General features: G+C 45.0%; 52 protein-coding genes, 4 pseudogenes and 1 riboswitch (2 of these 57 only partly in view). Of the genes and pseudogenes, 14 read left to right on the forward strand and 42 right to left on the reverse strand.

The features are described from left to right. The 3 genes from D3H55_RS01410 to D3H55_RS25140 all read right to left on the reverse strand — a co-directional run. Positions 1 to 420 carry the 5' portion of a BMQ_0737 family morphogenetic spore coat protein gene (locus D3H55_RS01410; protein WP_119545107.1) on the reverse strand. It extends 759 nt beyond the left edge of the window, so 420 of the gene's 1179 nt are visible here — the first part of the coding sequence; it begins with the start codon at positions 418 to 420; its stop codon lies beyond the left edge, outside the window. A 620-nt stretch (positions 421 to 1040) separates the two neighbouring features. After that, positions 1041 to 1175: a hypothetical protein gene (locus D3H55_RS25135; RefSeq protein ID WP_276310192.1), complete on the reverse strand. Its 135-nt coding sequence runs from the start codon at positions 1173 to 1175 to the stop codon at positions 1041 to 1043. Between the two features lie 384 nt (positions 1176 to 1559). Continuing rightward, positions 1560 to 1694 carry a hypothetical protein gene (locus tag D3H55_RS25140; RefSeq protein ID WP_276310193.1) on the reverse strand — a complete coding sequence of 45 codons (135 nt, stop codon included), beginning with the start codon at positions 1692 to 1694 and terminating at the stop codon, positions 1560 to 1562. Positions 1695 to 2918: 1224 nt separating this feature from the next. Between D3H55_RS25140 and D3H55_RS01420 the strand changes: the two genes are divergently transcribed. Beyond that, complete coding sequence (locus D3H55_RS01420) at positions 2919 to 4124, forward strand: coiled-coil domain-containing protein (protein WP_168412922.1); 1206 nt, start codon at positions 2919 to 2921, stop codon at positions 4122 to 4124. Positions 4125 to 4252: 128 nt separating this feature from the next. On the opposite strand, the gene D3H55_RS01425 is transcribed toward D3H55_RS01420, so the two are convergent. After that, positions 4253 to 5440, reverse strand: coding sequence for a hypothetical protein (locus D3H55_RS01425; RefSeq protein WP_119545110.1), 1188 nt, complete (start codon positions 5438 to 5440; stop codon positions 4253 to 4255). A gap of 1722 nt (positions 5441 to 7162) precedes the next feature. On the opposite strand from D3H55_RS01425, the gene D3H55_RS01430 reads away from it, so the two are divergent. Then, positions 7163 to 8044 carry a glycosyltransferase family 2 protein gene (locus tag D3H55_RS01430; RefSeq protein WP_119545111.1) on the forward strand — a complete coding sequence of 294 codons (882 nt, stop codon included), beginning with the start codon at positions 7163 to 7165 and terminating at the stop codon, positions 8042 to 8044. A gap of 143 nt (positions 8045 to 8187) precedes the next feature. Here D3H55_RS01430 and D3H55_RS01435 read toward each other — a convergent pair whose 3' ends face one another. From D3H55_RS01435 to wecB, 4 genes are read right to left on the reverse strand one after another with little or no spacing between them, the layout of a single operon-like run. Continuing rightward, positions 8188 to 9078 (reverse strand): NAD-dependent epimerase/dehydratase family protein, encoded by an 891-nt coding sequence (locus D3H55_RS01435; protein WP_168412923.1) that lies wholly within the window; start codon positions 9076 to 9078, stop codon positions 8188 to 8190. Next, the gene (locus D3H55_RS01440) at positions 9075 to 9905 is read right to left on the reverse strand and encodes a dTDP-4-dehydrorhamnose reductase family protein (RefSeq protein WP_119545113.1); all 831 of its coding nucleotides are present in this window, start codon (positions 9903 to 9905) and stop codon (positions 9075 to 9077) included. Before D3H55_RS01440 ends, D3H55_RS01435 begins: the two co-directional genes overlap by 4 nt. Beyond that, complete coding sequence (locus D3H55_RS01445) at positions 9905 to 10891, reverse strand: polysaccharide biosynthesis protein (protein ID WP_119545114.1); 987 nt, start codon at positions 10889 to 10891, stop codon at positions 9905 to 9907. The genes D3H55_RS01440 and D3H55_RS01445 overlap by 1 nt, the downstream gene beginning before the upstream one ends. After that, the gene (gene wecB, locus D3H55_RS01450; protein ID WP_119545115.1) at positions 10881 to 11975 is read right to left on the reverse strand and encodes a non-hydrolyzing UDP-N-acetylglucosamine 2-epimerase; all 1095 of its coding nucleotides are present in this window, start codon (positions 11973 to 11975) and stop codon (positions 10881 to 10883) included. The genes D3H55_RS01445 and wecB overlap by 11 nt, the downstream gene beginning before the upstream one ends. 384 nt (positions 11976 to 12359) lie before the next feature. Here wecB and D3H55_RS01455 point away from each other — a divergent pair, with 384 nt between their 5' ends. Continuing rightward, on the forward strand, positions 12360 to 13436 hold the full coding sequence (locus D3H55_RS01455; protein WP_119545178.1) for a glycosyltransferase family 4 protein: 1077 nt from the start codon (positions 12360 to 12362) through the stop codon (positions 13434 to 13436). Between the two features lie 152 nt (positions 13437 to 13588). On the opposite strand, the gene D3H55_RS01460 is transcribed toward D3H55_RS01455, so the two are convergent. After that, positions 13589 to 14422 carry a DUF1028 domain-containing protein gene (locus tag D3H55_RS01460; RefSeq protein ID WP_119545116.1) on the reverse strand — a complete coding sequence of 278 codons (834 nt, stop codon included), beginning with the start codon at positions 14420 to 14422 and terminating at the stop codon, positions 13589 to 13591. A gap of 299 nt (positions 14423 to 14721) precedes the next feature. Further along, a complete protein-coding gene (gene hpf / locus D3H55_RS01465; RefSeq protein ID WP_119545117.1) occupies positions 14722 to 15297 on the reverse strand; it encodes a ribosome hibernation-promoting factor, HPF/YfiA family in 576 nt (191 codons plus the stop codon). A gap of 386 nt (positions 15298 to 15683) precedes the next feature. On the opposite strand from hpf, the gene D3H55_RS01470 reads away from it, so the two are divergent. Both D3H55_RS01470 and D3H55_RS01475 read left to right on the forward strand, forming a co-directional pair. Next, entirely contained in the window at positions 15684 to 18239 is a 2556-nt protein-coding gene (locus D3H55_RS01470; protein ID WP_119545118.1) for an EAL domain-containing protein, read from the forward strand. Positions 18240 to 18688: 449 nt separating this feature from the next. Beyond that, positions 18689 to 18773: riboswitch (cyclic di-GMP riboswitch) on the forward strand. Between the two features lie 113 nt (positions 18774 to 18886). Beyond that, positions 18887 to 19120, forward strand: coding sequence for a hypothetical protein (locus D3H55_RS01475; protein ID WP_168412924.1), 234 nt, complete (start codon positions 18887 to 18889; stop codon positions 19118 to 19120). Positions 19121 to 19232: 112 nt separating this feature from the next. On the opposite strand, the gene fliT is transcribed toward D3H55_RS01475, so the two are convergent. From fliT to gnd, 28 genes and pseudogenes are all read right to left on the reverse strand, one after another. Next, complete coding sequence (fliT, locus tag D3H55_RS01480; protein ID WP_119545120.1) at positions 19233 to 19580, reverse strand: flagellar protein FliT; 348 nt, start codon at positions 19578 to 19580, stop codon at positions 19233 to 19235. Next, positions 19580 to 19981 (reverse strand): flagellar export chaperone FliS, encoded by a 402-nt coding sequence (gene fliS / locus D3H55_RS01485; protein ID WP_119545121.1) that lies wholly within the window; start codon positions 19979 to 19981, stop codon positions 19580 to 19582. The genes fliT and fliS overlap by 1 nt, the downstream gene beginning before the upstream one ends. Before the next feature lie 21 nt (positions 19982 to 20002). After that, a complete protein-coding gene (locus tag D3H55_RS01490) occupies positions 20003 to 21529 on the reverse strand; it encodes a flagellar hook-associated protein 2 (protein WP_119545122.1) in 1527 nt (508 codons plus the stop codon). 15 nt (positions 21530 to 21544) lie between these two features. Then, entirely contained in the window at positions 21545 to 21901 is a 357-nt protein-coding gene (gene flaG, locus D3H55_RS01495; RefSeq protein WP_119545123.1) for a flagellar protein FlaG, read from the reverse strand. A 523-nt stretch (positions 21902 to 22424) separates the two neighbouring features. Next, on the reverse strand, positions 22425 to 23078 hold the full coding sequence (locus D3H55_RS01500; protein ID WP_119545124.1) for a hypothetical protein: 654 nt from the start codon (positions 23076 to 23078) through the stop codon (positions 22425 to 22427). Positions 23079 to 23168: 90 nt separating this feature from the next. Next, positions 23169 to 23420 (reverse strand): annotated as a pseudogene (locus D3H55_RS25430) (flagellin); the annotation flags it as partial. A 1209-nt stretch (positions 23421 to 24629) separates the two neighbouring features. After that, positions 24630 to 25031, reverse strand: a pseudogene (locus D3H55_RS25435) (flagellin N-terminal helical domain-containing protein); the annotation flags it as partial. Between the two features lie 210 nt (positions 25032 to 25241). Further along, the gene (locus D3H55_RS01510) at positions 25242 to 25409 is read right to left on the reverse strand and encodes a carbon storage regulator (protein ID WP_119545126.1); all 168 of its coding nucleotides are present in this window, start codon (positions 25407 to 25409) and stop codon (positions 25242 to 25244) included. A 202-nt stretch (positions 25410 to 25611) separates the two neighbouring features. Then, positions 25612 to 25764 (reverse strand): carbon storage regulator, encoded by a 153-nt coding sequence (locus D3H55_RS01515; RefSeq protein WP_119545127.1) that lies wholly within the window; start codon positions 25762 to 25764, stop codon positions 25612 to 25614. Positions 25765 to 25957: 193 nt separating this feature from the next. Continuing rightward, a complete protein-coding gene (locus D3H55_RS25440; RefSeq protein ID WP_276310194.1) occupies positions 25958 to 26194 on the reverse strand; it encodes a flagellin in 237 nt (78 codons plus the stop codon). A 222-nt stretch (positions 26195 to 26416) separates the two neighbouring features. Beyond that, entirely contained in the window at positions 26417 to 27571 is a 1155-nt protein-coding gene (locus D3H55_RS01525) for a flagellin N-terminal helical domain-containing protein (RefSeq protein ID WP_119545128.1), read from the reverse strand. A 147-nt stretch (positions 27572 to 27718) separates the two neighbouring features. Then, on the reverse strand, positions 27719 to 27946 hold the full coding sequence (csrA, locus tag D3H55_RS01530; protein ID WP_119545129.1) for a carbon storage regulator CsrA: 228 nt from the start codon (positions 27944 to 27946) through the stop codon (positions 27719 to 27721). A gap of 4 nt (positions 27947 to 27950) precedes the next feature. Continuing rightward, complete coding sequence (gene fliW, locus D3H55_RS01535) at positions 27951 to 28397, reverse strand: flagellar assembly protein FliW (RefSeq protein WP_119545130.1); 447 nt, start codon at positions 28395 to 28397, stop codon at positions 27951 to 27953. A gap of 17 nt (positions 28398 to 28414) precedes the next feature. Then, positions 28415 to 29005, reverse strand: a complete 591-nt coding sequence (locus D3H55_RS01540) for a DUF6470 family protein (protein ID WP_119545131.1) — start codon at positions 29003 to 29005, stop codon at positions 28415 to 28417. Positions 29006 to 29080: 75 nt separating this feature from the next. After that, positions 29081 to 29983: a flagellar hook-associated protein FlgL gene (gene flgL, locus D3H55_RS01545; RefSeq protein WP_119545132.1), complete on the reverse strand. Its 903-nt coding sequence runs from the start codon at positions 29981 to 29983 to the stop codon at positions 29081 to 29083. Positions 29984 to 29998: 15 nt separating this feature from the next. Further along, complete coding sequence (flgK, locus tag D3H55_RS01550) at positions 29999 to 31603, reverse strand: flagellar hook-associated protein FlgK (RefSeq protein ID WP_119545133.1); 1605 nt, start codon at positions 31601 to 31603, stop codon at positions 29999 to 30001. A 25-nt stretch (positions 31604 to 31628) separates the two neighbouring features. Next, positions 31629 to 32120 (reverse strand): flagellar protein FlgN, encoded by a 492-nt coding sequence (locus tag D3H55_RS01555; RefSeq protein ID WP_119545134.1) that lies wholly within the window; start codon positions 32118 to 32120, stop codon positions 31629 to 31631. Between the two features lie 14 nt (positions 32121 to 32134). Continuing rightward, positions 32135 to 32398 (reverse strand): flagellar biosynthesis anti-sigma factor FlgM, encoded by a 264-nt coding sequence (gene flgM / locus D3H55_RS01560; RefSeq protein ID WP_119545135.1) that lies wholly within the window; start codon positions 32396 to 32398, stop codon positions 32135 to 32137. Positions 32399 to 32495: 97 nt separating this feature from the next. Continuing rightward, the gene (locus D3H55_RS01565; RefSeq protein ID WP_119545136.1) at positions 32496 to 32900 is read right to left on the reverse strand and encodes a TIGR03826 family flagellar region protein; all 405 of its coding nucleotides are present in this window, start codon (positions 32898 to 32900) and stop codon (positions 32496 to 32498) included. Positions 32901 to 32966: 66 nt separating this feature from the next. Further along, entirely contained in the window at positions 32967 to 33680 is a 714-nt protein-coding gene (locus D3H55_RS01570) for a ComF family protein (protein ID WP_119545137.1), read from the reverse strand. Beyond that, on the reverse strand, positions 33677 to 35173 hold the full coding sequence (locus D3H55_RS01575) for an ATP-dependent helicase ComFA (RefSeq protein ID WP_420808722.1): 1497 nt from the start codon (positions 35171 to 35173) through the stop codon (positions 33677 to 33679). The genes D3H55_RS01570 and D3H55_RS01575 overlap by 4 nt, the downstream gene beginning before the upstream one ends. Before the next feature lie 96 nt (positions 35174 to 35269). After that, positions 35270 to 36115: a DegV family protein gene (locus D3H55_RS01580; protein WP_119545138.1), complete on the reverse strand. Its 846-nt coding sequence runs from the start codon at positions 36113 to 36115 to the stop codon at positions 35270 to 35272. Positions 36116 to 36366: 251 nt separating this feature from the next. Continuing rightward, positions 36367 to 37266 carry a DMT family transporter gene (locus D3H55_RS01585; RefSeq protein ID WP_119545139.1) on the reverse strand — a complete coding sequence of 300 codons (900 nt, stop codon included), beginning with the start codon at positions 37264 to 37266 and terminating at the stop codon, positions 36367 to 36369. A 204-nt stretch (positions 37267 to 37470) separates the two neighbouring features. Beyond that, positions 37471 to 38418 carry a methyl-accepting chemotaxis protein gene (locus D3H55_RS25445; RefSeq protein ID WP_420808725.1) on the reverse strand — a complete coding sequence of 316 codons (948 nt, stop codon included), beginning with the start codon at positions 38416 to 38418 and terminating at the stop codon, positions 37471 to 37473. Next, positions 38413 to 39258: pseudogene (locus tag D3H55_RS25450) on the reverse strand (HAMP domain-containing protein); the annotation flags it as partial. The pseudogene D3H55_RS25450 and the gene D3H55_RS25445, both read right to left, overlap by 6 nt. 249 nt (positions 39259 to 39507) lie before the next feature. Then, the gene (gntK, locus tag D3H55_RS01595) at positions 39508 to 41043 is read right to left on the reverse strand and encodes a gluconokinase (protein WP_119545141.1); all 1536 of its coding nucleotides are present in this window, start codon (positions 41041 to 41043) and stop codon (positions 39508 to 39510) included. 72 nt (positions 41044 to 41115) lie between these two features. Next, entirely contained in the window at positions 41116 to 42459 is a 1344-nt protein-coding gene (locus D3H55_RS01600; RefSeq protein WP_119545142.1) for a GntP family permease, read from the reverse strand. A gap of 125 nt (positions 42460 to 42584) precedes the next feature. Further along, positions 42585 to 43487, reverse strand: a complete 903-nt coding sequence (gene gnd, locus D3H55_RS01605) for a phosphogluconate dehydrogenase (NAD(+)-dependent, decarboxylating) (protein ID WP_119545143.1) — start codon at positions 43485 to 43487, stop codon at positions 42585 to 42587. A gap of 152 nt (positions 43488 to 43639) precedes the next feature. Between gnd and D3H55_RS01610 the strand changes: the two genes are divergently transcribed. From D3H55_RS01610 to treC, 4 genes are all read left to right on the forward strand, one after another. Continuing rightward, the gene (locus D3H55_RS01610) at positions 43640 to 44494 is read left to right on the forward strand and encodes a MurR/RpiR family transcriptional regulator (protein WP_119545144.1); all 855 of its coding nucleotides are present in this window, start codon (positions 43640 to 43642) and stop codon (positions 44492 to 44494) included. A 425-nt stretch (positions 44495 to 44919) separates the two neighbouring features. Next, the gene (gene treP / locus D3H55_RS01615) at positions 44920 to 46323 is read left to right on the forward strand and encodes a PTS system trehalose-specific EIIBC component (protein WP_119545145.1); all 1404 of its coding nucleotides are present in this window, start codon (positions 44920 to 44922) and stop codon (positions 46321 to 46323) included. A gap of 128 nt (positions 46324 to 46451) precedes the next feature. Continuing rightward, the gene (locus D3H55_RS01620) at positions 46452 to 48125 is read left to right on the forward strand and encodes a glycoside hydrolase family 13 protein (RefSeq protein WP_119545146.1); all 1674 of its coding nucleotides are present in this window, start codon (positions 46452 to 46454) and stop codon (positions 48123 to 48125) included. A 162-nt stretch (positions 48126 to 48287) separates the two neighbouring features. Next, on the forward strand, positions 48288 to 49982 hold the full coding sequence (gene treC, locus D3H55_RS01625; protein ID WP_119545147.1) for an alpha,alpha-phosphotrehalase: 1695 nt from the start codon (positions 48288 to 48290) through the stop codon (positions 49980 to 49982). Between the two features lie 308 nt (positions 49983 to 50290). Here the strand turns inward: treC and D3H55_RS25150 are convergent, their stop codons facing one another. Continuing rightward, complete coding sequence (locus D3H55_RS25150; RefSeq protein ID WP_276310195.1) at positions 50291 to 50419, reverse strand: hypothetical protein; 129 nt, start codon at positions 50417 to 50419, stop codon at positions 50291 to 50293. Positions 50420 to 50561: 142 nt separating this feature from the next. Continuing rightward, positions 50562 to 51179: a Cif family virulence factor gene (locus D3H55_RS01630; RefSeq protein ID WP_119545148.1), complete on the reverse strand. Its 618-nt coding sequence runs from the start codon at positions 51177 to 51179 to the stop codon at positions 50562 to 50564. A gap of 114 nt (positions 51180 to 51293) precedes the next feature. Here D3H55_RS01630 and treR point away from each other — a divergent pair, with 114 nt between their 5' ends. The 3 genes and pseudogenes from treR to D3H55_RS01645 all read left to right on the forward strand — a co-directional run. Beyond that, positions 51294 to 52013, forward strand: a complete 720-nt coding sequence (gene treR, locus D3H55_RS01635; RefSeq protein WP_119545149.1) for a trehalose operon repressor — start codon at positions 51294 to 51296, stop codon at positions 52011 to 52013. 126 nt (positions 52014 to 52139) lie between these two features. Then, positions 52140 to 53831: a methyl-accepting chemotaxis protein gene (locus D3H55_RS01640; protein WP_119545150.1), complete on the forward strand. Its 1692-nt coding sequence runs from the start codon at positions 52140 to 52142 to the stop codon at positions 53829 to 53831. Between the two features lie 113 nt (positions 53832 to 53944). Then, positions 53945 to 54085: pseudogene (locus D3H55_RS01645) on the forward strand (UTRA domain-containing protein); the annotation flags it as partial. Positions 54086 to 54172: 87 nt separating this feature from the next. Here the strand turns inward: D3H55_RS01645 and D3H55_RS01650 are convergent. Then, on the reverse strand, positions 54173 to 54853 hold the full coding sequence (locus D3H55_RS01650; RefSeq protein ID WP_205685290.1) for a response regulator: 681 nt from the start codon (positions 54851 to 54853) through the stop codon (positions 54173 to 54175). Between the two features lie 29 nt (positions 54854 to 54882). After that, complete coding sequence (locus tag D3H55_RS01655; protein ID WP_168412925.1) at positions 54883 to 56025, reverse strand: sensor histidine kinase; 1143 nt, start codon at positions 56023 to 56025, stop codon at positions 54883 to 54885. Between the two features lie 493 nt (positions 56026 to 56518). Between D3H55_RS01655 and D3H55_RS01660 the strand changes: the two genes are divergently transcribed. After that, on the forward strand, positions 56519 to 57154 hold the full coding sequence (locus D3H55_RS01660) for a YigZ family protein (protein WP_119545152.1): 636 nt from the start codon (positions 56519 to 56521) through the stop codon (positions 57152 to 57154). Positions 57155 to 57187: 33 nt separating this feature from the next. Then, a protein-coding gene (locus tag D3H55_RS01665) for an LCP family protein (RefSeq protein ID WP_240628448.1) crosses the window boundary here: on the forward strand, positions 57188 to 57671 show its start. Its footprint extends 488 nt past the window's final position; 484 of the gene's 972 nt are visible here — the first part of the coding sequence; the start codon lies at positions 57188 to 57190; its stop codon lies off the right edge, out of view.

Genomic DNA, 57671 nt, shown 5'->3' on the forward strand with positions numbered 1-57671 from the left:
CGTGATACCAACCGGTACACAAAGCATGATTTCATCAGTGAACTGTGTTCTGACCGTGAACGTTCCAACTGGCTCTCCATCAATTAGGATGGTTACATTCACCGGTACTGTCCAAACAATCAAGACACGGCCAGGGTTTCCATTTTCCTGGATCGTTGCTGTACATGCGACATCATCCGGGCTGCCGGCATCACAGCGCACTTCAACTCGAAGACCCGCAGCCAAAGCTGCACTTACCGCCTCACGCACTTCTTCATCAGGAATAAAGTTCTTATTAGTATATCTGCTGGCAAAGAATACCCAATCGTATACTTTATCCACCCTGATACATTCTGGAGCCAAATCATTCGGATCCAAAGGAATTGGTGAAGGCGAAGGTGTAGGAGTCTGGGAACCCCTGATAGGTTGACGTTTCTTCATGAAATCCTTCCTTTCTTTCAAATGAATATTTTCGGTACACTTTATCCTATTTAGAAAGACGGAAATAGTATAGATAATTTACCTATATTCTGTAAAAAAATAAATAAATGGACATTCATCCAACTAGAACTTCTATATATAGGTAGATTTACCGACTTGCATTTCCAGGCTCCCGGAATTGGATGCAGGCGGGTTTAACGGAGCCCGCCCTGAAATAGGAATTCACTTATTCTCTATATAAAAGGCTGTTTAACCAGGTTGAACATAAGAGGAAAACTTCGAGATTCGAAACTTTCCGTGAGTACCAGATGCCCGCTGTCCGGTCAGGCAGAGAACCTCTTTTTACTTAAGAAGATTCATATAGATATTTTGTAGAATTCAAAAGAAAAGGCGATTGTGGAAGAATCTAATTCTATTGTCTTGGCCGTATAAATCCGATTGCGGCTGCTAAGGAACAGGCAGTGCCAAATCTCGAAGGGGGCAGGAATAGTGATTTGATCTATTAGTCTAGGAATTTGATATGAACGTTGACCTTGTCAGTCATGTTGATGTAGTAGTAATGCCGGGATTGAACCAAACTTTAGCATCTGCCGTTAATATTTGGTCTATTCTCTCTAGGATTAGACCATAAAAACGGAAACCGGCAGTCTTTTTGGTGCATTGATCCCCGGATTGAACCATTTTCCAGCGCCTGCCGTTGATTCTTGGTCTATTCTTCCTTGGAATAGACCATTAAAACGGACCTTGGCAAACATTTTGGTCCATTAATCCCGGAATTGACCCAAATTTTAGCGCCTGCCGTTGATATTTGGTCCATTCTTTCTTGGAATAGACCATTAAAACGGATCATGGCAAAAATTTGGTCCATTAATAAGGGAATTGCACCAATTTCCAGCGCATGCCGTTGATTCTTGGACTATTCTTTCGTGGAATAGACCTTTAAAACAGATCTTGGCAAACATTTTGGTCCATTAATCCCAGAATTGAACCAAATTTTAGCGCCTGCCGTTGATATTTGGTCCATTCTTTCTTGGAATAGACCATCAAAACGGACCTTGGCAAACATTTTGGTCCATTAATAAGGGGATTGAACCAATTTCCAGCGCCTGCCGTTGATATTTGGCCCATTCTCTCTAGGATTAGACCATAAAAACGGAAACCGGCAGTCTTTTTGGTGCATTGATCCCCGGATTGCACCAATTTACAGCGTCTGCCGTTGATTCTTGGTCTATTCTTTCTTGAAATAGACCATTAAAACGGACCTTGGCAGACATGTTGGTGCATTGATCACCGGATTAAACCAATTTCCAGCGCCTGCAGCTGAATTTTGGTTTATTTTTCTTGGAATAGACCATTAAAACGGACCTTGGCAAACATTTTGGTCTATTAATCCCGGAATTGAACCAAATTTTAGCGCCTGCCGTTAATATTTGGCTTATTTTCTTTGGGATTAGACCATATAAACGGAAACCGGGAGTCTTTTTGGTGCATTGATGCCCGGATTAAACCAATTTCCAGCGCCTGCCGTTGATTCTTGGTCTATTCTTTCTTGGAATAGACCATTAAAAAGGACCTTGGCAGTCTTTTTGGTCGATTAATAAGGGAAATGAACCAAATTTTAGCGTCTGCCGTTGAATCTCGGACTATTCTTTCGTGGATTAGACCATAAAAACGGAAACCGGCAGTCTTTTTGGTGCATTGATCCCCGGATTGCACCAATTTCCAGCGCCTGCCGTTGATATTTGGCCCATTCTCTCTAGGATGAGGCCATAAATGCTGACCCCCGAAAGAAATTTTGGTGCACTTATTCCCGGATTATCTGGTATGAGCTAATCAAATTTGGTCTGTTCCCTCTCCATTAAGAACAAAAATTGAATTATAGCTTACATTATGAAGAAAAGACCCTTTTAAGGTTTGCTGCTTGTGGAAAGAACCCCAAAGCCGGAATTCCCTCTGCATACAAGAAAATCAAACTATTCTTATTTACATATGAAACTGTGATAGATTTTTAGAATGCCGCGCTAGTTTCCGTAAACAATTTTAAAAAAAGGGCGCTGGAATAGACTAGTGCCGGTTAACTTCTTTCACTACCGGCATATACTAGTATCGAAAGGCCGGGAAGCCTTTCTCAAAAAAAGTCATTATTAATTGATCATAAAATTGAAAAGTGAAAACAAAAATATACGAATACCTTTTTTCAAATGAATATAAGAACGGATGTTTACCATTCTCTAAAGCGCTGACTAGTTAAAGAATCGATGGGAATACTGGGAGTTCTTATCGATTGAAGGAACCACACTCCTATAGGATGAAAATTAGCCAAGGCTAGCCCCTAACTCGAGAGGGGCTAGCTTTTTTACATATTCCGAATTGGGCGTAGGCATGTGTAACGGAGGGGAAAACCGGAACATAATTTATCTTAAGGATACGACCAGAAAGTGAGTTGACAAGTTGTGGAAAGTTCAGGAAAACCCCTATATCACCTTTCGAATCAGGACATGATTTTTTATAAATCCAAGCTTCAGGAGTACGAAAACAAGATCAAGAAGATGTCCCGCTCATACCTTTTCATTGAAAACAAACGATTTCAGGAGAACGTTCTCACTCTGCAGGAGAAATTGAGGGAAACGGAAGAACTGGTTAACACCCTGAAAAAGAAAGAATCGGAGCTGACTCAAGAAAAAAAGCAGGCGGAACACTCGATCAAGACCTTGCAGCAAACCCTCTCCGCTTCCAATAAAACAACTGAAAAACTCCAGGCAAGAGAACGGAAGCTGGTGGAGGATTTAAAAAAACTGGAGGCACGTTTCACTTCAGCCAAGGAAGAAATTGAAACGTATCAAAAAAGGCATAATCAGCTTGAGGAAGAGAAAATAGAGCTCCAGCATCTGAATAATCAGCTAGAGGAACAGCTTCAAGGCAAAAGCGGGGAGCTTACCGAAAAAGCAGCACTCCTGGATACTGCTCAGGAAATCATAGAACAGACAGAACAGGACCTGATTCAGACACAAACGGAAATGAGAGCAGTTTTGGAGGAAAACGAACATCTGCGGAGCGAATTGCAAAACCTGAAATCCACCAACAGTACATTGGCCAATGAGAATGGACAGCTCGAACTTCAAACCAAAGAAGCCATGTACTTGATTGAAAAATTAAAAGCAGATGTCAAAAACAGCAAGGATCATATTCAAGATTTGGCGGAAGCCCTTCAATCCTCTGAATCAACCAAGAAAGAACTGTTCGATAAGGTTCTCGCAGAAACCAGCGCCAATGAAGGTTTGATCACGGAACGCGACCAGCTTCATAAGCAGCTACAGGAAACCAAACAGCAGCTGATCGAAGCGGAGAAAATGAAAATCCAGGCTCTCAAGGAAACGTTTGAAGCATACAAAGAGGAGTATAAAGAAAAAGAAGGCTGGATCGAAAACCAGCTGGAGGATATTGAGCAGATCATGACCGGTTACAGCCAGCGGCTTCAGGAAATCGAGGAAAAGAATACTGCACTTCAGGAAAAAGTAAAAGACAATAAGCGCTTTTTCCTGTCAGGGTTTGAGAATCATGAAAACAGACTTGATCATTTTGACGAAGGAATGAATGAGCTGAGAAAACAAAACGACCTCCTCCACTCCAACCTTAACATGATTAAAGAGTGGATCAGGAAACAAAAAGAGTTTTCTCATTCGATCATCAAGAAGATCATATAAAAAACTTCAGCCTGCACATCACTCACCTGCCGAATATACGGAGGAGAGAGATCTGCAGGCTATTACCGTTCCATTCCCTCAGGCGGAAGCGGCTAACCGAGGTTTATGCTGTAATTCTGAACCTTCTCTCAAAATGAAAATTCAATGGTATTCAATGCCTTAAACCGGTATTCCTGATTATTAAAGAATACGAATCCGGCAATGGTGATATTCTGCGAATCTTCCGGTGACTCAAAGGAAAATTGGACCCCTTCCAGCAGAACATCCTCTGAGGGCTGCAGGGTCAGATCCTGAATCGGCTGGATCCAATACTCTCCTGTTGAATAAGCCGTTTGCAGCCATTCTTCACCGACATACTCCCACCCCTGCGCTCCCTGCTCACCCTGGACTGCAAACAACTGGCTCATTCCCGGAGGCAGTATCTGCCCGCCAAGATCCACACTGTCGACCGGGTTCACCTTGATACAGAGCATCGGATTCTTCAAGGCTTTCCCGCCGGAATTCCGTAAATAGATCGAGGAAAGAACCGTATATTTCCCCGTTTTCCGGCCAACTGAAACAGAGTAATCAAAGATCAAGTCGCAGTCAGCCGGTTTTGTATAATCCACTCTCGCTTCTTGTTCCACGGGATGGATGGTTTTTAAAGGAGCTTCTTCCTCACGCGGCTTATTATCTCGGCTGCGGGAAGGCTTTTTCGGTGCCTGGTTTTGCAGGTCCCAAAACAAATCTAAGAAATGAAGCGACTTTTCTTTTCTCAGCAAATGATAGACTGCCTTTGTGAGGGAGGTAGATAGAAAGTCTTCCTGCTCCTTACTATCGTGATTTGTCCATATTCCAAAGCGGATACAGGGTACCGGAATCTTTTCATGATCATGAAGATGCTGGCATGAATAGTCGGCTTGCTGAAACAACGGCAGGATTTTTTCTTTTACGACTCTCCTGTCGACCCCTGATGTTGTGGAAATGGATACCTTATTTTCGTCGCCGTTTTCAGTATCCAATTCGAGCCTGATCATCAGATCTCCCTTAACATCTTCAATTGCCGATTCCTCTTGTACCATTTCCACCCTGATTCCCAATTGCTTCAGAAACATCTTCAACTGTTTCCCGACCTGCCCGGCAAGTCCATCGCCTGACTGTTTCATATGCAAGAGAACCTTTTTATCATAAAGAAAGTGTTCAATATCCAGCGTGCGGCTGTCACTCTTCCATCTTGACTTGTAGCCCTGCTCTTCCAGGAAAATCATGAATGCCGGAAGCGACGCGAATGAAATGGCCCCTGCCGGCAATCCGTTATATTGAAGATTTGCTTTCATCATCTCACCCCTTGGATGTGTTCATAGTATCCATTATATGGAGGGGGCTATCCCAATATGCTGGCATTCTGATGTCTGCGGGCTGACTCAATCACTCTCCCGTTGATCGGCTAAAACTTCTTGCCTGATTCAATCCATTATTCAATAGGGGCAGTCATTGATGGAGCTCCCCTTGAGACGCTTGTTTGGTATAACTCCGGCGGATACCAGTTTCATTTAGGCCCGCATTGATTTTCATGTGCCACACACCGCTAATCGGACCAGTAACTTACCCGGTCTTAAAATTCGCTGGGCCGTTTAAACGCTTATTGGCCCGGTTACTCTCTTCAGCCCTTTTTTCATTGGCCCATTTAATCTCTAATTGGGCCGGTTACTCTCTCCATCCCTTTCCTCAATGGCCCATTTAATCCCTAATTGGGCCGGTATCTCTCTTCTCTCCCTGTCCCCTTGGCCCATTTAACCCCTAATTGGGCCAGCCTCTCTCTTCTCTCCCTGTCCCCTTGGACCATTTAACCCCTAATTGGGCCACTGACTCTCTCCAACTCCTTTCTCCTTGGTCCATTTAATCTCTATTTGGACCAGCATCTCTCTTCAGACCATCCTCCCTGACCCATTTAATCTCTAATTGGGCCGGTTACTCTCTCCAGACCCTTCCCCCTTGGCCAATTTAATCTCTAATTGGACCAGCATCTCTCTTCTCTCCCTTTCTCCTTGGCCCATTTAATCTCTAATTGGGCCGGTTACTCTCTCCATCCCTTTCCTCAATGGCCCATTTAATCCCTAATTGGGCCGGTATCTCTCTTCTCTCCCTGTCCCCTTGGCCCATTTAACCCCTAATTGGGCCGCTGACTCTCTCCAACTCCTTTCTCCTTGGTCCATTTAATCTCTATTTGGGCCAGCATCTCTCTTCAGACCATCCTCCCTGACCCATTTAATCTCTAATTGGGCCGGTTACTCTCTCCAGACCCTTCCCCCTTGGCCCATTTAACCCCTAATTGGGCCAGCCTCTCTCTTCTCTCCCTTTCTCCTTGGCCCATTTAATCCCTAATTGGGCCGGTATCTCTCTTCTCTCCCTGTCCCCTTGGCCCATTTAACCCCTAATTGGGCCAGCCTCTCTCTTCTCTCCCTGTCCCCTTGGACCATTTAACCCCTAATTGGGCCACTGACTCTCTCCAACTCCTTTCTCCTTGGCCCATTTAACTCTTAATTGGACCAGTACCTCTCTCCTCACCTTTCCTCCTTGGCCCATTTAATCCCTAATTAGGCCAGCCTCTCTCTTTTCTCCCTGTCCCCTTGGTCCATTTAATCCCTAATTGGGCCAGCCTCTCTCTTCTCTCCCTGTCCCCTTGGCCCATTTAACCCCTAATTGGGCCAGCCTCTCTCTTCTCTCCCTGTCCCCTTGGACCATTTAACCCCTAATTGGGCCGCTGACTCTCTCCAACTCCTTTCTCCCTGCCCCATTTAACTCTTAATTGGACCAGTACCTCTCTCCTCACCCTTCCTCCCTGGACCATTTAACCCCTAAGCGGGCCGCCACCTCGCTCCAGACGCTTCCTCATTAACCAATCAAACAATCCCTCCCCCAGCACTACCGTCTCCCGGCCCAATATATAACCACTCCCACCCATCCAGACTTCCTTTTTTTGACACCTCCTGCCGTCACAAACCCCCGGAGCCTACATAAGATAGCAAAGAGAATGGTTTTGAAAGGAAGGATCTGCCATGTCGAAAGCACCTCCTAAGGTGTCCATTATCATACCCGTGAAAAATGAAGGCATAAATGTTAAGAATACATGTGATTCCCTGTTCAGTGTGAAAACCAATATTGAATTTGAGACGATCATCATTGATGATGCGTCGGATGATAAGTGCTGTGATTTTCTTCATACTTATCCGCATAAAGGAAGGGTCAGGAGGATCAACACGCAGGGAATCGGGCCGGCTAATGCCCGGAATCTCGGTGCCCAGGAAGCCTCACATGACTATCTGATTTTCTGTGATGCCCACCTGACATTCGAAAATTTCTGGATTGACCGCCTGCTGTTCTATCTTCTGGCGGGACATTCCGATGTGGTCCGCCCTGCGATCGCTTCCATGACAGATCCGCATATTGTCGGATATGGACAATCTCTTACCGAAAATCTGAAGGTGAAGTGGAATATGAGGAGGAAGGGACTGTTCGAGACGGCGATCATCCCTGGAGGCTGCTTTATGATACCGAAAAGGGTATTCCAGGATGTCGGCGGTTTTGAAACAGGTTTTTCAAGCTGGGGACATGAAGATGTGGAGATATCGATCAAACTCTGGCTGTTCGGCTACCGCTGTCACTGTGATCCGAATGTGAAGATCCTGCATCTGTTCAGGACTTCCCATCCGTATAAAGTGAATTTCGATGATATCAATTATAATCAGCTGCGGATGGCATATCTTCATTTCAGTGAGGGACGGATCAAGAAGGTGAAAGAAATGATGAGGCACAGTTCAGTGAGGAATATTGATGTCAAAGTCCTTGGAGATGGGGCGAGGACAAAACGGAACGAATATTTTCTAAAGCGGAAAATCGAAGATGATGCATTCTTCAGGAAGTTCAAAATCAATTTCTGAACACCTTTTCTATGTATGCTTATGACTTGCGGTCTTCATAAGCTTTTTTCCTGGCTCTTTCGTAAAATTTGCCGCTCGTTGATACTTTGAGTACCTTCAAGTATCAATGGGAAAAGTCCGACATTTAGAATGTTGAAATCCTTTTAACAACATGTCCGGTGATAGTTCAGGATGTCTGCCATTGATTGCTCAAAAGGAATCTCCGGCTGCCATCCAAGAGCGCGGATCTCAGAAGTATCTACAGCAAAAGGTTCTTCCTCTTCGTCAAGCTCATATGTGATTTCCACCTCGGCACTTGTCAGTCTCACCAAGACTTGAGCCACTTCCCCTAGTGTCCTGCTGATTCCTGTTGCCAGAGCGTATTCCTGTAAACGCCCGCCTTCCCGGAAAATCAGTTCATACGCTTTCACCGCGTCCCGGACATCGAGAAAATCCCTCTGCGATTGAAAATTATGAAGGGGGAGGTTCCCTTTTCCTTCCCCTTGTTCAATACCGGCAAGCTTTGCAGCCAGCAGGGCACAGATTCCCGTCGATTCACCCGGTCCAATCAAATTGGCCGGCCGCGCGAACGTGACATCCAAACTGTACATTTGCGCCCAGCATTTAGAGAGAAAGACCTGAAGATATTTTGTCACTCCATAAGGATGATTCGGTGCCTGTGTCCCGCAAGGATTGAAGTCAATCAGCGAACCAGCGACAAGGATCTTGGAGGAAGGAGCATGCAGCCTGACAGACTCCAGAAGATTCAGCGTTCCGTTGACATTGGCATCAAACGTTGCGGAAGGCCTGCTCCATGAACGGCCGGCATGGTTATCACCCGCCAGGTGCAATACGAAATCGGGCTTCTGTTCTGCCATGATTTCCTGTATCTCATCTGACCGCAGCAGATCCGCTTTTACATAGTTGCCCCCGTCAATGCTTCCACTTTTCCCCCGGATGATCCCGGTGACTGCATACCCCTTTGAACTAAAAAAACGGCATGCCTCAGTACCTGTAAACCCTGAGGCTCCAGTGATCAAAACCGTCTTCTTCATTTGCCTTCCATCCAGTCCCTCAGTTCCTGGAGCATGCATGGATACCCCTGGACTCTGTATTGGATGTCTCCCCTGGTGTTCACCAGGCTCTTGTCACTGAAATGAAGGGTATCACGGCGCACCGCGACATCCTCTTTATCAAAAACAACCTTGATCATCGTCAAAAGCTGAAACTTGGACACTTTCTCGTCATGGCAAAGATGATACAGTCCGCTGACATCATGGGCGATGCAGTACTTGATTGCCTTCGCCAGCTCCAGCGTCGTGACTCCGTTCCAATAAACGCGGTCGTATCCATCGATATCCCCGGACTGCTTCATGAACCACAGAAACAAGCCGCATCCGTCCTCTTTCAATTCCGGTCCTATAATCGATGTCCTGATGGTTAGATGCGGTTCCTTTGTCACTTCACCGAGCGACTTTGTCTGCGCATAGACACTCAGTCCATCTTTTACAGACTGTTCACGATACTGCCCATCACTGCCGGAAAAAACACAGTCGGTACTGATATGAACCAGCCTGGCACCGTTCCCCAGATCATCAAGCACACTTTGGATATGATGAGGCAGGAGACTGTTGATCACAAGCGCATCCTTGATGTGCTTCTCCGCATTCTCGTTCAGCAGTCCGACCGCATTGATGACCACATCAGGGTGAACATCGCAAATCACCCTGGTTACTTCATCCAGGTTCCTGGCATCAAGACGCAGGGTGCCGCCTTCACCTGTCCTGGTTGTACAATGGACTTCGATCCCCTGCTGCTGCTTCAGGTAGTCCACGATCATATGGCCGGCCATTCCCCGCCCGCCAATAACGAGGATTTTCATTACAGGAAGCCTCCATCTTTTAGCATTGCCTTGATTTCTTCCCTGTTGATCGTATTGTCGCTGGAACAATAGGTATCCAGGTTCACCTTCGGATACTCTTTGTAATAGTCACTCAACCCTTCAATCTCGATGGTCGGCAGAATGACATAGTACTCGTTATCATAGATGATCGTGTTATTGCTTTCGAAATCGGTCAAAAGAATTTCATGCAGCTTTTCTCCCGGGCGGATGCCCAGTTCCTCTATTTCTATTTCTTTGCCTTCATACTCTTCTATCAATACATGAGCCAAATCAAGAATCTTGCAGGTAGGCATCTTCATGACGAAGATTTCTCCGCCATAGCTTTCATAGGTCGCTTTAAAAAGAAGCTTGATTGCATCCTTGATCGTCAGGAAGAAGCGGGTCATTTCCTTATCCGTGATGCCGATTTTTGAATGTTTTTCAATTCCATGCCTGAACACATGGATCACACTTCCGTTCGTCCCAAGCACATTTCCACCACGTACGCAGACAAACGTGGTGTCATCGGTTTCAGCATTGGCATTGATGATCAGCTTCTCTCCCATCGCTTTGGTGAATCCATAAAAATTGGATGGATTGGCCGCTTTGTCAGTGGAGATGTAGACCACTTTTTCCACCTTATTTATCATGCTCGCTTCAATGACATTCTGCGTACCGGTCACATTGGTCTTCAGGGCTTCAAGCGGCTGATATTCACAAACAGGAACATGCTTGAGGGCTGCCAGATGAAACACGTAATCCACCCGCCGGCAGGCTTCCACCACCGCTTCCTTGTCACGGATATCCCCTATGATGAACTTCAGCTTGGGATCATGATCGAATTTCTGCTTCATGCTTACCTGGCTTGATTCATTTCTTGAAAACACCCTGATTTCCCGGGGGTTCTTCTCCAGCAATTGGCGCACCAGCTCATACCCCCATGAACCGGTCCCTCCTGTTACAAGAATGATTTTATCAGTAAACAATTTCTGTCCCTCCCAGTATGATTTTCAAAACAGTTGCCGAAACATCCGGCTTGAGGTATTCCGGCGGACAATCCCATGTCCTTGGCTGGTGCAGCATCGTTTTTACACCAGTAAGAATCCGCGCTTCATCCAGCCCGGAAATCAAGTTGCTTCCGCAATCAACGGTTTCCGGCCTTTCCGTCGTCTTCCTGACTGTCACGGCCGGTACATGGAACAAACAGCATTCCTCTTGGACGGTGCCGCTGTCTGTCAACACGCAAAAGGCTTTCTGTTCAAGCTTTACAAAGTCAAAGAAACCAAACGGCTCCCGTGTTTCCACCAGTGGATGCATCTTGATGGCGGAATCTCCCTCAAGCTTTGATCTTGTCCGTGGATGGGTACTGAAGATGATCCGTTTTTGATACTGTTCCGCAATTTTATTCAATGCCCCGGTAATATTTTTCAAATGGACCGGATTGTCGACATTTTCGGCCCGGTGGATGGTGACCAGGAAGTAGTCCTGTTCTTTCAGCCCCAAAGACTCCAGTATTTTACTGTCATCTATGTTTTCTTTGTAATGCATCAGCACTTCATAGATGGGATTTCCGGAAACCATGATTCTCCCAGGAGAAACGCCCTCCCTGAGCAGGTTCTGTTTACTATAGTAGGTGTATGGAAGATTGAATGATGAAACGGCGTCTATTATTTTCCTGTTTTTCTCTTCCGGAACTGCGAGGTCGAAGCAGCGGTTGCCGGCTTCCATATGGATGACGGGGATCATCAGCCGCTCCGCCAATATTGCACTCAGCCCGCTGTTCGTGTCGCCAAGGACCAGGACTTTATCAGGCTGCTCTTTCAACAGGATCTTTTCCAGCTCACGGAATAAAATCGACATTTGCTCACCGAGTGACTGCCGGGAAGAAGATAGAAGATAATCGGGGGCCCTAAGTCCAAGTTCCTCAAAGAATATATCATTCAATGAGCGGGTGAAATTCTGGCCGGTATGCACGATGATATGGCGGTCCGCCAATTCATCCAGCTTCTTCATGATGAGGCTCAACCTGATGATTTCAGGCCTGGTGCCCAGTATTGTCAGTACTTTCATGTTGTCCCTCCTTTACTCCTATAAATAACCTATTCTTTTCCACAGAAAGTGTACTAGTTATTATTCCTAATTTTTCCCTGAGACTCTATTTGCCTATGAAGCCCTTATAGCCCTTGGATATCCACCGGGAGGCCACTTTATCCAGGGACTATCACATGCCTATACCAATCTTCATTCCGTACATACTATATTGATAGGTTTGCATATTGATCTTTCAGCAAAAGAGAAACATTAGAGAAACACGGGAAATTCCGATGGAAAAAACGAGGAATTCATATGCAGGTCCTTGTCTTGACCGAATATCCATTTGAAGAAATGGCCTGCAGCTATGAATGGCCGAACAGGATAAACGAAAAGAGAATCTTTAAAAGGAGTTCTGTATCTATGAAAATTCTATTTGTCTATTACGTCCCGAGCGGGGGTGTCGAAACACTAGCAAGACAAAGGACAGCTGCATTGGCAAACAGCGGCATCCAATTTCAATTCCTGTTCTTTTCACAAGGAGCCGGGATGCAGAATATCAAGGAAAAAACATGGATCACCAACGACGACACACAAATAAGCAGCATCCTTCACTCTGAAAGATTCGATGCGATCATCGTGGGATCAGACTATCCTTTTCTTGAAAGAGTCCGGAAACTGGGATACACAGGCAAACTGATCTATGAGGTCCAGGGGATGGGAATCCTTTCAACGGCAGACAGCATCCTTAAGTATGCCCAGCCCTATGTCAATCAATATGCAGATGCGATATTGCTGCCCAAAACCCCCCACCTCGTATCATTGATTGATAAATATTATCCATTGAAAAAGAAATACTCTTTCCATAACTGCATCGATACCACGAACTTTACGTATGTCACAGAAGGAGTTTCCGCAGAGCCATACATGCTGCTCGGCTGGGTTGGAAGATTGGAGGAAAACAAAAACTGGAAGGAATTCCTGAAGATATCGAAGAGGCTGGTGACCAGCCACCCTAACTTGCGGATTTGGATATTCACCGATTCCAACCTTAATCCCCCATCTGAAGTAAGGGCGTTTCAAAAAATGGCAAGAACCCTGAAGCTGCAAAGACATATCACCATGCTCTCCAACATTCCCTATAATCAAATGCCCACCTACTACACCCGGATCGGGAACTCCGGCGGCATGCTTTGCTCCACCTCAAAATACGAAGGGTTCGGTTATGCGATGGTCGAAGCGATGTGCTGCCTCTGCCCTGTGCTGACCACCGACTCGGACGGCATCAAAAGCTTCATCTTCCATAACTCGACAGGAAAAATTTATCGACAGGGCGACATCAACCATGCCGTAAGAGAAGCCACCGATTTCATCCACAACGCTCCTCTAAAAGCTCAAATCAGGCAAAATGCCCAGCAGTACATCAAGCAGCACTTTACCCCGGAAATCTATGCCGCTAATTTCCTCCAGATGCTGCGAGAACTGCAGCTTAATATATAAAAAGAAGGTGTCCTTTTGGCAGGACACCTTCTTAGATTTACAGGTATGTAAGTTGGGAGAGAGTGTTTCACAAGATGAGGACCTCATTTGTACTCGGTCTGGCAATCATAAGACACCTTCTCTTCAAATCTACTCTCCAGTTGGTTCAATTATTATTTCCCCTGTTTCTTCATAAACTCCAGCACATCCAGATCAATGCTTCCTTCGTGCTCCCGCATTTCGAAATTCTCTGTATGCAGGTAATCCCGCAGCCCCTGGTGCACGGTCTTGTCCTCTTTCATATAGCCATGTCGCTCCAGCTCTGCCTCCAGTTCCTCCTTGACAGATCCATCCACCGGTACAATCCTGTCCGGATTCGATGCCGCGAAATACAGCTGATGAAGATTGAAAATCCGGATTAACTCTTTAATGGGGTCAGGATGATCATCCACCCTCAGGTCGATCAAGCGGTCATTGAAGCCGCCGTAACCGCCCTTTTCTTTCACCACATAGATGGCTGCGGACTGTTTTCCCCTTGAATCGCCTCCCGCTTCCTGTCCGGCATCCAGTGCTTTTAGGAGCCTTTCTGCCAGGGTTCCTTCCGTTGAAGTAAACGTTCCGGCCATGGCTTCCACCGTCCGCTGGTCGACAAGGATATTCCCCTGCGCGGCGAAATGCTCGCCGATCATGCCGCCGGCCCAATCATAGCAGCCTTCTCCTGTAAAGGTGGCTGCATTGCCCTGCGCATCAATCAGGCCGACCTGGCGGAGGTGCCGGTCAGGGTCATCCTGCATGATGATTTCCAATGCTTCTTCTGCTGTTTTTCCTTCTTCCATCAATTGAAGAGCATGCGGTCCATAGGCTGTGTTGGCATAAGACTGTGTCGCCACTGCCCCCGCACCTGCCCGGGCAAACGGAACGACGGCACCGACCCCGATGAATTTGGACTGCACCGCAATCCCCCACTCTTTTTCTTTTGGATCAAATCCGACAATACTGAATGTCATATTGGCTTTCCTCCCGGTAAAATTTATCCTTTATTGAGTTTATTCGACACACGAAAAAAATTTCCTTTTTATTAGGCTGATTAATATATATCTCAAATAATATCCTGGTAATTCACCGAAAAAACCCCGGTAAGCAAGAAAGATGAGAGCTACTCTCCCTTTTTCGAATAAGAAGCCTTGGAATACAGGGGGAAAATACGCTCTTGGGATTTTTCCGAAAGAACCAATTTATGCGAAAACAACTTTCTATAAATGTAAAAGCACCCTGCAGAAACTGCAGGATGCTGATTTTTGTCATGTTAGGTTGTTTCAATCAAGCCGTATTTTCCGTCCCTGCGCTTATACACGATATTCGTTGCATTCGTTTCAGCGTCAGTGAAGATGAAGAAACTGTGGCCGAGAAGATCCATCTGCAGGATCGCTTCCTCGCTGTCCATCGGCTTCAGGTTGAATTGCTTTGTTCTTACCACTTCATTCGGGACATCCGTTTCATCTTCCTGCGCCTTTTCATTCAGCTGGGCTGTAGTCAACCCTTCCTGAGCGGCGAAGAATTCTTTCGGGCTGCCTTTTTCACGCATTTTGCGGTTCACTTTTGTTTTGTGCTTTCGGATTTGTCTCTCCAGTTTATCTACGATCAGGTCGATTGCTGCGTACATATCTTCGTGGCGTTCCTCTGCGCGCAGTACCAGATGCGGCATCGGGATTGTCACTTCGACCTTTGTTTTCTTATCAGGATATACCTTCAAGTTAACATTTACGTCAGCATCAGGAGTTTCATTGAAGTAACGATTCAACTTTCCAATCTTATTCTCCAAGTGTTCTCGAATCGCTGGAGTTACCTCAATGTTCTCGCCTCGAATGTTGTAGTTCAACATGTAAACTCCTCCTTTTAGATAAAGCTATGTTTATATATTTCTCTATTCCCTTCTTTATTCCTGCTTAATCTTTCGAAATATTTTGACGAATTTTAAAATAATTTGTAGAAAGCTGTTACGACAGGGTTTTGAGAAATATATCTTATTAATATTTTCTCATGTTTATGCCGGCGTAAACTATTTATTCTTGAATTGTTTGTGAATGTTTGCACATTTAATGATCAAGAGAATCCGGGCAGTGCCAGACACCCGGGCGGCTACCTCCGTTCAGACATGAAACATTTTCCATCTATTTTTGTAATTTTTTGACGAATTAGTTGTTGCCGCTTTCAATTGGTACTTTTATACTATATTTACAACCAGTTTTTTCAAAAGGAGTGAAACCATTGCCGATTTTATTTCCTTCGATTCGAAAGAAACGGAGAACTGAGATGAAAGATGATTTTACAGAACAGGAATACTTCAAGTTTCTTTTTGAACATTCACCTGACATTATTGTTCATTACGATAGCAATGGAAAACTCCTTCATATTAATAAAGCTACCACGTGTATTACGGGCCATCAGCTAAGCGGCTCTGAACTCCGCATCGCAGATTTCACTCCTGATGCCTATAAAAGCGTGGTACGGAACCATTTTAAGGCGGCCGTCAAAGGCACTGTCCAAAAATTCAAATCCCAGGCCTACCATAAGGATGGAAGCCTTCTCGACCTGGAAATCACCTACATCCCCATCCATGAAACGAAGAAAACAATCGGAGTGTACGCCATTATTCATGAGGTAACAGAAAAGGTCGCCCTTCAATTAGAGCTGAAGGCAAAGAACCGGGAGCTGGAAGACGTCTCAGACACCCTCGAAGCTGCAATCTGGTCCTACGATAATCTCGAAAAGTCCATTACATTCTGCACCACTGGAATCAAACATATCTCCGAAATGGAAGCGGAGGAATTCTTGAATGGCCATCTTAAATGGAGAGACCTGGTCTGCAGGGATGACCTAAATAAATATGATGAAGATATGAAAGTCCTCCACCAGGGGCATACCATCTCCCACCGGTACCGGATCACCACCCCTTCAGGGAAACAGAAGTGGCTGAATGAAAAAATCATTCCGATCAAGGACTCCCAGGACCAGATCATCCGATTTCACGGAATCGTCACCGATACCACAAAGGATAAAGAATTGGGAGAACGCGTGGAGCACCTTCTTCACCATGACTCCCTGACAGCCCTGCCCAACCGGAAAATGCTTGAAAACGAGATGAGGCATTGTATTGAACAGAAACAGAATTTCGCCTTTATCTATGTGCATCTGAACAGATTTAAATATATCAACGAAACACTTGGACCTGTCATTGGTGATGAGCTTCTTGAAGAAGCAGCTTCCCGCCTGAAAGAATATCAGGAAAACGGCGTCTTTGTTTCAAGATTCAGTAATGATGATTTCGTGCTTTTACTGAAAAACATGAACGGATTGCAGAAGGTGACGGATTTGTGCAGGGAGATCATCGGGAAGCTGAAAGAGCCTTATGCAGCAGGGGAATTTGAACTGCTGCTGACGACCTCGATCGGTGCCAGTCTATATCCTTCCGATTCAAAGTCTATCACAGAACTTTTTCAGAACGCCTCGGCTGCCATGAACAGGGCAAAGGAACTCGGCAAGAATACATATCAGATCTATTCTCCTGAAAACAGCATCGATGCCTACAAACGTTTTGTCTTAGAAAAAGACTTCAGGAACGCCTTAAAGAACGATGAACTACAGCTCTATTTTCAACCGAAAGTCGATTCCCGGCTCAATCAAATCATAGGTGCAGAAGCACTTCTGCGCTGGGATCACCCTGAATGGGGGCTCGTTTCCCCCAATGAGTTCATCCCATACGCTGAGGAAAACGGCTTTATCATCGAGGTAGGGGAATGGGTGCTGGAGAGAGCCTGTGTGATACTGCAGGACTGGAGAAAGCAGGGACTTTCCCTGGTGCCGGTTTCCATCAACCTGTCTCCTCAGCACTTCCTGGTAAAAAATCTAAAGGCCAACCTCCTTTCAGTGTTGGAGAAATACGATATATCTCCTGAATTGATTGAATTGGAGATAACAGAGGCAGTCTTCCTTCAACACGAAGAGACAGTTAAACAAACGATTGATGAACTCCGTGAAATGGGCATACGCATCTTGATAGACGATTTCGGAACCGGTTATACGTCATTTGCCTACCTAAAGGACCTGACAGTGGACGGAATCAAAATTGACCGCTCCTATACTAAAGAACTGGGTGACAACACGAAAAACGGCGCCATCATCAAAAACCTGGCGAGCCTGTCAGCGGATTTAAACATGTCCGCCACTATAGAAGGGATTGAAACAGAGGAGCAGCTGAAATTCCTGAAGAAAATCAAGTGCCACCTGATACAGGGGTACCTATACAGCAAGCCCGTCCCTGCTGAAAAATTTCAAGAACTGCTAAAAGGGAAAACCATCAAGCCTGATAAGTCGAGGACCAGTGCCGTCAAACACGAACAGCGCCGTTACTTCAGGATTCTTCCCCCTGTGCCTTTGGAAGGGTCAGCCACCATCATCAGCATTAACAAAAAGAAAGTCACCACCGGAAAAACAGGTGTGGCGGTAACAGATATAGGTCCAGGGGGCCTGGGCTTCATATCTCATATCCAATTCCCGCCTGACAGAGAGATCCTGCTGAATTTCTCCTTGAAGATTTCAGGAAAAGAGATTGTCCATAATGGAAAAATTGCCTGGAGAGAGGAAATCGACGAAAACTTCTTCCGTTACGGGGTAGATTTTCAGCTCCACCCGGGTGAAAGAGAGTCGCTGACAAAGACGTTAAATCAATTCACGCTGGCGTTGAAAAGAAATACTATGCCAGGTGGTACGGATATGATTGAAGGCGATCCTTTTGAATATTTGGGGGAGGTTAAGAAGAGGTAGGAGCATAGATTTTCTGGTAGCCGGGTAACGGCTTCTTAACACTATGTTATTCCTTCAAAATATACAAAAACCCCAGGAAACCTTATTTCCTGGGGGTCTTTAATTCTAGGAGTACTGACTAAACCTAAATAAGGATTACAAGTAAAGCATTTTTAACATAATGGATGTTTTTCTGATTTTGAGTACCCAGCTAGAATTAATTTTGAACCTTATTATTTATTCTGTCATCATTACCAATTCCTTTTTGTAAAACTGCCGTATTTCTCGTCCCTATCATATGGTCTTTGCCAAGCCGGGACTTCATTCTTTCATTCCCAGACACCTCGTAGAACTTAACTCTCATTTATATTGTCGAAAAATAAGGAAATATGTAATTGTTTTCCTCAGAAATATTGAAAATTAGGTTCTTTTGATTTATTATTAAAATAGTTTGAAAAGTCTATTGACAAAATTGAAAAAGGCAAACTTATCGAAAGGTAAGGACGCAAAGCTGCGGGTCTAAGGTAACTAAACTATGACAGCCGGGCTGCCAAAAAGTTTTGTAGATAAATATATGTAATGGATCTTAACCATTCCACTTCATTTATCCACCTTCTTTTTGGTGGACTTTTTTTATACAATTTAAAAAGAGAGGGAAGGAAAGAATGATGACGGTTTTGTTTGGATCTGTTGAATATTTTGAAAATGAATTAACTGCTTACTTAGCCAATGAAGAAGTAAATCATGTGACGACGAATCAAAAATTAGAGTTTATCTTTTCCACCATAAAAGAAGAGATTGCTTATAGTTTCATTTGCAGCGAGACCTTTCGTAAGGAATGCTTGGAAAACCTTAGAAAAGCTTATAGTAGGGTTAGTGATTCTAAATATGTGGTTCGATAAAATGACAGAAACATATAAAAAAAGGAAAGCCCTTGTTTGCTTTCCTTTTTTCACAGAATGAAATAAGCAGCGCAATCAAAAACTGATTTGGCTGCTTATTCTTATTTTTTATTCATTTCTTTTTATCATAAAACATCCCGTCATGCTGAAGAGAAGCATAGGGGTTGCTATATTTCCTTGCCGTGGTCTTCTTTTTGGAGACGCTGTTGATCGTCCTTTTGATGTCATTCCGAAGATTGGTCATCCCTTTTTCAATTTCAGTATTCCAAACGACGATCTGACGGCCAAGCTCTTTTTCTTCCTCAGAATATGGAGCTTTCATTTGTTTCATGGTTTCCTGCCGTTCCTCAAGCAATCCTTCAATTTCGGCTATGACCTCATCCCTTGATTTTTCATAGGGATTTTTAAGCATTGTAACAAGCTTTTCAGTAAGATCATAGCACTCCTGCACCCTGCTCATCAGGCTTGGCGCTGGCCGCCGTGCTGCTGCTGGCGGTTGATCTGGATGGCCTGCTTCCATGTATCACGGAATTCAGTCAGCATGCCTTCCGCTTCCTCCAGGATAGTGACATCATTTTTGATATTCGCTTCCATCAGGCGGCGATTGATATAGTCGTAAAGCGGAAGAAGTTCGTTAGACATCGGTATATCCATGTTCAAGGTGACCATCATTTCCTGCACGATGGCCTGCGCCTTCTGGATGTTTGTATTCTTCACTTCCACATTCTTTTCTTCAATAGCTTTTTTCGCGATATTGATGAACTTTAAGCTCCCGGTATAAAGCATCAACGTCAATTCACCTGGTGATGCAGTTGTAACTGAGTTATTTTGATAGGCTTTATAAGGATTATTGATTGCCATAATGACACTCCTTTAGTTGGTTTACATACTGAATTGCTGCATTAAGTACATCGACTGCGAGTTCGCCTTCTGGATCGCTTTCTCCATCGCAGTGAACTGGCGCCAGTAGCGGTCTTCAATCTGGACGAGCCGGTCTTCGAAGCGGTCCATTTGGTCTTGGATGCTGTCCAGGTTCCTGCCAAGCGTAAACGTTGTATTGGTGCTTGTTGATTTACCGGCTTTTTTCTCGATACTGTCAATGGTCGTGCTGATCGTTTCCCTCAGACGGCGGGCGAGCCCTTTTTCGGATGTGGTTCCTCCATCTTTGGCAAACAACTCATATATCGCATTCGGATCTTTGCTGATTGCTTCCTTCAGCTTGTTTTCATCGATGATAAGCTTGCCTCGCTCAAGGTAGTTGCTCGACGTCTTAATCCCGATTTGTGCAAGCTGATTGGTTTCCGAAGTGCCCCCAGATATCGGTGAATACAAATCTGTTCTCATTTTATTCAGGGCAGACGAAAGCACCGAGTCATTCCGGAGTGTCCCGCTTTTCGCTTTTTCTTCCCAAAGCTCGATCTCCTTCTCTTCCATCGCTTCTTTTTGAGATGCCGTCAATGGCTGGAAGTCACGGTACTTCTTCTCACCAAGTTCCCCGTTTACTTTTTCTATGAGCTTATTGTAGTCGTCGACGAACTTGACGATCTTCTCTAAGATTTTTTCCGTATCCGGAGAAGAACTGAAGGTTACAGGAGATGTTGTTTGGTTTTTCAATGTGAGCTCAAAACCATTAATGGAAAAAGTATTGGATGTTCTTTTGGTACGCAGTCCATTGTAGGTGATATCCGCATTCAAGCCATAAGAGCCATGTCCGTTCGTAACCGCCATGTTATTGTTGTCATCAAGCTTTAAATGACTAACCAGATCTCCTGAAAACTCGATTTCCGGTCCATTCTCATTGTTGCCCGTATTTTTAGCTGTTACCGCCATTTTTTTCTCATGGGGATCATAAAACATCGAAACGCCTGTCTCAGAATTGATCTTGTTTATCATGCCCTGGAAAGTCGTATCCATAGAGAAGGTTAATGTCTTTTCCTCAAGGATACCATCCTTGTTGACAGCCTTTACGGTAATGGACTTTTCCTCATCCAGACCAATTCCAAATAGATCGCCTAACTTTGTGGACATACCGGCCGCTTTCTGCGGATCATCTGGATCTGTGATTTGACCAGAACCAAACATAGTGGCGGCTGTTGCCATCCGATGGACTTCAATACTACCGGAAAAATCAGAGGTAGAATTAATATTTTTGACGGAAATTGCATTCGGATCCGAGACATTGACGGACTTCTGTGTATAGGTGGCCTGTTTCATCACACCGTCAAAAATAGAGTTACTGAACTCAAAAAGCTGCTTATTGATGTCCCGGTAATCATCGCGCTGCCATTCCATATAAGTTTTCTTCTGTTCCATTTTATCCAAAGGCAGCCGTTCCGCCTTCATCAAATCCTTGATCATCTGGTCGGTATCCATCCCGGACGCCAAACCACCGATACGCATATCACTCATGAGGACACCTCATCCCTAAATCTTTTTATCTACCATTAAACCAATAAATTCCGTCATTTCCGCATACATATCCAGCATCTTCTTAGCGGGAATTTCGCGCACGACTTCATTTGTTTTATTATCTACAATCGTCACATAGTATTCTTTTAACTTTTCATGAAATTGAAATTGAATGGACGTATTCGACGCCTCCAGAAACTCATTCGTGCTATTGATTACTTCTTCCACTTTCTCTCTTGTGACAGGGTCTTGAGGAATTGCATGTGGGAGTTCGTCCTGTACTTGGTTTGTTTTATGTATGGACCCCGTTCTTGGGGTCTCCTGATTTGGTATAGAGAAAGCCGTGGCACTGCCTGTCACTTTATCGATCATTTTCTTGATCCTCCTGTGGGTTATATGGGTTATATCGGTAGATTAAAGGGAAGGTTTAGGAATTGAGGTGTTGTATTTGAAATTTAACTATTATCAATGCTTCCTTTTTAAAGGAGAACCCACTCAACTCCTTACTTTAGATACTCAAGAGATAATTTAGTAACTATGGAATTAGGAAATGCGTTTATTGGAATGGTAAATGAGATCAATAGCTGGTTAGAACACATCTCTCTTTAAGTCGACAGGATTCGGGGAGTCACTGTGACGTTTTATTTGGGCTTGGTACACAGCGATTTTTATATAGGATGCTTGATTCCTTTACTAGCTCTAGGCTAAACAATGTTCACTCGTTTTGAAGATTGATTTTTCATGTTTACGATTCCTCCTCCAAAATAGAAAAAGGGCTTCCCTCCGAAAAGAGAAGCCCCAGTTTGATGAACATCATGTTCATGTATGTTCAATTATATAATATTTGCTTGATTTCCCCGTTCACCTGATAAATACAGATTACCTACCTATTTTTTTATTTTCCTAACCTTTTTCGTCCAATTTCTACTAACTTCTTGTAGTTTTCCCAAATATCTGTTCCAACCTGATTTGAATCTCGAATAATTTTAATGTATAAATCATAATCTTTTTCTTTTAAGCATTTATCAATTCTCCAGTAGTCCTCACTGTTTGCATTTGGGATTCTAGCTACATACTCTGCAAGTATTCTATCCAACTTCTTATAATCTTCTAAAAGGCTTATCCTTATTTCTTCCAAGTCATTGTCAATGAATTCAAATTCTGGATTGCCTTCAGTTTCAATAAAACTATGTAGAATTCTAATATTTTCATAAGGGAATTTTCCCGAACCAAAATCCATCCTTTCAAAGAAGTCTCTGGCGTATGTCATTGGAACTAATTCCTTTATCTCGTTTAAAACTTTTCTATCTAAGTCATTAAAACTTATTTTCTTGCGAAGCTTTATTATATATAAAGTAACTTGTGAACTAATAAGCAGTAACGCCATTATAATAATCAAAAGAAATAAAAGTGAAAAGGGAATCTCATAATTTAATATTTTCTTAATTGATTCATATTCAGGTGTATAAAAAAACAAACCCAAAAGAGGAATAATTAAGAATGCCAAAATCCAAGTTGCCCATTTTGACAGATTCTCTAAAAACTTCAACACTTCACCCCTTAATATTATCAAAATGTTTGATAATTATTAAAGAAAGAGACCCCAGCAAAGCCAGAGTCCCTTCCAAATAATTTAAAATTAACGAAGAAGCTGTAGAACTCCTTGTGGTTGTTGGTTAGCTTGAGCCAACATTGCTTGTGCTGCTTGAGAAAGAATAGAATTCTTTGTTTGGTTCATCATTTCTTTCGCCATATCTACATCGCGAATACGAGATTCCGCGGCAGTTAGGTTTTCAGATGAAGTACCTAGGTTGTTGATTGTGTGTTCAAGACGGTTTTGAACAGCACCTAGTTTACCACGCTCAGAAGAAACAGAAGCGATAGCTTTATCAATAATAGAAATTGATTTTGAAGCATCTTCTTTGTTAGAGATGTTTAAAGCTGCTTCACCCTTAATATCATTTGTACCGTTTGTTACTGAATTAGAAGCTGTAAATCCAGCTTGTCCAGCATTACCTGTAATACCTAAAGCTGCTGAACGCATATCTTGAATATTCAAGGACATTGATTGTCCAGTATTAGCACCAATTTGGAATTTAGTATTATAACCAGAACCTTGTGCTCCTGGTCCTGTAACTTGTTCAATATTTCCTACTGTTTCAGTTCCAGTAAAACCTACAGCAGCTAGTGGTCCACCAGTACCATCAGTTAATTTTATATCTTTACCAGATTCAGAAACAAATTGAACTTTGTTATCAGCAGATAACGAAGCAGTAACTTTATCTGAAAGACCCGCTTCTTGTAAAGAAGCATTTAAATCCTTAACTAAATCATTCATAGCAGATTTTGCTACATTTGAATCGGTGTTGTTAGTATCGTATACTTTTCCTTCTTTTAACGTGACATCTACTGCACTTTCGTTACCCACAGTAAGTTTGAAAGTTGAATTTGCGACAATAGTATTATCTGTAGATGCACCTAACGTTGTAGTACCTTCAATTCCAGCTCTTTCAATTGTAGATGGTTGCCCCGTTGATGAAGAAGTAGTAGCAGTAACATCAAAACCTAGTTTTGTAGCTTCGGTTGCATTTCCAGATACTTTAACTTCACTTGTAGAACCTGATGACTTTGCCGTAAATACAAGTTTATCTGTATCAACTTTAATATCAACAAGTTCAGACAGCTTGACTCCACCTGATGTAAGTTCGCCCAACTTAGTTGCTAATTCTGTAGCATTTTGAGCAGCAGTAGAATTGTCGTTTTCTCCAGCAAGTGTGGCTTCAGCAGCCTCTTTATCTGCAAGAGCTGCAGCTGTTGCATCTATTTGAGCTTGCGTCGCTCCAGGAGCATCAGAAGTAGCTTTTGCAGTGTCATAAGCTGTTGTTTTAGTGGCTAGGTCAGCTGTTGCAGCATCAAATCCAACTGATTTGTCCGTACCTACTGTAAGAGCACCAACATCAAAAGTTTTTCCATCTACTGTTATTTTAGCTCCAGCACCAATTGCTAATTCACCTGTACCAACTGTTGCACCTGTAACAGAAGCTTGAGTAGCTTTTGTTATCTTTTCTCCAGCATTAGAACCAATTCCACCGTTTAATAACTTCTGTGTATTAAACTCTGTCGTGTTACCAATACGGTTAATTTCAGAAGTTAATTGGTTTAACTCATCTTGCATTGCAGTACGGTCTGCATCTGTAGAAGTACCATTTGCAGATTGGTTAGCTAATTCACGCATGCGTTGTAGAATATCGTGAGTTTCGTTTAAAGCGCCTTCAGCAGTAGAAATTAAAGAAATACCATCTTGAGCATTTTTAGCTGCCATATCTAGACCACGAATTTGCCCACGCATTTTTTCAGAGATTGCTAGACCTGCTGCATCATCTCCAGCTTTGTTAATACGAAGACCAGAAGATAACTTCTCCATTGATTTACCTTGTGCAGTTGATGCACTATTCAACTGACGATAAGTATTAAGTGCCGCGATATTGTGATTAATTCTCATTTTTGTTTTCCTCCCTGGAATTTTAGGTGAACTTCCATTTTCACCGAATTATATTTATATAATTAGGAGATTCTTAAACCTAGGACGCTAAGAACCTCCCAGCTATACCGAAAAATAAAAAAGACAAGTGAATGGTATGAACAAGAAAAGCTTCCTGCTTGTCCTGTTCATAGTCATTCACTCGTCCTTGAGTGTTTTGTATTTTATTTGTTATGCATGCTTCTGCTGTTCTTCCCAAAGCTCCCCGCGTGTGATACTTATGTGTTTAGGTGCCTCTATCGCCAGGCGAAGCTGTCCATTGTCGCTTTTTACTACTTTTATCTTTATTTCATCATTGATTACGACATATTCTCCCGGTTTTCTGCCGAGTACTAACATTTTAATGTCCTCCTTTTAGGAAAAAAGGATGAGCTAATAAACCCACTGCAATTTCCCGCTTCCTGCAGGTTGCAATAAGTTCACTAGCTCATCCTTGAGTAGATTATATAGTTAAAGGTTAGTTTTAATTTCTGTTATTTTCTTGTTCATAAATAATATCGGCAGTGAATGAAGAAGTTTAATACTTATTCAGGAAAATTTTTTAATTCTTTTCCATCTCTCCTCGAATAATAGCAATCTCCTTTGGTGCCTCAATTCCTAACCTGAGCTGATTGGAGTCAGACAAGATCACTTGGACTTTAATATCGTCTCCGATCCTAATATACTCCCCGGGTTTTCTACCCAATACCAACATCTACTTTCCTCCTTGAAAGTTACTCTATGAAGTTGTGGTGTTTTTATACCATGAGATATTATACCGATAAATTGAAATTACTTCAATTTAATTAAATAATTTGGAAAATATGGGTATCGGTTGTATTTCGAGAGAGCCTTGTTAAACAAATATAAAAAGACACCGGAATCTCTCCAGTGTCTTTGTTGATCTATTAACGAAGAAGTTGTAGAACTCCTTGTGGCTGTTGGTTAGCTTGCGCAAGCATTGCTTGAGCAGCTTGAGAAAGAATAGAATTCTTCGTTTGGTTCATCATTTCTTTCGCCATCGTGCGAACATTTACTTTCATAAATGACCAGACTATATCTTCACCCTCTATCATTCTAGTAGGGGTCGGGCACTTCGGATTCACAGGGCTGATGTACACTGTTTCACCTACGGATTTCATCATCATAGCTTTCGCCTAAGATGGTCTATCCTAGTCGTTGAACCTTCTCCACTCTTTCGAGACAGGAGCTTGGCTGCTGATTGCCCATATCTTTCTTCTTTTCAGCCCTTCACGTCTGTCGTTTCCAACTCCGTTGTGGGGAAGAAAGCTCTAAGGGGTTTCCAGCAATTCACCCGATTATGATCTCTAGCCGTTACCAGCTAGGACGACTGTGCTCTTTACTGCTTAGGCAGCTAGAGCATAATCTACGTCACGGATACGAGATTCCGCAGCAGTTAGGTTTTCGGAAGATGTGTTTAGATTGTTGATTGTATGGTCTAGGCGGTTTTGAGTAGACCCTAATTTTGAGCGTTCAGATGAAACTTTTTGAATCGCTTCATCTATAACTTTAATAGCCACATTAGCCTGAGATTGATTTCCAACTTTTAGATTTGCTACGCCTAAAGCTGAAGAACTCATATTCTCGATATCTAAATCAAGGCTTTGCCCTGTATTAGCTCCAATTTGGAATGTAGCGCTTCCATCATTAGTTCTTGCGTCAGCTGCTGCTTGCGTTTCATTAAAGGCAGATAATGCATCAGTTGCAGATTGCCTTACGTTTCCAGCAGAATCATTAACAGTTATAGTTACACCATGTACAGCATTTGAAAAACCAGAATTAGCTGCATCAAAAGAAATCTTGCCACCGGCTACAGAAACTGCTGTATCAGCATCATTTGTACCGCCGGCTGTACCATCTGTATTGCCCAATCCTGATACTGCATCAGTAGCATCAACTGTCCAAGTGTGTTCTACTAAGGATCCATCTTTCAAGTATGATACTGTAATTTCATCACCAGCAGCAATTCCAAGACTATTACCATCTTTATCAGTTAAAGCTGTTAAGAGGGTCGCTCCCGTAGTTCCTGCATCTAGAGTGGCATTCTCATTTTTATTAACTTGAGCACTAGCTACCTTACCCATTGATCCGTCTAAAAGATTTTTAGTGTTAAATTGAGTAGTATCACTAATTCGGTCTATTTCCTTTGTAAGCTGATCCATCTCATCTTGTATATTATCGCGATCTTGAGTTGTATTTGTATCGTTCGCTGATTGTACAGATAACTCACGCATACGTTGTAATATTGAATGAGTTTCATTCAATGCACCTTCTGCAGTTTGAATTAAAGATGTCGCATCCTGAGCATTTTTAGAAGCCATGTCTAACCCGCGAATTTGACCACGCATCTTTTCAGAAATCGCAAGACCTGCTGCATCATCTGCCGCGTTATTAATACGAAGACCTGAAGATAGCTTTTCCATAGACTTTGATTGGGCAGTTGAAGCACTATTCAATTGACGATAAGTATTAAGTGCCGCGATATTGTGATTAATTCTCATAATAAAAAAATCCTCCTTGATAGTAGAGTCCACGTCCTTGTGGATCATTTTGTTCAGGGATTGAAAAGGTCGGCCGCCCTTTGTTCTCCCTTACACTACTTTTATCGGCAGGAGGATTGCATGTTTAATAGTTACGCTGAAAAAGTTTTAATTTTTGTCTTTTTGTGAAAGGAGGGCGAAGAGGTCCTGCACTCCCTGTGATGCTTCTGTGTTTTCTTGTTGTATGGACAGGTAGATTTCCTTGCGGTGGATTTCAACGTTTTTCGGTGCGTCTATCCCCAGCTTGATTTGATCGCCTTTGATGCTGAGGACGGTTATCTCGATATCATTTCCGATTTGGATGGCTTCTCCTGTTTTTCTGGACAGTATCAGCATTGTCTCACCCCTTCACCTTTTGCATTTTTCGGTTGAAGATGAAGTGCTTTGTCTGGTAGTCTGTCTCGTTCAGTATGACCTGCTTTCCTTTTTGATTGGCTGTGTTCAGGATGATCGGTGCCTGGAGGTTTGCTGTTGTGTTGGTAATCGGATCTTTTACTGTAAGGATCGTAAGGACCTGAACATCTTTATCCTGGGTCAATTCCAGCTGTTCAAGAATGGAAGCGTTGAGTGTGAAGTCATAATCCTTAAAGAACTGAAAAGGATCCGTTACGACAAATCCAAGGTGCGGGGTGGCCACCGATTGCAGCACTTGAAATCCTTCAATTTGAGGAAGAGGAAGCAATATGAATTCTCTCTCATCCACAAAACCCGGGATCCCCTGATCAAACTTCCATATGTCATTGATGGTAATATCTAAGTCACCATGATATTTCGTCATTATCTTCATGAGTCACATTCCTTCTATTAAATTTCTTGTTCATAGTTGATTCCGACAAATTTCAGATTCGTAAAGTCAATATCCAGGCTTTGATGCTGCTTCAAGGATATATCGACCTGGCTTGGTGTATAGTTGATGATCGGTTTCTGGGATTTCGAATTATTAATGACCTGCTGAGGCTTAGCATCAATTCTCACATCACCAGGTTCATAGTTTATTTTTACAGAGCCATGCCGCGGTATCCAGCCGATGTTGAATTCATAGATCGGTGATTCCCCGTTTCGTTTAGCTTGGGAGGCAATCGCACCGCCGCCATTCTCGATCATCATCAGTTCATCGCCATCCTGTGAAATGGATGCGGTCGCTTCAAGTGCTGCCTGCTGGTCTTCCTGGGCATTTTCTTCAGCCATTCGGAAGACACTTTTGATGTTCATATCCGCCCAGGCTTCTGTCTGGTCAATTGTTAACCTGCCCGGAGTCGTTTCTATGTTCAGTATAGCCTTTGGCTGCTGGATATCCAACTCTGCCTGGGGCTGCTCGATTTCCATTTTTCCCGGCATGGTTTGGATGGCAATGCTTGCCGGAGAAGATTGTAATCGGATTTGCGGAAAATTCATGAGTTCACCTCCAAAAGAAAAGGGACCAGCCCCAAGGTGACAGTACACCTTAGAGGGCCGGTCCCCTTCTGTTTCTTATCGCAAAAAGTCCATCAAAGTCGGCTGGATGATTCTTGCTCCCACACCAAGCGCTGCTCTGTGTACACTTTCCTGTGTTTTTAAATCAGTGATGACTCGTTCAATATCAGCATCTTCGTTATCTGAAAGTACCCGGCTGGCGGTGATTTCCTGCTGCATCAGACGGTCTTCCACCATTTCCAGGCGGTTGTAGCGGGCGCCAAGTTCAGAACGCTCTGCTGATAGCTGGTCTGTTACTGAATCGAGGTTTTCCAGCTGTGTATCCATACTGGACATATCGCCAGATTCAAAGGCATTTTGAATGTTGTGAATGGTATCGAACAGCTTTTGGCTGAATACATTGTTCGGATTCACGTTGGCTTTTAATGAGACCCCACGTGATACTTCGATTGAATAGTTATCGATGGAACTGTCCGCGATGTTGGCTGCCACTTGCGGTGCTGTGCCGGCATTGCCTTTATCCGCTATTGGTGACTTGCTGACATCTGTTCCGTGAAAGATGTATCTCCCCGCTACCTGGGTATCAGCGACGTTTACAAGGTCCTCTTTGATCTGTTCGATTTCCCTGGCGATTGCCTGGCGGTCTTCCGGGCTCAGTGTGTCATTTTTTCCCTGAATCGTTAATTCACGGACACGCTGCAGGCCTTGGTTCGCCTGATCGATTCCGGCTTCGGAGTTCTCCATCCAAAGGTAGAGCTCTGACAGGTTTCGTTTATACTGCTCGATGCCTGTCAGGTTCGAGCGGTAGAACATGCCTTTCATCGCCACGACAGGGTCGTCGGAAGGCCTGGTGATTTTTTTACCTGTGGCCAGCTGATCCTGAAGCTTGCCCATTCTGTCATAGGATGAGCTTAAGTTTCGCATGGAGTTTGCTGTCAGCATACTTTGTGTTACCCGCATATCAATTCACCATCCTTATCTTCCACCGGTACCCATACCGTTGACGATTTTGTCGAGCATTTCATCCTGCAGTGTGATCATTCTTGCTGATGCGTTGTAGGCATGCTGGAATTTGATCATGTTCGTCATTTCCTCATCAAGTGAGACGCCGCTGACGGACATCCTGCGTTCGTCCACCGCCTGGCGGAGGACATCACTGTTGCTTGTGAGCCTGACTGATTCCTGGGAGATGACGGCCATATTGCCGATTACTCCCTCATAGTAGTTGCGGAAGTTTGCTTCTTCGCTGCTTCCTTCTTTATATTCAAGAGATTTATTGATTAAGTCCGCAAGCTCGAGCACTACAGAGGAATCCCCGGCTGCTGCTTCATCAGGTCTTTCACCTGATGCAGATGCGATGTTGTCCAGATCATCTTTAATGACCTGCGAGATGCCGATGCGGCTGGCAAAGCCCTCTCTTGGTCCGAGGTGATTCGTCAATGGATCTGCATCATTCGGCAGAGGTTTGCCATCAGTGCCTTGAGCCGGATCCGTGAAGAAAACATTCTTCACATTCTCTCCTGCCTCAATCTCGTTCAGTCCCATTCCATCAGCATGAATTTCATTGAATTCTTTTGCAAATGTAAAGGCGAGGTTATCGAGTTCAGAAAGCATGTCAGTGTAGACACCTTTCACTCCGCCCTGGGAAGAATCCTGGTAGCCGTACATCTCGATTAATCCCTGCAGCTTGCCTTGAGAGGTGAACTTTTCAGGGCTGACTTCCATCGTTCCGACTTTGATCTTGCTGATGATCCCATTCGGTCCATCTGCTTCGACTTTGATGGCATTCGCCCCTCCTGCGCCTACGAGGACGGCAGAGGCTTGACCATTTTCATTCATCAGTTTGACGGTCGCCTGTCCGTCGGCGATATCAAGTGCACCGCCGCCGCTTGATTTGTATGTAACCTGGACATCGACGATTTTTGACAGCTCATCGATGAGGCGGTCGCGTTCATCATATAGATCATTCGGCAGATACCCGTGCGGTTCGACATCGCCGATTCTTTTATTCAAGTTATCTATCTGTCTTGTTAAGGAATTGACCTGGTTTTCCGTTACATTGATTTCATTTTTCAAATCAGTACGGATGCTTGAAAGTGAAGAAGCAACATAATTGAACGTTTCAGCCACTGCCACTCCACGCTGGCGCACAACGGAACGCGCTCCTGAATTTGTCGGATTGACTGCCAGGTCCTGCAGCGACTGCCAGAACATGTCCATCGTTTTGGAAAGGCCTGAGTCAGACGGCTCGTTCATGACTTCTTCCATCTTCTTCATGGCTTCCATCTTGGTCTCCCAGTAACCGAGCTTGTTGTTTTCCCCGCGGTACTGGATATCAAGGAATTTTTCGCGGACACGCTGAATCGAACCTGCTTCCACACCTGTTCCCATCTGTCCCGGGATCTGCGGGCGGTTGATGGATGGGGATGGATAAGGTTCTGTCTGTTCAAAGTTCACGCGCTGGCGGGTGAATCCCGGTGTATTGGCATTGGCAATGTTATGTCCTGTCGTGTGCAGGGCTCCCTGCTGGGTGTACATCCCGCGCTTGGCAGTTTCAAGCCCCATAAAAGTGGAACGCATGGTGTGGCCTCCGTTTCAAATCTTTTTATGCTTTTGAATCGAACATCGATTTCTGTGATGGCTGTCCCTTGTTTTCTGTAGGACGGCTGTAATTGGTCTGTTCCGGCTGCGGCTGCAGCATGGACAGGTTCATATTCACGAATTGAAGAGATTGATAGACAAGCTTCTGGTTCAGTTCATTCTGTTCTCTTAATTTCACTGTCAGTGCCAGGAGTTCTGCTTTCAGCCTCTCCAGTTCAGGCTTGTCCCCATCATCGGCATGGCGGATGACTTCCGAGAGATTCGGTGTCCCTGCTGACGCCCCTCTTTGCAGAAGGAAATCAGCAGCCAGTTTCTGCCGCTGATTTTCCAGGGTATTGATAGCGGAAATATGATTCTGCTCTTTTTTTATAAAATCATTCAGGGCTTCGGTATTGCCTTTTTTGATAGAGTCTGTCTTTTCCAGTGACAGGTCATACAAGCTCCTGTGAAGCTTATGAAGTTTTTCCAATGTGGTGATCAGTGATTGAGCTTGCATGTCTGCACCTCCTGTTAGTTACGGTAGAAATTGATCAGGCCTTTGGCTATTTTCTGCGGATCCGGCTTGTACGTGCCATTTTCAACATTGACTTTCAACGCTTCCACTTTTGCCTGCCTTTCCTTCGTCAGCCTGGATGTTTCCTGCATCTCTTTGGCTGCGGAAGAAATCTCCAGCTTGTCGGCTTTCTGTACGTTTGCTTTGGCCGCCTGGTCGATTTTATTCAACTGGCGTTTATAAGGATTGATTCCTGAATTATTAAGGTTGTTGATTTTCATGAGGCATCCCTCGCTTTCTATTTTCCGCTCATCGTTATATCCATTATATCGGATGCGGTTTCAATTTGTTTAGTATTTACCCCGTGGGTGTTTCTTCCTATTTTGAATAGTAGGTGGATTGCTGCGCTCTTTTCTTGTGATCTTTAAAGGATTCTTCTGATGATAACCTCTGGAGGTCCTGGGTCAATTCATCGGTACACTGCCCGCAGAGTTTGCCTTTCGGTATGATTCTTCCACATTTGTCGCATGGATAACCCATATTCGGAAAATGCGCCGTCTGCAGACGGCCTTTGCGCACCCATTTATGAATCAGTTTTTCTTCGGCCCCCGTCACTTCGACGACCCTCTCGATGGAAGCTGCACGGTTTTCCCGTATTCTCAGGAATTGATACACCTCTTCATATTTCTTTTCTTCTTCCTTATAGCATTTTTCGCATGTATCGCGGAATTGGCTCTTTATAAAAAGTTCATTGCATTTTGGACAGTTCAGCAGTTCAGACATGTTGTTCTCCTCCCGTTCTTGCTCTTATCCTATATATCGGCTGTTTTGTCCTTCTGTTTAGTATTGTCAGCCTCTTGCTATTGTCAGGGAAGATATTTTGCCGGCTCCTGCCTGCTTGAGGAGCTTAGCAGCCTGGCGAAGGGTGGTGCCGGTGGTGTAGATGTCGTCGATGATGAGGATGGATTTGTGGGTGATGTCCGGTGTGAGGTCGGGGGGCAGTTGGAAAACCTCTTCACTGGCGATCCGCTGCTGTCTTGATTTTTTGGATTGTTTTTCGGAGTGTCGGCGGACGAGGAGCTGTTGGGTGGTGAGGCCGGATTCCTTTGCGAGAGCCTCTGCCTGGTTGAAGCCCCGCTCTTGCAGGCGTTCGGAGCTTAATGGAATCGTCGTGATGAGGTCGGCTTCCAGGTTGTGAATTTCCTGCTGGACCGCCTGAGTGAAGGCTTTTACCAAAACATAATCTCCTCTGTACTTGAAGCGGGCGAGGTATTCTTTTAAAAAGTCGTTGTAATTATATATGGAAATGTTCTGCGTCAGTACACTTGTGTGTATTGGATCCTGCTCCCATCTGATGCAGTCGAGGCATATTCCTTCTTTTATATATTGAGGTTCGAGGAGGGACAACTGGCGGGAACAGATTTGGCACCGCTCCCCTGCGATGGGATGCAGCTGTGAGGAACATTTTCCGCAGAGCCATAACTCTTTTGGTGTGAAGAAGAAGGAGTTCCAGGTGATGTGGTAGTCGATTTCGCTGTGGCAATTCAGGCAGTGGAAGTTCATTTGCTGAGCAGCCCCCTTTTGACGCCCTGACGATTCATTTCTTTTATATGATGGATCGCTTTGATCATGGAGAGGGTCTTGCCGTAGTGGAAAAAGGTGATGTCACCTGAAGGATGCCTGGCGCTCCTGCCGACACGTCCGGCGATCTGCACAAGGGCACTTTCGGTAAAAATATCTTCTTCAGCTCCCATTACGGCGACATCAATATTCGGGATCGTGACCCCTCTTTCTAATATGGTGGTTGTAAGCAGGATTGGAATCTCGCCGTCTCTCATTTTCTGGACCTTTTCTTTGCGTTCGGGGTCTTCGGCATGGACGGAGAGGATGCCGGGATGGAGCTTTTGGAAAAGCGGGAGTGCTTTTTTCATTGTTTTGACGCTTGGGAGGAAGATGAGGGCCTGTTTATGTGTGGTGATTCGCGCTTCCGTCCAGCGTGTGATGGGTGCAGGGAGCCTTCCTTTTTCCAGTTTTGGTTTCCAATTTCCGCACCATTTTAATGATGGGACCGGCAGAGGGTGGCGGTGGTATCTCGCCGGGATGGTGACGGTGTTTCGTTTTCCGTACTTTGCTTCCCTTTGCAGTTTGCTGTCGGGCGTGGCAGTGAGGTAAATCAGGGAGGACTGCAGTTTTCGGGCTTTTTTTACGGCGAACTGGAGTGTTTGGTCAAAGGAGTAAGGAAAGGCATCGACTTCATCGACAATGGTGACGTCGAAAGCAGAATGGTAGCGGTAGAGCTGATGGGTGGTGGTGAGGACGAGCTGGGAATGCTTGTGGCGGTCATCGCTTCCACCGTAGAGCGCAATGGGATTTGCGGCGGGGAATACTTTTTGCAGGCGTGGTAAGAGTTCGAGGATGACATCGGTTCTTGGGGTGGCGATGCAGACTCTCTTTTCGTTTTTTAAAGCCTGGTGGATGCCATTGAAAAGCACCTCGGTTTTTCCTGCACCGCAGACTGCCCAGACGAGGAGATCGGTGTTTTGGGTGATGGCTTGTACTACTTTGTCGGAAGCGGTTTGCTGGCCTTGAGAGAGGGTTCCCTCCCATTCGAAGGATTCTATCTTTCTATTTTTGGACGGGCCTGTCCATTGGATGAGCGGTGAGCACTGCGAGACCCTGCCCATCATGATGCATTTGCGGCAGTAGGTGCAGTCCTCTCCGCAGCGGCTGCAAGGAAAGGTGGCGAAGAGGGCAGAGTCCTGATTTCCGCAGCGTGTGCAGCACGGCCGGCCCCTGTTTGTTTGGACTCCTTTAGTGTAAATGAGACAGCCGTTTTCGTAGTGTTCGTGGATTTCTTTTAGTGAATGGGGGATTTCTTCCGGGAGGAGGGCTTTGCCTTCCAGAAGGGTTTGAAGTTCTGGATTGAATGCGTAGGATTGGTTGAGGGCTTGGTTGCGGAGTTCGTCTGGCAGGTCGGAAATCCGGGTGAGGGGTTGGTTCATTTCAGTGGCGAGGGTTTCAGGGGTTATTCTTTCTGTTGTATAGTGAAATCGCAAATGCAACACTCCTTTTCTTTTTATATTCTCTTTTGGAGTAGCGATTCCTTTTTTGTAATTGGAAAAACCCGCTGAAATCCCAGCGGGTTTGCTTCCTCACATTTTTCTGGACCAGCCCATGCCCATCGAGCCTTCACCGAGATGAGTGCCGATGACGGGGCCGAAGTAACTGACGGAGAAGTCCGTGTCAGGATATTTTTCTTCCAGTTCTTCTTTCCATTTTTCCGCTTCTTCTTCGCGATTGGCATGGATGATGACGACCTGCATCGGATATCCTTTTTGAATATCATTGTCGAGCAGTTCGACGATCCGCTTCATCGCCTTTTTACGTGTGCGGATTTTTTCAAACGGGACGATGACCTTCTCCTGGAAATGAAGGAGCGGCTTGACTTGCAGCAGGCTGCCGATGATGGCCTGCGCGGCGGAAAGGCGTCCGCCTCTTTGCAGATGTGCCAGGTCATCGACCATGAAATAAGCGCTGACGGTTTCTTTCATTTCGTCCAGTTTTTGAACGATCTCTTCAGGTTCCACTCCCTCTGAGGCGAGCTTCGAGGCATAAATCGGGTAGAATCCCTGCACCATGCAGCTGATTTCAGAATCGTAAGGGTAGACCTGGATTCCTTCGACCATGTCTCCTGCCTGGACGGCGCCCTGGTACGTACCGCTGATGCCGCTCGAAAGGTGGATGGAAATCACCGCGTCATACTCTTTAGCCAGGTCTTCATACAGTTCGACGAAGCTTCCTACTGATGGCTGTGAAGTGGTCGGGAGTTTTTCTTCGTGTTTGACTTCCTGGTAAAAGTCGCTTGCGGAAATATCAACTTCCTCCCGGTAGGACTCACCGCCGAGGATGACGCTCAACGGAATCATCTTTATATCATATTGATCTCGCAATTCATTGGGGATGTAGGCCGTACTATCCGTCACAATTGCCGTTTTCATTAAAAGTAACCTGCCTTAACGTTTATTTTACCGGGCTGAACCGGTAACTTGTCTTGTTTCAATGTATGTATATTGAACATTTTATATGAAAAAGGGTTGGTTTGCATTACAATCTGGAAAAAACCTCTTTACCGCGTTAAAGCAGTGGGGGACAGTCCCCTGTTACGTTAAAGTAACAGGGGACTGTCCCCGGCTGCGGTGAAGCGTTAAAGTGTCTGTTAATCAAACGTTTGTTTAACTGCTGGAAAGCCTTAGTTTGCCAGTGTTTTGCCGACTTTTCCCTTCTTTCCTTTCCTTGATGAAAGGAAGACACCTGCAAAGATGATGACGAGTCCAAGGATGAGGTTCGAGGTAATCGGCTCTCCCAACAGGACAAATCCCCAGACCATCGCGGAGGCCGGGATCAGATAGGTGACGGTTGAAGCAAATTCCGGGCTGCCGTTTGTCAGCACATAGAAGTAAAGCAGTGCCGCAATCCCTGAGCCGAAGCATCCCAATCCGATAATGGATAGAATGACTTTCGGTTCCGCCAGCGCTCCCCACTCAATGCCCCTCGTGAACAGCATGCCGACGACGCCGGCTGCCATTCCGACAAGAAGCTGAAAGGTTGAGATGGCTACCATGCTGACTCCCTGAAGCGCCCGCTTTGTGTACTGTCCTGCAAACCCGTAACAGATGGTTGCCAGAAGCATGGTGCCGATGCCGATGAAATTGGATGTGAACAATCCTGCCACCTGGAAATCCATCAGCACGAGGATCCCCAAGAACCCTACCAAGATGCCCATCCATTGAAATCTGTTTAATACCACTGAGAACAACGCAAAGCCGATCAATGCCGTCCAAAGTGGTGTTGTTGCATTCAGGATGGATGCGGTATTGCTGTTGATCTGCGTCTCACTCCAGGCAATCAAGGACCAAGGAAGGCCTGCATTCATCAAACCCACGATTAATAATTTCCCTTTTGGAAGAGGAGCCTTCTGTTTTTTCATCCGATTTCTGATGAACAGCGGCAGCAGGATCAAGATCCCGGCAAGGCACCTGAGGAAAGTCGTTCCCCACACACCGGCGGGGTCGACAATCACTTTGATGAACACAAACGAAAGCCCCCATATCAAACTGAGGGTGATGAGTGCACCATATAATCTGACCATATGTATTCCTTCTTTCTGTTTAACCTTGTAAAACTATTTCTGTAAATGAATATCTTACATCATACAATATTTAGAAGAAGATGAGTGCTGTTTTTGCTTATGGATGGAATTCCCTTTTTCCTTCGACAAAAACCGGGTGGTGCCTGGCACCTGCAGAACAAAAAAATCCAGCGGGCACCACCCCGCCGGATTTTTTAAAGTCTATTAAATTTCAAATTTGCGGATCAATACGTCAAGCTTGTCTGCAAGGTCGTTCAGGCTTTCCGCGTTGCGGGCCACTTCCTCCATGACGCTTGTGGACTGCTGGACGGTTGCGGACGTCTGTTCGACACCAGCGGCAGATTCCTCTGAAATGGAGGCAATGTTTTCGATCGACTGGTTCATTTCAGATCCTTTGCTGTTGATTTCCACCAGGTTCGTAGAGATTCTGTCGATGTTATGAACCATGGACGAAATCTGATCGCCAAGCGCGGTCAGGCTGTCTTTTGTTTTTTCAATGCTTTCAGTACCGCTCCGGACTTCTGTGTATCCATCATTCAACGAAGAAGCGATGGTGTTGGATTCGTTTTGGATGCCGTGAACGACTTTCGAGATCCCTTCAAGGGACTGAGAAACCTGGACGGCGAGCTTCCTTACTTCCTCTGCCACGACCGCAAAGCCTTTTCCGCTTTCACCGGCACGCGCCGCTTCAATGGCAGCGTTCAGGGCTAGCAGGTTGGTTTGGTCGGCGATTCCCTGGATGACGTTTACAAGACTTGAGATCTCGTTGGAACGCGCTTTTAACGATTCGACTTTTTCAACTGATGTTTCCACCACTGTATAGATCTTCTTCATTTGTTCTACAGACTCAGACATCAATGCTGAGCCTTCTTCTGCTTTAGTAAGGACGATTTTGGAAGACTCACTGACTTCCTGGCCAAAACGGTTGGATTCTTCGACGGCTTTGGTAAAAATCATCATCATTTCATTCAACTCTGATGCGGAGTTTGCCTGCTGGTCGGCACCGGCTGTCAGGTCCTGCATCGTAACGGCAATCTGCGAGCTTCCTTCCCTCACTTCAAGGGAAGATTGCGACAATGTAGCACTTTGCTCGGTTACGGTTTCCGATACCTTCCGCATGTCTCTTACCATGGAAGACAGGTTATTTTTCATATTATTGATTGCTGAACTTAACTGCCCCACCTCATCTTTTCCGAGGTAGGTCAGTTCATCGGCATTCAGCTTTCCTTCAGAAATGGCATTAGCTGTCTTGACGACTCTGTTCAGGCTTCTGGAGATCATACGGTTGATGATGATTAGAAGGGCGATCCCCAATACTGCAGAGACAATGATTGCAACAACCATGATGATTTTGCTATGGGCAATGCCATCGTATGCTTCTTCAAGGGCAGCATCTTTATCTGCTAAAACTATGGCACGGAGATCATTAAGCTTTTTAACTGTATTCGGTGCAATGATGCCGGCTTTTTTCAATGTCGTATCAAGAAGGACCGTTGAATTTCGGTCTACACTCGGAACCACCTCATCATGGAAAAGGCTGTTCAGTTCTTTATCACTTTCAATAATGAAACTAAATAATTCCTTTTCCTGCTTCGAATTCATCTGGGCAGCCAGTGACTTGGTGAAATTCGTGAATGATTCCTCCTGAGCCTTAAAGTCTTCAACAATCTGCGGATCCTTTTCATTCGCATAGCGTTGAAGCAGCAGCGACTTATCACGGAAGATGCTTCCCATTTCCGTCAGTTCCACAGAGCGGACATTGCTGACATCCACTTCTTCGATATTGTTTTTGATGGTATTGTACTGCATGAAAATAATGACGGATGAAATTAAGAAAAGAACGATTGTGGCATTCAACGCTGTTATGTATTTCTGCCCGATCTTCATGTTATTCCACATGCGATGATTCGAAGCAGATTGCTTCTTAGGCTGCTTTTGCTTTTTCACCTTATCCTTCGGCTTCCGTTTGAACATGTTCCCCAGTTTACTCATCTTCCGACCCCTCACCTTATGTAATTAAGACTGTGAAATTAGAACTATTACTTTGGCAAAATGATATCCTCTTTACTAAAGAGGATACTTTACGAAATTGTCTTACTATTTATTTCGACAACATTCACAAAATTTACATAAGTTTTTCGCAATTCCTTAATATTTTTTACTGAGGCGCTTTAGTGCTTTAAAGCAGTCGGGGACAGTCCCCTGTTACGCTAAAGTAACAGGGGACTGTCCCCGGAATGGTTAGGAGTGTTTTCGCTGGAATTCGCTTATGGCTTCATACTCATTTTCGAGCAGCCGCGGGATGCGGATGAAGATCGGCATCAGCTCGCGGTACACTTCTGAGTTTTCCCTGTTAGGCTTGTGGGAGTGGACGGAGCCGACCATGTCCCCGACGACATCGAGCGAGTCGATTTCGCCTTGGCCGTACATGCCAAGCACCACGGCACCAAGGCAGGAGCTTTCGAAGCTCTCAGGTACGCTCACTTCTCCGTCAAAGATATCAGCGAGCATCTGTCTCCACAGCGTTGAACGGGCGAATCCGCCTGTCGCCTGGATCTTCGTCGGTGTTCCGATCAATTCTTCCAGTGCCAGAAGGACGCTGTACAGATTCATGACGATCCCTTCAAGTACCGCCCTGACCATATGTTCTTTCTTATGGTGCATGCCGAGACCGAAGAACGAACCGCGGGCATTTGCATTCCACAGCGGAGCCCTCTCGCCAGCCATATAAGGATGGAACAACAGGCCATTTGAACCGGCAGGAATGATTTCCGCAATGTCTGTCAGCACTTCATAAGGATCTTTTCCAAGTCGTTTCGCCACTTCCATTTCGGACCAGGCGAGTTCGTCACGGACCCAGCGGAAAATCATCCCGCCATTATTGACCGGTCCGCCGATGACCCAGTGATTTTCCGTTAACGCATAACAGAAGATCCGGCCTTTCGGATCTGTAACCGGACGGTCAGTGACAGCACGAATCGCCCCGCTTGTCCCGATCGTCACAGCAACAACGCCCGGTTCAATCGCATTGACTCCGAGGTTGGATAATACTCCATCACTTGCCCCGACAATGAACGGAACTTCTGCCGGAAGTCCCATCATCTTCGCATATTCAGATTTCAAGCCTGTCAGTGACTTAGTCGTAGAAACGGGACGGGATAGCTGCTCTGCTGTCACTCCTGCCACTTCAAGCGCTTCTGCATCCCAATCAAGATTTTCCAGGTGAAACATCCCCATTGCAGATGCGATGGAGTAGTCCACCACATACTCGCCGAACAACCGATGGAAAACAAACTCCTTGATCCCGATCATTTTGTTTTTCACAGCCAACAGCTCAGGCCGCTCCTCTTTTAACCAGGCAAGTTTCATTAGAGGAGACATCGGATGGATCGGTGTTCCCGTACGAAGGTAGATTTCGTGTCCATTTTGTTCGTTCTTAATTTTATCAGCCCACGCAGCACTCCGGTTGTCAGCCCATGTAATCGAGTTCGTAAGCGGCTGGCCTTCTTCATCCACGACAATCAGGCTGTGCATCGCCGAACTGAAGGAAACGAATTGGATATCCTCCCCGCTGACGCCTCCGGTAATCATGCTTTCTTTTATGACAGTCAGGACCGCCTGAAAGATTTCTTCCGGGTTCTGTTCCGCTGTGCCTGGCACCGGTGTATATAATGGATACTCCACGCCGAAACGGCTGACCGCTCTTCCTTTTTTATCAAATACCACTGCTTTTGTGCTTGTTGTACCAATATCGACGCCAATATAATAATTTGCCATGTTGAAAATCCTCCCGTACGCAGAAAAGGAAGAGGCGGTTTCCCGCCCTTCCTTTCGTCTGAATTAATTATATTATGCTACAAAGAATGATAGGATAACCGCCACACCGAATCCGACGAAACCGATCAATGTTTCCATTACTGTCCATGTTTTCAATGTATCTTTTACATCCAAACCGAAGTAACGGTTCACAAGCCAGAAACCGGAGTCGTTGACGTGTGAGAATACTGTCGCACCGGCAGCAATCGCGATAACCATCAAGCCAAGGATCGGGCCTTCCAGTCCAAGCGTAGCGATTAACGGTGACATCAAACCTGCTGCTGTAACCATTGAAACTGTCGCAGAACCCTGGGCAACACGAACGACTGTCGCAATCAGGAATGCCAGCACAAGCGGAGGCAGCGGAGATCCAGCCATCATATCACCAAGGACCTGTCCTACACCAGAATCGATCAATACTTGCTTGAAGACTCCGCCGGCACCTGTTACAAGAATGATGATTCCGGCAGGCTCAAGAGATTTCGTAGCGATATCTGCTACATCCTGGCGTGAGTAACCTCGCTTTGTTCCGAGGAAAGTGAATGTCATCAATGTCGCGATTGTCAAAGCAACGAACGGATGTCCAAGGAACGTCAGGATGCTTCTGATTGTATTACCTTCATCCAATAATACACCTGAAACCGTATTCAATAAAATCAATACTAACGGAATGAAAATTAGTGACGCTACAAGCGCGAAGCTTGGAAGATCTTTGTCATACTCTTTTTCTTCAACGTTCATATATTCAGGAACAACAACATGAATCTTTTTAGAGATATATTTTGCAAAAACCGGTCCTGCAATGATCATGGAAGGAATACCGGCAAGGAAACCGAACAGGATGACCCATCCAAGGTCGGCACCCAGAAGATCAGCAACCGCAATCGGTCCAGGAGTCGGCGGGATGAAGCTGTGTGTTACCGCAAGACCCGCAAGCAATGGAATTCCATAGTATAGAAGTGACTTTCCTGTCTTTTTAGCCAAACCATAAACAATCGGAACCAGGATGATGAAACCAACATCGAAGAATACAGGGATCGCTACAAGGAAACCTGTGATGCCAAGGCCCCACTGTGCTTTATCCTGGCCAAACTTTTTGATCATCGTCTGCGCGAGACGTTCCGCACCGCCCGATACCTCAAGCATACGGCCGAACATCGCACCTAAACCAACGACGACGGCCACGAATCCGAGGGTGCCCCCCATACCGCTTTGAATCGAGGCAACGACCTCATCCAGCGGCATGCCTGCCGCGATACCAACAATCAAACTCACAAGCAGTAAAGCTACGAAAGCATGAAGCTTTGTTTTGATAACCAAGAATAATAGAAGAAAAATACCGGCTAATGCCACAAGAATTAACATTTGATCAGACATTTTCAATACCTGCCTTTCATAATTAGAAGTAGATTCATAGTTTGTAAACGCTTGCTATTGAAGCTTTAAATTTGGTGCCAGGCACTAAATGCTTGTTTTGTGCCTGGCACCGATAAGTAAGTGTATTATTTATCACTCTTCTCGACAGCATGGCCGCCGAATTCATTTCTTAGTGCTGCAACGACTTTCCCAGTGAACGTGTCGTCTTCAAGTGAGCGGTAGCGCATCATCAGCGACAGTGCAATGACCGGAGCAGCTGTCTGCAGGTCAAGAGCCGTTTCAACTGTCCACTTGCCTTCACCTGATGAGTGCATGACCCCTTTGATGCCATCAAGCTTTTCATCTTTGGAGAACGCATTTTCCGTCAGTTCCATTAACCATGAACGGATGACCGAACCGTTATTCCAGACACGGGCCACTTTTTCATATTCAAAATCGAATGGACTCTTCTCGAGAATTTCAAAGCCTTCCGCAATAGCTTGCATCATGCCGTATTCCACTCCGTTGTGGACCATCTTCAGGAAGTGGCCGCTGCCGGCTTTGCCTGTATAGAGGTATCCATTTTCAACCGAGATATCAGAGAAGATTGGCTCGATTTCTTTGAAAACTTCTGCATTTCCGCCGACCATTGTGCAGGCACCGTATCGGGCGCCGTCCACTCCGCCGCTTGTTCCGCAGTCGAAGAAGTAAACACCTTTTTCAGCAGCCTGCTCGTCTCTTCTCAAAGAATCCTTATAATGAGCATTTCCGCCGTCGATGATGCGGTCGCCTTCTTCAAGGTGTGCAAGGACTTGTCCGAATACAGATTCAGTGGCGTCCCCTGCTGGAACCATCATCCAGATCGTACGTGGTTTTTCTAATTTAGAAACGAGTTCTTCGATTGTTGCTGCTGTTTGAACTCCTTCAGTGGAAATTTTTTTCATCGCTTCTTCATTCAAATCAAAAGCGACAACGTTATGTTTATGATCTGTAAGGTTCAAAGAAAGCTGATAACCCATCTTTCCTAACCCAATCATGCCGATTTGCATTTAAAACACCTCAGTTGTGAAAATTATTTTCGCGTTACCTCTATTATAAAAAATATTTTTCTTTTTGCAAGCGATTTCAGAAAAATATTTTTTCTTTCTCTGTTTTCTAGTATAATGTAATCATGAAAACCCTTTCAGGAGAGTGGAGACAAATGAAGAAAAATCACCAGCACTGCTTGGCGAGTATCCGTTCACATTACTCCCAGTTCAGTGAGACAGAGAAAAAAATTGCCAATTATATCTTAAACAATCCAGCAAATATTATTCATTCTACGATAAATGGTCTTGCCGACACACTCGGGGTTGCGGATTCGACCGTATTCCGTTTTTGCAAAAGAATCGGTTTCAAGGGCTACCAATCCATGAAGATTGCCCTTGCAGCTGAAATCGTCACCCCGATGAGGGACATCCATGAAAATGTGGATGCAAATGACAGCCCGCAAACGATTGCTTCAAAGGTATTTCGTTCTAATATGAAGACAATTGAAGATACCTTGATGGTTTTAAAAGAACATCAATTCCAGGAAGCGGTCGATGCGATGGTGGCTGCCGACCATATCGAATTCTTCGGAAGCGGCGGCTCCGGGATTGTCGCCATGGACGCCTATCATAAATTCATCCGGACGGGGCTCCGTGTCCATGCCTCCACAGACAGCCATATCCAATTGATGACTGCCTCACAGATGACGGAAAAGGACTGCGCGGTGCTTATTTCCCACTCTGGCTCGACGAAAGATATGCTGCAAGTGATGAAAGTATTGAAGGAAACCGGAGCGAAGACCATCGCCATCACCAACTTTTCAAAATCGCCGCTCAGTGATAAATCCGATATTTCCTTATATACTGTTTCAGAGGAAACCGACTACAGATCGGAAGCCCTCTCTTCAAGGATTGCCCAGCTTTCCATTTTCGATGCCCTGTATGTCAGCATCATGCTGCAGCGGGACAAAGAAGGCCAGGATGCCTTGAAAAAAATGCGGAATGCGATTTCGGTGAAAAGGATTTGATCTGCCTTGGGTGCCAGGCACGCCCCGAAATATGTCGATTTTAAAATGGTAATATCTTATAAGCAAAAGCCAGTGCAAACCTTTATCGTAAAGGATTGCACTGGCTTTTTTGTTTTCTGTCATTTCCCGGTTTCGACAAAAACCGGGTCGTGCCTGTCACGAAAGTGTTGACAACTTGTATATACAGGAATACAATAGTCACATAACTTGTATATACAAGAAACAACAAGTTGATTTAAAATGTAAGCGGTTATTTGAAAGCGTTATTTTTGCTTGGTTGTTTATTCTGCAGTTACCGGGGGAAAGGTTAAAATGGATAGATTTGGCCATTTTTAACACACTAGTAATTGAAATTATTTTTTTATATAAACTGCAAAACAGCTGCTTAAAAATTGGGGGCGCATACCCCTGCGGGAGGGAAAACCATGAGCGTAAACAGAGAATCTGTACGCGAAATTATTGAAGCGATCGGCGGTAAAGAGAATATCAATACTGCCACGCACTGTGTGACTCGCCTTCGTCTCGTATTGAACGATGAGAGTCTTGTAGACAAAGAACGCCTGGAAAATATAGACCTTGTCAAAGGTTCATTTTCCACAAATGGACAATTCCAAATCGTAATCGGTCAAGGAACTGTCGACAAAGCCTACAAAATCCTGGCAGAAGAAACAGGGGTCCAGGAAGCATCCAAAGATGATGTCAAAAATGCAGCTGCCGAAAAAATGAATCCGCTTCAACGTGCAGTGAAGACACTTGCAGACATCTTCATTCCTATCCTGCCGGCAATCGTTACGGCCGGTCTATTGATGGGGATCAACAACATCCTTACTCAAGGCGGCATCTTCATGGAAGAGAGTGTCGTTGAAGCTTTCCCGCAATGGGCGGATATCGCATCCATCATTAACCTGATTGCCAACACGGCCTTCGTATTCCTGCCCGGCTTGATCGGCTGGAGTGCCCTCACCCGTTTCGGCGGCAGCCCGCTGTTCGGTATGGTCCTTGGTCTGATGCTGGTTCACCCTGACCTTCTGAATGCCTGGGGCTACGGAAGCGCAGAAGAAATTCCAACTTGGAACCTATTCGGATTGACGGTTGAAAAAGTAGGCTACCAAGGACAGGTCCTTCCTATCCTTGTTGCATCATGGGTATTGGCTAAAATTGAAATCTGGCTTCGCAAACGCATCCCTGATGCATTCCAATTGCTTACGGTTGCACCAATTTCATTATTAATTACAGGTTTCCTGGCTTTTACAGTCATCGGACCTATTACATTCACAATCGGCGGATGGCTCGTTGACGGCGTTACTGGCATTTTCGATGCGGTACCGGCTATCGGCGGACTCATTTATGGCGGTCTTTATGCCCCGCTTGTCATCACTGGTATGCACCATACATTCTTAGCAGTCGACCTGCAGCTGATCGGTTCCATTGGCGGAACATTCCTATGGCCGATGGTTGCTCTATCTAACATTGCCCAAGGTGCAGCTGCCTTCGCAATGATGATTGTTGAAAGAAACAACGAAAAGGTAAAAGGCCTTGCCGTATCATCCGGTGTCTCAGCATGGCTTGGTGTTACAGAGCCTGCCATGTTCGGGGTCAACCTTCGTTACAGATATCCATTCATCGCAGCCATCATCGGTTCAGCGATTGCCGGTTTAATCATCACTCTTGGAGACGTCATCGCTCCTTCAATCGGTGTCGGCGGTATTCCTGCCTTCTTCTCGATCGAAAATAACTATTGGCCGGTATTCTTCATCGGAATGGGAGTTGCAATCGTTGTTCCAGCACTATTAACACTGCTTTTCTCCAAGTTTTCAAAAGCGAAATAAGACATCTTAATGAAGAAGAATCGATACCGGCTCAGGCTGGTACCGGCTCTTCTCTTTTGTTTTTTTACAGCTGTTAAAAACAACCAAACAAACCATACTATCACTATGAAGAACGAGGAGTGGGAAACATGCAAAAACAATGGTGGAAAGAAAGTGTCGTCTATCAGATATACCCCCGCAGTTTCATGGATTCGAACGGCGACGGAATCGGTGACATCCCGGGAATCATCTCCAAACTCGATTACCTGAAGGAACTGGGAATCGATGTCGTATGGCTCTCTCCTGTTTATAAATCGCCAAACGATGATAACGGCTATGATATCAGCGACTATCAGGACATCATGGATGAATTCGGGACAATGGATGACTGGGATCTTCTTTTAAAAGAAATGCATGACCGCGGCATGAAGTTGATCATGGATCTCGTCGTCAACCACAGCTCCGATGAACATAAATGGTTTGCCGAGTCCCGTAAATCAAAGGACAACCCATACCGCGATTACTACATATGGCGCCAGCCGAAAGACGGCAGGGAGCCAAACAACTGGGGCTCCAATTTCGGCGGTTCTGCATGGGAATACGATGAAGAAACAGGCGAATACTTCCTTCATCTGTTTTCAAAAAAGCAGCCTGATTTGAATTGGGAGAATCCTGAGCTCCGCGGTGAAGTGTACAACATGATGAAATGGTGGCTGGACAAAGGCATCGACGGCTTCCGGATGGATGTCGTCAACTTCATTTCCAAGGTGGAAGGCCTTCCCGATGATGAAGTGAAGCCCGGGAAAAAGTATGCTTCCGGAAGCAAATTTTACCGTAACGGCCCTAAGATCCATGATTACTTTCAGGAAATGAACCGTGAAGTCCTTTCCAAATATGACATCATGACGGTCGGTGAAATGCCCGGCGTTAATCCTGAGCAGGCGCGAATGTACACAGGAGAAGACCGTGATGAACTGAATATGGTCTTCCAGTTTTCCCATATGAGCTTGGATAACGGAAAAAACGGGAAATGGGATTTAAAGCCCCTCTACCTTCCCGATTTAAAAGAAAACCTGACTCATTGGCAGACAGCATTGGAGGAAGACGGCTGGAACTCGCTTTACTTCAACAACCATGACCAGCCCCGCGTCGTTTCCCGATTCGGTGATGACGGAAAGTATCATAAAGAGTCGGCAAAGATGCTGGCAACGGTCCTTCACATGATGAAAGGCACTCCTTATGTCTATCAAGGGGAAGAAATCGGCATGACCAACGTCCGCTTCTCTACCATCGATGAGTATGAAGATATCGAAACGCTGAACTTCTATAATGAACAGATGGAAGCAGGCGAACCTGTTGAGAAGACAATGGAAAGCATCTATGTAAAAGGCCGTGACAATGCCAGGACACCTATGCAGTGGAATGTGTCAGAGAATGCCGGCTTCACGGACGGTGAGCCATGGCTGGCCGTCAATCCGAATTATGAGGATATCAACGCAGAAGCACAGCTGAACGAAGACGATTCCATCTTCAACTACTATAAAAAACTGATTGAACTGCGCAAACAGCACGACATCATCGTGTATGGCAAGTACGAATTGATCTTGGGAGACCACGAGAAATTGTATGCCTACAAAAGGACATTAGGAAACGAAAAGCTCCTGGTCCTCTGTAATTTCTATGGCGAAGAGCTGGAAGTCGAACTGCCGGAAGAAGCAGTAAGCGAAAGCGCCAGCATGCTCATCCGAAACTACAAAGGCGGAACCCAACTGCAGAAACAAATGAAGCTGCAGCCATACGAAGCAGTCGTCTTCGCGCTTTAACGCTCTAAAGCACCCGGGGACAGTCCCCTGGTGTATTAACGCGGTGAAGCAATGAGGGACAGTCCCCTGTTACTTTAGCGTAGCAGGGGACTGTCCCCCGCCGCGGTGAAGTGCTAAAGCGCAATCTCAACAAAAAATACTTAACTGGCAGGTGTTATCAATATGAAAAAGCAGCAACCTTGGTGGAAAAAGTCGGTCGTTTATCAAATCTACCCGAAAAGCTTCAATGATACTTCAGGCAACGGCGTCGGCGATATCAAAGGTATCACCGAGAAACTTGATTACCTGAACGAACTGGGTATCGACGTCGTCTGGCTGACACCAATCTATAAATCTCCACAGCGTGACAACGGCTATGATATTGCCGATTACTTCAACATCCATGAAGAATACGGCTCCATGGAAGACTTCGACGAGCTGCTGTCAGAAGCACATGACAGAGGCATCAAAATCATCATGGACATCGTCGTGAACCATACATCAACCGAACATGAATGGTTCATCGAATCTCGAAAATCAAAAGACAACCCGTATCGTGACTACTACATCTGGCGTGACGGCAAGGAAGACGGCTCCGAACCGACAAACTGGCAATCCAAATTCGGCGGCAACGCCTGGCAGTATGACAATGAAACCGGCCAGTACTACCTTCACCTGTTCGACGTAACGCAGGCGGACCTGAACTGGGAAAATGAAGAACTTCGAACAAAAGTGTACGACATGATGAAATTCTGGCTCGACAAAGGTGTCGATGGTTTCCGCTTGGACGTCATCAATCTCATCTCCAAGGACCAGGACTTCCCTGACGATGACGGCTCAAAGGCACCAGGAGACGGCCGCAAATTTTACACAGATGGTCCGCGCGTCCACGAATTCATGAACGAAATGAACCAGGAGGTATTCTCCAATTATGACATCATGACGGTAGGGGAAATGAGTTCGACGACCATCGAAAACTGCATCAAATACTCCAACCCTGACCGCAATGAACTGAGCATGACCTTCAACTTCCATCATCTAAAAGTCGATTATCCAGACGGGGAAAAGTGGACCGTTGCTGACTTTGACTTTTTACAATTAAAAGATATCCTGTCCACCTGGCAGAGTGAAATGCACAAAGGCGGCGGTTGGAATGCCCTGTTCTGGTGCAACCATGATCAGCCGCGCATCGTTTCCCGCTACGGAAATGACTGCGAGTACCGCAATCTGTCAGCCAAAATGCTGGCCACGACAATCCATATGATGCAGGGAACCCCTTACATCTATCAAGGGGAAGAGTTCGGGATGACCAACCCGAAATTCACGAGCATCGATGAATACCGTGACGTGGAATCCATCAACATTTTTAACATCTTAAAACAAGAAGGCAAATCAGAGGAAGAAATCCTGGAAATCCTGCGCCACAAGTCCAGAGATAACTCCCGTACACCAGTTCAGTGGGACAGCAGCGAAAATGCCGGTTTCTCAAACGGTACTCCGTGGATCCCTGTAGCCAAAAACTACCCGGAAATCAACGCAGAAAATGCATTAGAAGACCAGGACTCCATTTTCTATCACTATCAAAAGCTCATTTCACTGCGCAAAGAATATGACATCATCACAAACGGTGACTATCAGCTCCTGACACCGGAACATGCAGATGTCTTTTCCTATGTACGCAATGGTGATAACGAAAAGCTGTTGGTCGTAAACAACTTCTATGGCAATAAAACAGTCTTTGACCTGCCAAACGACGAACTGAACATCGATGGCTGGAACAGTGAAATCCTTATATCCAACTATGAGGACAGCCAAGCAGACCTGGAACTGATAAAGCTTCGACCATATGAATCTGTTGTATATCGCTTAACAAAATAGTGTTCGATACCCGCTGCAAGACAGCGGGTATTTTTTTGTTGTTGGGCTCCATGTATGGGTCAACATCTTTTGCTCTTGGCTGCCTTATTGGCCCATTTACACGCTTCATGGTCCAGCATCCCTCGTTCCCCTCTCCCTCATTGGCCCATTTACACGCTTTTCGGCCCAGTATCCCTCGTTCTCCTCTCCCTCATTGGCCCAATTAGACGCTTTTCGGGCCAGCATCCCTTATTTTCCTCTTCCTCATTGGCCCATTTAACCGCTTTATGGGCCAGCATCCGTCATTTTCCTCTTCCCCATTGGCCCATTTAACCGCTGTATGGGCCAGCATCTCTTGAACTCTTCTTCCTCATTGGCCCATTTACACGCTTTTCGGACCAGCATCCCTCATTTTCTTCTTCCCCATTGGCCCATTTAACCGCTTTATGGGCCAACACATCTCACCTCCCTCTTCACCAATTAGTGCCTGGCACAAATCACGCATTTCTCACCCAAGCCTCACCCTAATACAGTCACCCCCAAAAGACATCAACAACAAAAAAAGCACCAACCCAAAGGCCGGCGCTTTCATAATATAACTTATTCAGAATCAGTTTCAGACTCTGTGTCAGCGGCTTCTTCTCCCTCGTCCTGCTTAACCCGGATCATGGAGACCTTCCAGCCCTCATCCGTCTTCTGGAAGATCGTTAACTGTCTTCCGGTGGTGGCTGCTTCACGGTCACTGTTGGGATCCTTTGTCGTTACTTCCAATTCAGCATAAACATCCGCTTTCTTGCCTTGATAGTTGATGATTTTTACATTGGATGCTTTTCTTCTCACATCCAGTTTATCAAATACATTGTTGACGGCTGCTTCTTCCTCTTCCAGCGTAAAGTTGACTGGAGTATCAGAAAGGGTCGCCATGTACCGCTCGACATCTTCGTCGTTGAATGATTCGATATATTCATTGAACGCATCCAGAATGGCCTGCTTTTCTTCTTCAGGAATATCCTTTGCCTCTTCCATATTCTTAGCCTCTTCCAGGATTGCTGCCGTTTCCTCTTCAAAAGGATTGGCCGTTTCCTCGGTCTGCTCCTCCTGTGTATTCTCTTCAGGCTTGTCCGTGTTGTCGGCATTTTCATTATTGTTACAGCCGGCAAGCAGAAGGCTGCTTACTCCAAGACCAATCATGAATTTTTTCCAAAGCTGTGTAGTCAAAATCCTTCACCCTTTTCTAAAATATGCGATAAGTCCATTTTACCTGAATAATCCCAAAACTCTCAAGCTCTTATTGAAAATACCTAAGTATGGTAAAATAAATATGGTGATATTATGACAAAAAACAATAAATATATGCACATATACCAGGAAATCGCAGATAAGATCCAGGACGGGAGCTATCCGCCGAACGAAACACTGCCGTCGGAAAACGAACTCGCCGAATTCTATGAAACATCCCGGGAAACCATCCGCAAAGCACTGACCCTCCTCTCCCAGAAAGGGTTCATCCAGAAAATCCGCGGAAAAGGCTCCCTCGTCTTAGACGTGTCCAAGCTGAGCTTCCCCATCTCGGGACTCATCAGCTTCAAGGAACTCCAGGGCTCACTGGGAGGAGAATCGCAAACAATAGTCTATGATTTCGGCCTCATCAAGCCTGATAAGACCCTGGCCGCACAGCTCGGCTGCAATCAGGATGAGGAAGTGTGGAAAGTGGTCCGCGCCCGCAATATCAAAGGAGAACGGATCATACTGGATAAAGACTATTTTTTAAAAAAGAACGTCCCTCTCCTGACCAAGGAAATCTGCGAGAGATCCATCTATGAATACCTTGAAAATGAAATGAAACTTCCTATTTCTTATGCAAAAAAAGAGATCGTCGTCGAAAAGTGCACGGAAGAAGACCGCCTGTACCTGGACCTCGACGGATTCGATCATGTGGTGGTCGTGAAAAACTACGTCCACCTGGAAGACACCGCCCTCTTTCAATATACCGAATCCCGGCACAGGCTTGATAAATTCCGGTTTGTTGACTTTGCGCGGAGGAAGCATTAAGAGACTCATCCATTTATGGGTGAGTTTTTTTCTTTCTGTAGAATCCCCCTGCCCTAAACTTCCCTGATATTTTTCCGATACTACAAGAAGGCACACCTTACATACACCTAGAAAAGGAGAAGAATCATGAAAATCAGTACACTTTTAAAGAGAACGGCTGTCGTTGTTGGAGCTCTATTCGTTTTCCTTGCATGGAGTATCTATTCTTTGGATACCAGCATTGAAAAACAGCGGGCTGCAGCAGATTTGGAAAAACGAGCTGCCAAACTTTCCATAGAACTCCAGGATGCCTCCAATTATCTGACAGAACAAGTCAGGTCCTATACTCAATACGGGGAAAATGAATTCTATGATAACTATTGGAAAGAGGTCAACGAAACCAAAACAAGGGAGAAAGTAGTTGCCGAATTCGAAAAATTGCACGTACCGAATGAATTACTGAAGCTTATAGAGGAAGCGAATCAAAATTCGAACACGCTTGTCACCCTTGAAGAGAAAGCGATGGATTATGTAGAAAGCGGAGATCTGACACTTGCCAGGTCACTGGTTTTTGGCGGCCAGTATGAAAGGGGCAAAGAACTGATTGCTGAACCGTTAAACCGATTCAATGCGCAATTGGATAAATGGACCGGAAGCAAAGTAAAGCAAGCTGAGGAAAATGTCATGAAGAGCTACATCATCATGATCATCTCTGCCGTGCTTGTCCTTATAACTATCATCATTACGTTTGTACTTTTGTTCCGCAAGTTAAAACCATTGTCATCGCTGTCAGCCATGGCACAGTCAATAGCAGAGGGAAATTTGAACGTTAAAGACATTCAGGTTAAAGGAAAAGATGAAGTAGCCGAATTGACTCAGTCATTCAACACCATGGCATTGAATTTGAAAAATCTATTGTTCACAGTCAACGAAGCCAGCGAAAATGTCGCAGCTTCTTCTGATCAGTTATTAGCCAGTGCAGCGCAAACCAATACGGCTACCCAGCAGGTTACAGCTTCTGTAGATGAAATCGCCTCCGGCGGAGAAAGCCAGCTGCAGCATGTACAGGAAAGCGCAATGGCCATAACAGAGGTCGCAGCCGGCATTCAGATGATAGCTGATACATCAGCTTCTGTTGCAGAATCTTCGACGGATACCTCCATAAAGTCGCAGGATGGCCAGAAAAACATCAATAGAGCGTTAGAACGAATGCGTACGATTGAAGAAAATGTATCCAAAACAGCTCACTCCATCAAAAACCTGGATGAACGTTCAAAAGAAATAGAAAATATCGTCATTGCCATTACGACTATTTCTTCTCAAACCAACCTTCTTGCCTTGAATGCAGCAATTGAAGCTGCACGTGCAGGCGAGCATGGCAAAGGCTTTGCAGTCGTAGCAGATGAAGTCCGGAAGTTAGCTGAGGAGTCTAATAACTCCGCCCAGCAAATAACAGAACTGATCAAATCCATTCAAGCAGACACCATCAGCACTGTGGATCAAATGGATCGAGTGACAGACAATGTCCAAGGCGGAGTGGAAATCATCGAACACACAGGCAGAGCCTTCAATGACATCCTGAAATCTGCTCAAAGTGTGGCTAGCCAGGTTCAGGAAGTCTCCACCATTTCTGAACAAATGGCAGCAAGCGCACAGCAGGTCTCTGCTTCTTTTGAAACAGTGAATTCCATTACCGAGAATGCTTCGGCAAGAACCCAAACAGTCGCAGGATTGGCTGAAGAGCAATCTGCATCGATGGAAGAGATCACCGCTTCCGCAGAAACCCTCAGCAAGCTGGCACATGAAATGCAAGTCCAGTTAGGGAAATTTAAGTTTTAAATAAGAAGAGCAGCCTGAAATCCGGGCTGCTCTTTTTTGCACTCCACTACTTAGTGCGATTCGTAAAAATGCTGCCTTACCCCTGTTGAAAGTTATTCCATCAATGCCTATCACTGGACCTCGACGGATTCGATCATGTGGTCGTCGTGAAAAACTACGTCCACCTGGAAGACACCGCCCTCTTTCAATATACCGAATCCCGGCACAGGCTTGATAAATTCCGGTTTGTTGACTTTGCGCGGAGGAAGCATTAGAATCAGGCTGTTCCAATTGGGGAGCAGCCTGTTTTTTGGCGAAAAAAATAACGAGCCCTCAATTAAAAGGCTCGTTTCAATAAATACTTATCTGACTTCTACCCAGCCGTTCTTGATCCCTGTAACAACAGCCTGTGTACGGTCATTCACGTTCATTTTCTGCAAGATATTACTTACGTGGTTCTTGACCGTTTTTTCACTGATATACAGCGCTTCGCCGATACCGCGGTTGCTCTTTCCGTCAGCAAGCATCTGCAGGACTTCGCACTCGCGGCGGGTCAATAGATGCAGCGGGCGGCGGACTTCACTTTGTTTGAATCCGCCTGTTTCCTGGGAATTGGCCAAACGGCGGTAATCGTTGATCAGGTTATGGGTCACCTTAGGGTGGATATAAGATCCGCCGTCAGCGACAACCTTGACCGCTTCGATCAGAGCTTCGGAATCCATCTCTTTCAAGAGATAACCTAAAGCGCCTGTCTTCAAGGCGTGGCTCACATAGTTTTCATCATCATGAATCGACAGGATGATGATCTTTGTATCAGGGTACTTTTCAATAAGCTCCTGAGTGGCTTCAACTCCATTTAATTGAGGCATATTGATATCCATCAATACGACGTCAGGATTATGCTCTTCAACTAGTGAAATCGCTTCTGAGCCGTCATCCCCTTCTGCCAGGACGTTAAAACTTGGTTCAAATTCTAAGATGCGCTTTACCCCTTCTCGAAATAACTGATGATCGTCTATAATGACAATATTCGTTGCCATGATTTCGCCTCCCTATGTGTACGAGAAAAAATTTATGCTGTTAAAGGAACCTGGACAAGGATGACGGTGCCTGAGCCCACTTTTGAGTCGATGCTCATTTCACCATCAAGGATTTCAACCCTTTCCTTCATACCCATGATTCCAAAGGATCCGCTCTTTTTCTCTTTTATATCGAATCCTTTACCATTATCTTTAATGATGACTGTTACTTTCTCTTTGGTGATCTCTAATTTGACCAGGATTTCAGCAGCCTCTGAATGCTTTAATGCATTTTGGACCGATTCCTGGATCAACCTGAACAGGGCCACTTCGTATTTGGATGGCAGTCTTTTTTCCTGACCGACATTCACAAACCTGATATTTGTACTCCTGTGATATTCTTCGATAGTACTTAGGTATTTTGTGAGGGTCGGAACCAAACCTAAATCATCCAGCGCCATCGGTCTTAGGTCATAAATGATCCGGCGGACTTCATATAAGGCAGAACGGACCATCTTTTTCAGATCTTTAATCTCTCCCAGAGCAGCTATGGCTCCATTTTCCCGGTAGACCCGGTCGATCAGATCTGACCTTAGAAGGACGTTGGCCAGCATTTGTGCAGGACCATCGTGAATCTCCCGTGAAAGCTTCTTTCTCTCTTCCTCTTGGGCTTCAATGATCTGCAGGCCGAAGTCATGTCTTTCTTTTGCATCTTCAAGGGCAGCTCCCATTAGTTTAAGATCACTGCTTAAGTAATTCAGCACGACAGATATTTGCGAATTCAACTGCTCTGCACGATCGATGGTGTCCTGAAGGTTCTTAATGCGCCTCTCCAGGTCATCCCTTCGCTCACGGAGCCTCGCTTCCGTCTGCCGGTTCAGGGATAATTTCATCTGCAGGTCGTGGGCTTTCTCATAAGCCTCTCTTACCTGCTCTTCAGAGAAATTCTGAAAGTGCTGGCTGACTTCCGAAAGCCTTCTCCTTGAGAACCGGGATTTCTGCTCAAGCTCATCGCCTTCTTTGATGACTTTGAACACCGACTCCCTGATGACTTTCAGTTCATCAGTGATGGATTCATAATCCTGCCGACACTGTTCGCCGATCTCAAAAACATCCTGTTTACTGCGGCCGACCGTGTCGATCATCTGCTCTAAAATGTTATCCAGCATCTTGGTGTTCACCTTTCTAATTGACACGGGGACCCTCCTCCTAGTAACAAGCTCATTGTACATGGAATTTATTTCATTACTATTGCAGAATAGTTAAAAACGTGGTGCATGCACAAAAATAGATATAAAGTCTCGTATCAAATTTATTTTTCACATACCATTTATCCCATATAACTTTTCCCAAAAATAGTTGATATTACAAAATTCCATATATTTGCCTTTAAATCCTTTATTCATTTAGGAATATTTTTAAAACCTTTCAAAGAGCTGAATCCATGTCTATTATACCATGTCATATATTGTCGAACATTAAAGTTTCGTTACATATTATTACCCAATACTTTAGCACTTTAAAGCAGGCGGGGACTGTCCCCGGCTGCTTTAAAGCGCTAAAGAGAAAACACTAACTAATGCTAACTATGTCTATATATAGTAAAATAAAGAAGTTAGGCAAATTGTCGAACTTTGAATGACTACCCGATTGTGACAAAAGATAAACCTATCGGAGAGGAGCATCACTTTGCTGCAAAAGTATTTAACAGTAAAAGAAGAGGGCGGAGAACATGAAATCAACATTGAACGTTCCCGCTTCATCGCCCATATAAAACGAGCTGAAACAGAAGAAGAAGCCCAAGACTTCATACAGCAAATCAAAAAAGAACACTGGAGCGCCAACCATAACTGTTCTGCCTACATAATAGGCGAGCATAACCTTATACAAAAGGCCAATGATGACGGAGAGCCGAGCGGTACCGCAGGGGTGCCGATGCTTGAAGTCCTCAAGAAGAGAGACCTGAAGGACACTGTGGTGGTCGCCACACGTTATTTCGGCGGAATCAAACTGGGAGCAGGCGGCTTGATCAGAGCCTACGGAAAATCGGTCTCAGAGGGCCTCAACGCCATTGGTGTTGTCGAACGGACGCTGATGCGCGTCATGAAGACAAAAATCGACTATACCTGGCTGGGGAAAGTCGAGAATGAAGTAAGATCTTCAAAGTATCCCTTAAAAGAAATCCATTACCTGGACACCGTTGAAGTCGAAACATATGTCGAAGAGGATAAAAAAGAGGAATTTGTCGAGTGGATGACGGAGTTAACTAATGGAAATTGTCGAATCTCAGAAGAAATTGTGACATACTTAGAAACAGATAAATAAATTTCGAGGGGAAATTATATGAACCGGCATGATATGAAAAAACGAAGAAAAAGACTAAGATTAAAGAGAGTATTTTTGTCTATAGGAATTTTACTAACACTCGCTCTAGGCTATATGGGATATACTCTCTTCCAAACTTACCAGGCTGCCAGTAGTACTTATAATGATATGGGCAGAGAAAAGTCAAAATTAAGGGAAGAAGCAGTAACCTTCTTAAAGGATCCCGTCTCAATCTTGATAATGGGAGTAGAAGATTACTCTACAGGAGGCGCAAACGGGAGATCGGATACCCTAATGGTAGCGACCTTTGATCCAAAGACAGCAAAGATGCAGCTTCTAAGCATTCCAAGGGATACCAGAGTTGAAATCCCTGAAAAAGGCACCTTGGAGAAGATAAATCACGCATTTGCCTATGGGGGAAAAGAAGAAACCATTGAGACGGTAGAAAACCTTCTTGATATTCCTATTGACTATTATGTAACAGTTAATTTTGAAGCATTTAAAAGCATTGTTGATG

This window comes from Bacillus salacetis, assembly GCF_003581585.1.
GTDB classification, from domain to species: Bacteria; Bacillota; Bacilli; order Bacillales; family Bacillaceae_B; genus Rossellomorea; species Rossellomorea salacetis.

What these genes read in the sequence shown, in the direction of transcription:
- D3H55_RS25135 (WP_276310192.1), bottom strand. Translation starts at nt 1,175, where the DNA reads ATGTTTGCCAAGGTCCGTTTTAATGGTCTATTCCAAGGAAGAATAGAC.
- D3H55_RS25140 (WP_276310193.1), bottom strand. Translation starts at nt 1,694, where the DNA reads ATGTCTGCCAAGGTCCGTTTTAATGGTCTATTTCAAGAAAGAATAGAC.
- D3H55_RS01420 (WP_168412922.1), top strand. Translation starts at nt 2,919, where the DNA reads ATGATTTTTTATAAATCCAAGCTTCAGGAGTACGAAAACAAGATCAAG.
- D3H55_RS01425 (WP_119545110.1), bottom strand. Translation starts at nt 5,440, where the DNA reads ATGAAAGCAAATCTTCAATATAACGGATTGCCGGCAGGGGCCATTTCA.
- D3H55_RS01430 (WP_119545111.1), top strand. Translation starts at nt 7,163, where the DNA reads ATGTCGAAAGCACCTCCTAAGGTGTCCATTATCATACCCGTGAAAAAT.
- D3H55_RS01435 (WP_168412923.1), bottom strand. Translation starts at nt 9,078, where the DNA reads ATGAAGAAGACGGTTTTGATCACTGGAGCCTCAGGGTTTACAGGTACT.
- D3H55_RS01440 (WP_119545113.1), bottom strand. Translation starts at nt 9,905, where the DNA reads ATGAAAATCCTCGTTATTGGCGGGCGGGGAATGGCCGGCCATATGATC.
- wecB (WP_119545115.1), bottom strand. Translation starts at nt 11,975, where the DNA reads ATGAAAGTACTGACAATACTGGGCACCAGGCCTGAAATCATCAGGTTG.
- D3H55_RS01455 (WP_119545178.1), top strand. Translation starts at nt 12,360, where the DNA reads ATGAAAATTCTATTTGTCTATTACGTCCCGAGCGGGGGTGTCGAAACA.
- D3H55_RS01460 (WP_119545116.1), bottom strand. Translation starts at nt 14,422, where the DNA reads ATGACATTCAGTATTGTCGGATTTGATCCAAAAGAAAAAGAGTGGGGG.
- hpf (WP_119545117.1), bottom strand. Translation starts at nt 15,297, where the DNA reads ATGTTGAACTACAACATTCGAGGCGAGAACATTGAGGTAACTCCAGCG.
- D3H55_RS01475 (WP_168412924.1), top strand. Translation starts at nt 18,887, where the DNA reads ATGACGGTTTTGTTTGGATCTGTTGAATATTTTGAAAATGAATTAACT.
- fliT (WP_119545120.1), bottom strand. Translation starts at nt 19,580, where the DNA reads ATGAGCAGGGTGCAGGAGTGCTATGATCTTACTGAAAAGCTTGTTACA.
- fliS (WP_119545121.1), bottom strand. Translation starts at nt 19,981, where the DNA reads ATGGCAATCAATAATCCTTATAAAGCCTATCAAAATAACTCAGTTACA.
- D3H55_RS01490 (WP_119545122.1), bottom strand. Translation starts at nt 21,529, where the DNA reads ATGAGTGATATGCGTATCGGTGGTTTGGCGTCCGGGATGGATACCGAC.
- flaG (WP_119545123.1), bottom strand. Translation starts at nt 21,901, where the DNA reads ATGATCGATAAAGTGACAGGCAGTGCCACGGCTTTCTCTATACCAAAT.
- D3H55_RS01510 (WP_119545126.1), bottom strand. Translation starts at nt 25,409, where the DNA reads ATGTTAGTACTCGGCAGAAAACCGGGAGAATATGTCGTAATCAATGAT.
- D3H55_RS01515 (WP_119545127.1), bottom strand. Translation starts at nt 25,764, where the DNA reads ATGTTGGTATTGGGTAGAAAACCCGGGGAGTATATTAGGATCGGAGAC.
- D3H55_RS25440 (WP_276310194.1), bottom strand. Translation starts at nt 26,194, where the DNA reads ATGATGAAATCCGTAGGTGAAACAGTGTACATCAGCCCTGTGAATCCG.
- D3H55_RS01525 (WP_119545128.1), bottom strand. Translation starts at nt 27,571, where the DNA reads ATGAGAATTAATCACAATATCGCGGCACTTAATACTTATCGTCAATTG.
- csrA (WP_119545129.1), bottom strand. Translation starts at nt 27,946, where the DNA reads ATGCTGATACTGTCCAGAAAAACAGGAGAAGCCATCCAAATCGGAAAT.
- fliW (WP_119545130.1), bottom strand. Translation starts at nt 28,397, where the DNA reads ATGAAGATAATGACGAAATATCATGGTGACTTAGATATTACCATCAAT.
- D3H55_RS01540 (WP_119545131.1), bottom strand. Translation starts at nt 29,005, where the DNA reads ATGAATTTTCCGCAAATCCGATTACAATCTTCTCCGGCAAGCATTGCC.
- flgL (WP_119545132.1), bottom strand. Translation starts at nt 29,983, where the DNA reads ATGCGGGTAACACAAAGTATGCTGACAGCAAACTCCATGCGAAACTTA.
- flgK (WP_119545133.1), bottom strand. Translation starts at nt 31,603, where the DNA reads ATGCGTTCCACTTTTATGGGGCTTGAAACTGCCAAGCGCGGGATGTAC.
- D3H55_RS01555 (WP_119545134.1), bottom strand. Translation starts at nt 32,120, where the DNA reads ATGCAAGCTCAATCACTGATCACCACATTGGAAAAACTTCATAAGCTT.
- flgM (WP_119545135.1), bottom strand. Translation starts at nt 32,398, where the DNA reads ATGAAAATCAACAACCTTAATAATTCAGGAATCAATCCTTATAAACGC.
- D3H55_RS01565 (WP_119545136.1), bottom strand. Translation starts at nt 32,900, where the DNA reads ATGTCTGAACTGCTGAACTGTCCAAAATGCAATGAACTTTTTATAAAG.
- D3H55_RS01570 (WP_119545137.1), bottom strand. Translation starts at nt 33,680, where the DNA reads ATGAACTTCCACTGCCTGAATTGCCACAGCGAAATCGACTACCACATC.
- D3H55_RS01580 (WP_119545138.1), bottom strand. Translation starts at nt 36,115, where the DNA reads ATGAAAACGGCAATTGTGACGGATAGTACGGCCTACATCCCCAATGAA.
- D3H55_RS01585 (WP_119545139.1), bottom strand. Translation starts at nt 37,266, where the DNA reads ATGGTCAGATTATATGGTGCACTCATCACCCTCAGTTTGATATGGGGG.
- D3H55_RS25445 (WP_420808725.1), bottom strand. Translation starts at nt 38,418, where the DNA reads ATGAAAAATAACCTGTCTTCCATGGTAAGAGACATGCGGAAGGTATCG.
- gntK (WP_119545141.1), bottom strand. Translation starts at nt 41,043, where the DNA reads ATGGCAAATTATTATATTGGCGTCGATATTGGTACAACAAGCACAAAA.
- D3H55_RS01600 (WP_119545142.1), bottom strand. Translation starts at nt 42,459, where the DNA reads ATGTCTGATCAAATGTTAATTCTTGTGGCATTAGCCGGTATTTTTCTT.
- gnd (WP_119545143.1), bottom strand. Translation starts at nt 43,487, where the DNA reads ATGCAAATCGGCATGATTGGGTTAGGAAAGATGGGTTATCAGCTTTCT.
- D3H55_RS01610 (WP_119545144.1), top strand. Translation starts at nt 43,640, where the DNA reads ATGAAGAAAAATCACCAGCACTGCTTGGCGAGTATCCGTTCACATTAC.
- treP (WP_119545145.1), top strand. Translation starts at nt 44,920, where the DNA reads ATGAGCGTAAACAGAGAATCTGTACGCGAAATTATTGAAGCGATCGGC.
- D3H55_RS01620 (WP_119545146.1), top strand. Translation starts at nt 46,452, where the DNA reads ATGCAAAAACAATGGTGGAAAGAAAGTGTCGTCTATCAGATATACCCC.
- treC (WP_119545147.1), top strand. Translation starts at nt 48,288, where the DNA reads ATGAAAAAGCAGCAACCTTGGTGGAAAAAGTCGGTCGTTTATCAAATC.
- treR (WP_119545149.1), top strand. Translation starts at nt 51,294, where the DNA reads ATGACAAAAAACAATAAATATATGCACATATACCAGGAAATCGCAGAT.
- D3H55_RS01640 (WP_119545150.1), top strand. Translation starts at nt 52,140, where the DNA reads ATGAAAATCAGTACACTTTTAAAGAGAACGGCTGTCGTTGTTGGAGCT.